Source organism: Oscillospiraceae bacterium, assembly GCA_031265355.1.
GTDB lineage: Bacteria > Bacillota > Clostridia > Oscillospirales > UBA929 > JAIRTA01.
This window is the reverse complement of record JAISCT010000053.1, coordinates 1-57,671: the sequence shown is the minus strand read 5'-3', so window position 1 is coordinate 57,671 and position 57,671 is coordinate 1. Positions and strand designations below refer to the sequence as shown.

27 protein-coding genes, 1 tRNA gene and 1 pseudogene (1 of these 29 running past the window's edge) are annotated in these 57,671 nt (G+C 57.6%); 7 read left to right on the top strand and 22 right to left on the bottom strand.

Translation table 11 applies throughout. The features are described 5' to 3' along the window. Both LBK75_08075 and LBK75_08070 read left to right on the top strand, forming a co-directional pair. Positions 1 to 366, top strand: the 3' portion of a protein-coding gene (locus tag LBK75_08075) for a helix-turn-helix domain-containing protein (GenBank protein MDR1158246.1). 9 nt of this gene lie to the left of the window's left edge; only the last 366 of its 375 coding nucleotides appear in the window; its start codon lies beyond the left edge, outside the window; it ends in the stop codon at positions 364 to 366. 286 nt (positions 367 to 652) lie between these two features. Further along, positions 653 to 1,881, top strand: a pseudogene (locus LBK75_08070) (IS256 family transposase). 808 nt (positions 1,882 to 2,689) lie between these two features. Here LBK75_08070 and LBK75_08065 read toward each other — a convergent pair. The 15 genes from LBK75_08065 to LBK75_07995 all read right to left on the bottom strand — a co-directional run bounded on the left by LBK75_08065 (position 2,690) and on the right by LBK75_07995 (position 42,386). After that, positions 2,690 to 7,441: a discoidin domain-containing protein gene (locus LBK75_08065; protein ID MDR1158245.1), complete on the bottom strand. Its 4,752-nt coding sequence runs from the start codon at positions 7,439 to 7,441 to the stop codon at positions 2,690 to 2,692. 681 nt (positions 7,442 to 8,122) lie between these two features. Further along, the gene (locus tag LBK75_08060; GenBank protein MDR1158244.1) at positions 8,123 to 8,266 is read right to left on the bottom strand and encodes a hypothetical protein; all 144 of its coding nucleotides are present in this window, start codon (positions 8,264 to 8,266) and stop codon (positions 8,123 to 8,125) included. Positions 8,267 to 8,342: 76 nt separating this feature from the next. Further along, positions 8,343 to 9,644, bottom strand: a complete 1,302-nt coding sequence (locus LBK75_08055; GenBank protein ID MDR1158243.1) for a bifunctional folylpolyglutamate synthase/dihydrofolate synthase — start codon at positions 9,642 to 9,644, stop codon at positions 8,343 to 8,345. Further along, entirely contained in the window at positions 9,645 to 12,287 is a 2,643-nt protein-coding gene (locus LBK75_08050) for a valine--tRNA ligase (protein MDR1158242.1), read from the bottom strand. Positions 12,288 to 12,465: 178 nt separating this feature from the next. Continuing rightward, positions 12,466 to 14,562 carry a heavy metal translocating P-type ATPase gene (locus LBK75_08045; GenBank protein MDR1158241.1) on the bottom strand — a complete coding sequence of 699 codons (2,097 nt, stop codon included), beginning with the start codon at positions 14,560 to 14,562 and terminating at the stop codon, positions 12,466 to 12,468. Positions 14,563 to 14,566: 4 nt separating this feature from the next. Further along, on the bottom strand, positions 14,567 to 14,809 hold the full coding sequence (locus tag LBK75_08040; GenBank protein ID MDR1158240.1) for a DUF6110 family protein: 243 nt from the start codon (positions 14,807 to 14,809) through the stop codon (positions 14,567 to 14,569). A 227-nt stretch (positions 14,810 to 15,036) separates the two neighbouring features. Then, positions 15,037 to 21,348: an NPCBM/NEW2 domain-containing protein gene (locus tag LBK75_08035; protein ID MDR1158239.1), complete on the bottom strand. Its 6,312-nt coding sequence runs from the start codon at positions 21,346 to 21,348 to the stop codon at positions 15,037 to 15,039. Positions 21,349 to 21,751: 403 nt separating this feature from the next. Further along, positions 21,752 to 24,784 carry a hypothetical protein gene (locus LBK75_08030; protein ID MDR1158238.1) on the bottom strand — a complete coding sequence of 1,011 codons (3,033 nt, stop codon included), beginning with the start codon at positions 24,782 to 24,784 and terminating at the stop codon, positions 21,752 to 21,754. Positions 24,785 to 25,357: 573 nt separating this feature from the next. After that, positions 25,358 to 30,652: a family 78 glycoside hydrolase catalytic domain gene (locus LBK75_08025; protein MDR1158237.1), complete on the bottom strand. Its 5,295-nt coding sequence runs from the start codon at positions 30,650 to 30,652 to the stop codon at positions 25,358 to 25,360. Positions 30,653 to 31,037: 385 nt separating this feature from the next. Then, complete coding sequence (locus LBK75_08020) at positions 31,038 to 36,320, bottom strand: family 78 glycoside hydrolase catalytic domain (protein MDR1158236.1); 5,283 nt, start codon at positions 36,318 to 36,320, stop codon at positions 31,038 to 31,040. A gap of 489 nt (positions 36,321 to 36,809) precedes the next feature. Further along, positions 36,810 to 37,964: an aminotransferase class I/II-fold pyridoxal phosphate-dependent enzyme gene (locus tag LBK75_08015; GenBank protein ID MDR1158235.1), complete on the bottom strand. Its 1,155-nt coding sequence runs from the start codon at positions 37,962 to 37,964 to the stop codon at positions 36,810 to 36,812. Between the two features lie 10 nt (positions 37,965 to 37,974). After that, entirely contained in the window at positions 37,975 to 39,297 is a 1,323-nt protein-coding gene (locus LBK75_08010; GenBank protein MDR1158234.1) for an AMP-binding protein, read from the bottom strand. A 127-nt stretch (positions 39,298 to 39,424) separates the two neighbouring features. After that, positions 39,425 to 40,342, bottom strand: a complete 918-nt coding sequence (locus tag LBK75_08005; protein MDR1158233.1) for an ABC transporter permease subunit — start codon at positions 40,340 to 40,342, stop codon at positions 39,425 to 39,427. Continuing rightward, positions 40,339 to 41,142 (bottom strand): ABC transporter ATP-binding protein, encoded by an 804-nt coding sequence (locus LBK75_08000; GenBank protein MDR1158232.1) that lies wholly within the window; start codon positions 41,140 to 41,142, stop codon positions 40,339 to 40,341. Before LBK75_08000 ends, LBK75_08005 begins: the two co-directional genes overlap by 4 nt. 107 nt (positions 41,143 to 41,249) lie before the next feature. Beyond that, positions 41,250 to 42,386, bottom strand: a complete 1,137-nt coding sequence (locus LBK75_07995; protein MDR1158231.1) for an ABC transporter substrate-binding protein — start codon at positions 42,384 to 42,386, stop codon at positions 41,250 to 41,252. A gap of 305 nt (positions 42,387 to 42,691) precedes the next feature. On the opposite strand from LBK75_07995, the gene LBK75_07990 reads away from it, so the two are divergent. Further along, positions 42,692 to 44,047 (top strand): sodium-dependent transporter, encoded by a 1,356-nt coding sequence (locus LBK75_07990; GenBank protein MDR1158230.1) that lies wholly within the window; start codon positions 42,692 to 42,694, stop codon positions 44,045 to 44,047. Positions 44,048 to 44,220: 173 nt separating this feature from the next. On the opposite strand, the gene LBK75_07985 is transcribed toward LBK75_07990, so the two are convergent. The 5 genes from LBK75_07985 to LBK75_07965 form a co-directional block, all read right to left on the bottom strand. Further along, positions 44,221 to 45,789: a glycosyltransferase family 39 protein gene (locus tag LBK75_07985; GenBank protein ID MDR1158229.1), complete on the bottom strand. Its 1,569-nt coding sequence runs from the start codon at positions 45,787 to 45,789 to the stop codon at positions 44,221 to 44,223. A gap of 250 nt (positions 45,790 to 46,039) precedes the next feature. Further along, on the bottom strand, positions 46,040 to 46,258 hold the full coding sequence (locus LBK75_07980) for a DUF3791 domain-containing protein (protein MDR1158228.1): 219 nt from the start codon (positions 46,256 to 46,258) through the stop codon (positions 46,040 to 46,042). Next, a complete protein-coding gene (locus tag LBK75_07975; GenBank protein ID MDR1158227.1) occupies positions 46,255 to 46,737 on the bottom strand; it encodes a DUF3990 domain-containing protein in 483 nt (160 codons plus the stop codon). Before LBK75_07975 ends, LBK75_07980 begins: the two co-directional genes overlap by 4 nt. Beyond that, positions 46,734 to 46,952 (bottom strand): DUF3791 domain-containing protein, encoded by a 219-nt coding sequence (locus tag LBK75_07970; GenBank protein ID MDR1158226.1) that lies wholly within the window; start codon positions 46,950 to 46,952, stop codon positions 46,734 to 46,736. Before LBK75_07970 ends, LBK75_07975 begins: the two co-directional genes overlap by 4 nt. A 150-nt stretch (positions 46,953 to 47,102) precedes the next feature. Continuing rightward, positions 47,103 to 47,179, bottom strand: a tRNA-Pro gene (locus tag LBK75_07965). Positions 47,180 to 47,410: 231 nt separating this feature from the next. On the opposite strand from LBK75_07965, the gene LBK75_07960 reads away from it, so the two are divergent. The 4 genes from LBK75_07960 to LBK75_07945 are packed head-to-tail and all read left to right on the top strand — an operon-like array spanning position 47,411 to position 53,401. Beyond that, positions 47,411 to 49,057 carry an S-layer homology domain-containing protein gene (locus tag LBK75_07960; protein MDR1158225.1) on the top strand — a complete coding sequence of 549 codons (1,647 nt, stop codon included), beginning with the start codon at positions 47,411 to 47,413 and terminating at the stop codon, positions 49,055 to 49,057. 55 nt (positions 49,058 to 49,112) lie between these two features. Next, a complete protein-coding gene (locus LBK75_07955; GenBank protein ID MDR1158224.1) occupies positions 49,113 to 49,979 on the top strand; it encodes a DUF4430 domain-containing protein in 867 nt (288 codons plus the stop codon). Positions 49,980 to 49,991: 12 nt separating this feature from the next. Then, complete coding sequence (locus LBK75_07950; protein MDR1158223.1) at positions 49,992 to 50,882, top strand: energy-coupling factor transporter transmembrane protein EcfT; 891 nt, start codon at positions 49,992 to 49,994, stop codon at positions 50,880 to 50,882. Beyond that, positions 50,855 to 53,401, top strand: a complete 2,547-nt coding sequence (locus LBK75_07945) for an ATP-binding cassette domain-containing protein (GenBank protein ID MDR1158222.1) — start codon at positions 50,855 to 50,857, stop codon at positions 53,399 to 53,401. Before LBK75_07950 ends, LBK75_07945 begins: the two co-directional genes overlap by 28 nt. Positions 53,402 to 53,539: 138 nt before the next feature. Here LBK75_07945 and LBK75_07940 read toward each other — a convergent pair whose 3' ends face one another. Next, positions 53,540 to 57,067, bottom strand: a complete 3,528-nt coding sequence (locus tag LBK75_07940) for an S-layer homology domain-containing protein (GenBank protein MDR1158221.1) — start codon at positions 57,065 to 57,067, stop codon at positions 53,540 to 53,542. Between the two features lie 249 nt (positions 57,068 to 57,316). Continuing rightward, a partial coding sequence (locus tag LBK75_07935; GenBank protein ID MDR1158220.1) for an ABC transporter permease occupies positions 57,317 to 57,671 on the bottom strand: 355 nt, incomplete at its 5' end.

The following is a 57,671-nucleotide window of genomic DNA, read 5'->3' as shown; positions in this document are numbered from 1 at the left end:
AATTATTTCCAAATCACAATGGGCAACAACGTGGCCAAATATCGAAATATAGCCGGTTTTACTCAGCCGCAGCTTGCGGAAAAAATCGGCATCAGCACCGCGTTTATTTCCAGGGTGGAGCGCGGGCAAAAAATGGTGAGGGTCCGAACATTGTATCGCATTGCGGAAGTTCTCAGTGTGAGCTGTGATGCCCTTTTGCGCCAAGATGAACCGTCAGTTTGTCTTCAAAACATTCAAACGCTTCTGTCCAATCAGCCGCATGCGCTTTTGCCAGGGATTGAGAAACTGATTCGCGTTTGTATTGAGCAGTTCGAAGCAAAAGCCGTTCTGCACGAATTGGAATCGGGAGAGCAGGATACACCATAAGGCGGTGTTAAAAAAGCGAAGCTTCCACGTTGCTGACCATCTATCAAGGCGGCAAACCTGCTGAAAATTGAACTTACAAGAAATCCTTGTGAGTTCAAACCGAAAGGCAACCTGTCGGGAATTCGGCGCTGGTTCCGTCCGCGCCGAACGCCGGGCTTGTGGACGAGAAGGCGCTGTTCGAGCGCGTGGCGGCGATTATGAGATTTTGTCGCCACTGACGAGGACGTATAGCGGGCCGTGTAAATGGGAATAATCTCCACAAGGAAAGAAGGAGGAGATGTTCTCGATGACACAACTGAACGAAGAAGAACGCGCGCTCGTAGGTCTGATAGCGGAAGGATGCACAACGGCTGCTGATATCACAGCGAAGCTGAAAGGGTTGTTCTCCGGGACGCTGGAAAAGATGCTGGAGGCGGAAATGGACGAACACCTTGGCTACGACAAGCACAGTGTACTGGGCAACAACAGCGGCAACTCACGGAATGGATACGGCAGGAAGATGATCAAAAGTGAGTGGGGGGAGAGCGAGATCGCCGTACCCCGCGACCGAAACGGAAGCTTTGCACCGCAAGTGATTGAGAAGCGACAGACGCGCACAGACGACATCGAGGCGCGAGTGCTGGCGATGTACGCCAAAGGGATGTCTACGCGCGATATCGAAGACCATCTACGTGACATCTATGGGGTGGATGTATCAGCAGGGCTCATCAGCCGTATCACCGATAAGATCATGCCGGCGGTAGCGGAATGGCAGAGTCGTCCTCTTGACGCTGTGTATCCGGTGGTGTTTTTGGACGGTATCGTGTTCAAAGTCCGTAAGGACAGCAAGGTGATCAACAAGTGTCTGTACTCTGTTTTGGGGATCAACTTGGAGGGGCGGAAAGAAATCCTCGGCATGTGGATGAGTGAGAACGAGAGCGCCAGTTTCTGGACGACGGTATGCAACGAACTGAGGAACCGTGGTGTGGAGGACATCTTAATCGCTTGCCGTGACAATCTTTCCGGGTTTTCCACAGCGATTGAAACGGTGTTTCCGAAGACAGAACAACAGCTTTGTGTCATACACCAAATCCGCAATTCCACGAAATATGTCTCGTATAAAGATATCAAGGGGGTCATGGCCGATCTGAAGCTGGTTTATGGTGCGCCGACGCTGGACGACGCGGAATACCGTCTGGAAGAGTTTCGTGAAAAGTGGGGCAAGAAGTACCCACAAATCATCAAATCTTGGGAGCAAAACTGGACGGAGCTATCCACCTATTTCAAGTATCCGGAGGAAGTCCGGCGGCTCATCTATACGACCAATGCGGTTGAGGGTTTTCATCGTATGCTGCGCAAGTTCACGATAAAACAAAGACGACTTACCCGACTGATGATGCGGTGAAAAAGTCTGTTTTTCTCTCTATTCAAGAAATCAGCAAGAAATGGAGTATGCCTGTCCGAGACTGGGGCATGATAATTGGGCAGTTGATGGTGTTTTTTGCCGACAGGCTGGACGTCCGCCGCGCAGGATAGATTTAGAATCAGGGGCTCTGCCCCCGATACCCCCGAAGTTTATCGCCTTTGTTTTCCGGGAAGCGATTACGAAAGCGACACCTACCGGCATCGCTTCCCGCCAAACCCCGTTCGGCGCTCGGGTCGGTCTCCATCGTTGTCCTGTCTTCCGTACGGGTAAAAGCAACCTTAGTATTCTCAAATCCTTGCTAGATTATCCCGTTTACACGGTTTGCGCGACACTCCCGAATATCTTTCCCTGCTTGTCAGTCCGGGAAAACCGATCCCGGACTGACAAGTGGATTTATTCATCCATATTTTTTTAGAGGTACATAATTACTATTGTTCATGGGCCTATGTACGGTGCCCCATACGCTTCAAACTCCCATATTGAATACCCATACTGAGTCGTCGCATTTTGGCAATAGATTCGAACATACCTGCCATCCGCTCCGGACAATGTAAACTCATCCAAAAATGTATTGCTGTTGAGCTGCTGATGACCGGCCATTGTCCGTTTTCTGCTGGTTGGAACCGCTACCGCGGTCAGCATAGTATACTGTCGGGTGTGAACCGGTCCACGCTACGCTGTCATAAAGAGTAACTACCGGCGCTTGGCCGGTAGTTACTTCGATAGTGAGGGATGAACTATATGCCGGCCAAATCCTTGGCACGGATACTGAATTCGTACGCTATTTCAGGCATAAGGCTCATAGCTGAATATGTGGTCGTTCCGGGGCTTAGAATCGCAATTCTGGATGAGCCGCTATACAACTCATATTCGGCCACTGCGGTATCAAGGTCATAAGCAGCGGGCCATTTCAGCGACTTACGTTGTTATATCTAGCTCCGGGTCGGGCGGCCACAATGGCGGGGCCGTATCGGAAGCCAAGTCGTAACCGATTGTGACCATAACGGTCATTTGATCAGACTTGAATCCATTCGTTACAATGAAAGTTATGTTGTGAACCCCCAATTGGGAATCGGTCGGCGTCCACGTGAACACGCCAGTGACCGGGTCAATTGCGGCTCCTTCTGGCAGGTCGTCGGCGGAGTACACAATGCCTGTTCCTGCTGATCCGTTGGCGCTGACGACAAACCTCATGGGGATGCCGTTATATCCGCTTCGGTCGTTTAACGGGTTGATCCTTATGTTATGAGGCGTCGATTCTACTCCATAAGCCTCAATTTCCCAGAACGAGAACCCGTAGTTCGTATTCCTCGTCAATCCATAAAATCTGAAATAACTGCACGGATCCGAGAGAGGGAAGTTTATCGTCTGGATACTGTGCTGGCTGCCGGTACCGTTTATTACATCACTGGTTGCGCCTATTGGCGTAAGTGTAGTCCACGGACCATTCGGGCTGTTCCCTATTTGTATTTGGAATGTCGCGGCACGCGCCGATTCCCATTCAATTGAGACTTTTTCTATCTGATATTCGCCCCTTAAATTAACCACGTACGGCTGATTATTAGAGTATGCGGATGACCAGCGTGTCGCAGTATTGCCGTCATTACCCATTTCGGGCGGCCAGTTATCCGTGTACCCGTTGGCGGAAGCCGGCTTCTTGAGCAAGATATTGTCGCTTGGTTCCACGAATTCCCCAAGAGAGATCGCTTGCCTTAAAGGTGTCATATTCCCATCCCACAGGAAACCCTTAACGGAATATCCCTGCAACGGGCCGGATGGGACGACAATGCTTTTTGTGCGCAGCTTGACGCTATCTCCCTCTCCGAGTACGGCAAGGGTTTTTTCTCCTTGCACGTCAACGAGCTTGTTATCATAATACAGCGCTATTATAGGATAAAGTTCCAGTTCGGAATCTTCGAGAGCAGTGACCCCGACTTCAAGCGAGATCTCGCCGTTGATCATACTTTCGATGTATGACTCATTCCAGATAAATCTGGGTGTGCCTATGCGGTAATTCGGCACATCCGCTCCAAGCTCGGAGGGTGCAATGTTGTAGCCCTCAAGGAAGAACTCGGCTTCCTCGCCTAAAAGGTGCTTATCATCAAACTCAATGATTATCTCTGTTTCTTCGTCCGGCATAAGCGAGAAATAATTGTCCGAATAATACGCGGGCAGAACCTGCTGGCCGGTTACGTCGGTCAGTGTCTTAATCCTTATCATTAGCGCCGGTATATCGTTGGCGTTCTTGATCTTGGCCGTAACGTAGCTGACGCCGTCGATATTGTCAATATCGGTAATTTCCGACTTAAGAGCAACCATGTCCAGGTTCTTCATATCAAGGAAATTGCGGCTTGACGCGAATGTCATCCAATAGAAGTTGTCACTGATCAATTCTCCGTTATTGTAGACGCGGGTAACGATAAAATTGGTATCCGTCGTCGTCTGCGCCGACGTGATAGGCGCTGATCCGGTCGCGTTCGTGACAGCCTCATCCGCTCCAAGATTAAGAGGCTCCGCAATCTGGGAATTAACCTTTTTGCCGTAGAGGTCATACGCGTCAACCTCAACCCTCAGACCTGAATAGTTGATACCGGAGTTATTTACAACGACAATCGTTCTATTATCCGGATTATATATCGCGTTAACGATCTGATTTGCCTTCTTGATGCCGAAATACCCCGCATTTGTGTCGAAGAAATAATCGTATGTCTGCCAGACAAATGACGGCCACGCCGACTGGCTCATCCACATCAGCATCGCGTTTGACCTGTAAATCTCGGGGCCTTCAAACAATGCTTTATGGTTCTCATAATTCACCATTTGCGCGTACTTCACAAAATCTTCCACATTGCCCGCCTCGCCGTATTGCCGCATAAGTGTCATGAACTGAGCTCCATTTTGAGCGCCATTAATCGTGAAATCGTGATAAGCCCACTGAATGTTCGGAACAGGCCACAGTGAATCCTCTGGTATCATTTTCTTAATGCTTTCGAGCGACGGAACGTTTGGCAAGCCTCTCTCGGAGTGGAACCTGGAGTTGCCAGAGTTGCCGCTTTGGTAATAGTAGTTGGGACCCTGCGCGGTATATGGCCCGTATCCGCTCAGTGTGACGCCTTCCGTAGCGTGCGCGGAACTAGCGACATATTTGCGCGTCCCGTCTAAATCCGCGCAGGCTTCTCTCAATGCGGTGTTCATATCATATGGCTTTGCGTCTCCGCGCGGAACAAGGTCGCCGTTTGGCTGCGTCCAGGTTCCGCCGTAAGGCTGGCCCTCATTGCGCCCGCAATAGAATGCCAGCGACGGGTGCTTGCGCACCCACTTGATTTTGTCAAAGGCATTTGCCATGAACATATCGAAATCGTTGGGGTTTGGCCCGTCGCCAGGGTTAGCCAGCCAAAAGTCGTCCATGATCAGGATGCCGTATTTGTCGCAGGCGTTATAGAACTCTTCATTGCCTGTCATCCCAACCCAGTTGCGGATCATCGTGAATCCGGCTTCTTTATGCAGGCGAACCCTTATGTCGTAGCCTTCCGCGTCATTGCAGCGCAGCATCGACTCATCCATGCCCCAGTTTCCCCCTGAACAGTAGATCCTGGCGCCGTTGACAAAAATATTGAAAACTCCGGAGGTCGATGTGCGCAATTCCCTGACGCCGAATCTGAATGACTTGATGTCCGAAATATTGCTTCCGATTTCAAGCTTCGTTTCGTTCAAATATAGGAATTGATCGCCATATCTGTTAGGCCACCAAAGATTCGGATCGGGAATCTCAATATCGTCAATTTCAACCTCGACTGTTTGGCCAGGCCCGACATCGACAGACTTCGAATAAGTTATGTTTCCGGGCATAATCGTGCCGCTGACAGTTGCGCTTGCAGAGCTTGCCGTGCTGTTGGAAACTTCGGTTCTGAACGTCAGATAAGCCGTCGATGGGTCGATAGCCGCGTTGTACGCAGTGCTGCCGCCGACTCCTTTTAAGTGAGTTTCAATCCATGGGTCGGCAAGTTGAACAGCTCCCGAATATGTCAGGAACACGTCGCCGTAAATACCGATATCGCGTCCCCTGACTGTTGGAACCCAGTCCCAACCTACGGTGGCGTGAATAGTCGGATTGTCTCTCCCTAGATCGCCGCCATTTTTGCCGGTGCTTTCCAACGTTCTGTTATGTGTGGCGCCAGGATTATCGTTCTTGTAAATATAAACCGCAACGACGTTTTCCCCGCCGTAATTCGCAAGGCCAGTCACGTTGAACTTGCCCCTGATAAAGGCGCCTTTTATGTCTCCGAGCTTTGTGCCGTTGAAATAAACGTCAGCTTTCCAGTTGATGTTGTTGAAATTCAGAAAGATTTCTTGCCCGAATTTGTCATTGTCGATGAGGAACGAATCCCTGTACCAGAAATCGGATAAGAAATATGACTCTGAAATCATATCCGTTTGCATCCCAAAGTTGGGATCAGGAATAGCGCCATTGTTCAGATAGCTAACGAGAACAGTGCCGGGCACGGTCGCGGCAATCCAGTCTGAATCATCGTAAAGATCTGTTGATGATGAAATCCTCGGACCCGTCGCGTTAACCTCGGAAGCTCGCTGGAGTTTCCAGTTGCCGCCCGTCAGGAACTGTTTCCTTCCGTCTGGCTCTACCGGAGGTTGCGGTTTTTTTGAGACCTCAACATCATTGTCACCAAGCACTTCAAACTCATATAGCATGTATGATAAACCATGACAGGCCTTTGCCAAAAGCCGCACATACTTTCCAGTTACGAGGCTTTGAAGTGTTATGTTTTGGGCGCCGCCCGTTGCCGCCGTTGAGGAATACACCGTAGTCCAAGAGCTGGCGTTGTCGGACACCTGAATATCATAATTGGACGCATAATCATCGGTTCCCCATACAAGCTTGAATCCATCAATCTTGCTCGGACCGCCTAAGTCTATGTATACCCACTCGGTTGAAGCGGTGGCGCTTTGCCAGTAGCTGGAAAAAATATTGCTTGTGGAGGGTTTAGTGATCACCGAAACGCCCGAATTCAAAAGATCCAGCTCGGCGAATTGAATGTTGCCGCCATAGTCACCTTGCGTGTTGCCATTATTGGCTGTTATCGTAAGCCTGTAAGCTTTGTACGTTTTCCCCAAATTCTGAGTCGTGTTGAATGTTCTGGCAGTATAAGCGGCAAGATTAGTCAACTGTCCAGTTTGCGTATCAACAACCTCAAGCTGGTCGTCATCTGTTACTCCGTATAGTGCCCAGTCTTTCGGGTTGCGGTCAGGACTGTCGTTAGCCGTCGTTACCGTATAGCTTGAAATAGAGTATTTAACCCCTCTTGGGAATTGATACTGCACCCATGTTTGGGGATGATGACAGAAATATTTTGTCGTGCTCAGTCCATCAAATGCGGAGGATGCATCCTCTGCCGAAGGACTATCGTCCCATTGCCGGGTGATTACCGGTGTGATCGCTTCCGGCGAAAGAATACCGTCCGTCACTAATTGCCCCGTGTTGTTGAAGTTGGCGGAGCTGGATTGGTAGACAGCCCGTAGTTTCGCGATGTTCCGATTCTCAGTTTCCAGTCCTTGTGCACTGACAGTCATAATACTTAGATTTGACGGTATGACCATCATCATAACCAGCAGCCATGCAGCTATAGTTCTTAGCTTGCGCATAAATCTCCTCACCTTAAATCTCCTCACCTTAAATCTCCTCATCTCTCATAATATTTGTTTTGGATGTTAATTTGCATTGCTCCACTAAACTCGCCGTCCCCCCCCCCCCCGCGTTTTCCATTAATTTACCCTGAATGCCGCAAGCGACGGGATAGATGTAAAATTTATCCCATACTCCACCAAACCTATTTTTGAAAAGAAGGCGGCATCAATTCCCCCCTGATGCTTCCGTCCTTTTTCGCACAATGACCTCGACTGAAGCTACAATTTTTTGTTGATAGCTAAAGTCTATTTAGCTGATATTTTATATTGTATAATCGGGGACATTAATTATCTATAAATTTAATGAAAACTTCTAGCAGAAATCTGACTGCTTTTATGTCATACTTGTTTAATAAGAGTTCAAGGCGTCAAGAGGCAGCTGGGAAGTCAGAGGCATCAAGGGAACGGCGTTGCTTGGTGGAAACCCGCGCTTGACAGGAGAGGAGCGCGACCGACGTCACAAGATGCCACTGTAAAAGCATTAAATTACTTGATACACGACGAAAATCATGGAAAAAAGGCTGAAGAAAGCACAGAGTTGTTGAAGATTCAAGATTTTTTTGGTTCTTTCCATGTTTGGTTGAAATTTCGCCATCCAAACATATGGATGTGGCTAAAAACGATAATTTCCGCAGGCGAGTGGACGGGCTTTCAACTGAGTTTGGAAAGAACCTTTTTTTGCTTGACATCCTCCCCTGAAAGTGGTTTTCCGTCCTGATTGCTAAAAAGCTTTCCCCAAGCAATAGACTTGAGAGATCCATAATTTTGTATCCTGATGCCTTCCATCTTTCCCATTGTCCTTTGCCTCCTGTCCTTCAAGGGTCCGTCGAAAAAATAACCTTGGCAACCTCCGAAATCTCCCTGCCCTTTGTCATTTGACTTGTATTCTTTCCGTCAGGCTGCGTTTGGCGTCGCCGAGCAGATAGAGCGAGCCGCAGACGAGCAGCAGATCCTGGGGCCCGCACAGTGCGAGCGCGCGAGCGCAGGCGGCGCCCGGGTCCGGGTACACTTCCACATGGGCACAGTGGGGCGCGGCCTGCCGGGCCATTTCCTCGGCCGGCAGCGCGCGTGGGTTTTTGTACTGGGTGGCAATGAATACATCGCTGCGCGCGGCGATGTGCCCGGCGCAGAGAGCCGTCTCCTTGTCCGCCGACATACCCATCACGATCACCCGACGCCGCCCGGCAAACAGGGTGTCGAGCGCCCGGGCCAGCGCCTCCGTCTTCGCGGCGTTGTGGGCGCCGTCGATCACACACAGCGGCGTCTCCCGCACAATCTCCAGCCGCCCGCCCCAACGGACGGCGGCAAGCCCCCGAGCCACCGTCTCCGCTGAAATCGCCCAGCCACGCGCCGTCAGCGCCCTCACCGCCTCGCAGGCGGTGAGGGCGTTTTGCACCTGGTGCACTCCCATCAGCGGCACGGACAGCGCCTGCCCCCGATAAGTGAAGCGGGTGCCAGCCAGGCCGGTCTCCTGTATGCGCAGCTGCGCCTCGTCCGGCGCCCACAGGGGCGTCTCCGTTCGCTCGCAGCATGCGCGGATGACCGCCATCGCCTCGGGCGGCTGCCCGACGCCGGTGACAACATGACAGCCGCGCTTGACGATGCCGCACTTCTCGAACGCGATGGACGCGAGCGTCTCGCCCAAGTACTCCATGTGGTCGCGCGAGATCGGCGTGAGCACGGCCACATCCGGCGGCGGGATTGCGTTTGTCGCATCAAAACGCCCGCCGAGGCCCACCTCCAGCACGACGATATCACAGCCATGGTCGGCAAAACAGTGCAGCGTCAACGCGGTGAGCAGCTCAAACTCCGTCGCCTGCGGCCCACCGGCCGCCGTGACTTCCGCAGCCGCGGCCCGGACGCCAGACAGCCGGGCAGCCCACTCGTCCTTCGACAGCCACGCACCGCCCACCTGCGCGCGTTCTCGGAAATCTTCTACAAAGGGCGACACAAAAAAACCCGTCCTGTACCCCGCCGTCCGCAGGATACTCTCGACCATCGCGGCAGTCGAACCCTTCCCGTTGGTACCGGCCACATGGACAAAGCGCAATGACCGCTCCGGATGTCCGAGTACCGCCAGCAGGGCCTCCACCCGCTGAAGCCCCGGTTTGGAACCGAAGCGCTGGACCCCATGCAGATAGTCCAGCGCCTCCTCATACGTCATCGTTTTCATCTATGAGAGATCGGCCTCCGGCGGGAGTGCCGCCAGGCTGTCGGAGAGTTTGCGCAGCAGGGAGTCCAATTTGTCCAGCCGCGTCCGTTCGGCCTCCACCACAGCCGCCGGAGCCTTGGCCGCGAACCCCTTGTTGGCCAGTTTGGCGGAGAGCTTGGTCCACTCGGCCTCGGCCGTCCGTCTCTCCTTTTCCAACCGGGCGCGCTCATCGGCCACGCGGACCAGTTCCGCGAGCGGCAGATAGAGCTGCGCGCTGTCCGTCACAAGGGCCACCAAACCGTTCATATCCTCCGGCGGCGTCTCGCGGATCTCCACTTCCGAACACCCGGCCAGCTTCATCAGAGACGCCCGCCCCTCCTCAAAGGCCTCCCGGTGTGTTGTGACCACGAGGAGTCGCGCCTTCTTGGCCGGCGGCACGCGCATCTCCGCCCGGCGGGCGCGCACGGCACTGACGGCGGCCATCACCCGTTCCATGTCAGCCTCCTCGATGGGGAAGTTCAGCCTCTCGTCCGGCTGCGGCCACTCGGCCACCACCAGCGCCGGTCCCTCGTGCGGCAGCGCCTGCCAGATCTCCTCCGTGATAAACGGCATGAACGGGTGGAGCAGCTTCAGCGCGCCGGTGAGCACAGACACCAGTACCTGTTCGGCGGAGGAACGCCGCGCATCGTCGCTCCCCTGAAGGCGGGGCTTGACCAGCTCAATGTACCAGTCGCAGAGGTCGTCCCACAAAAAATCGTAGAGCTTCTGCGCGGCCACACCGAGCTCGTAGTTTTCAATGTTCTCCGTCACGTCGGGCACGAGACGGTTGAGCTTCGAGAGAATCCATTTGTCCTCCAGCGCCAGTTCTTCCGGCAGTTCCCAGGTGTCTACATGAAGGTTCATGAGAACAAAACGGGCGGCGTTCCAGAGCTTGTTGCCAAAATTGCGCATGGCCTCACAGCGCTCGTGATAAAAGCGCATGTCACTGCCGGGCGCGTTGCCGGTGACCATCGTAAACCGTAGCGCGTCGGCACCATAGGTGTCGATGATCTCCACCGGGTCGATGCCGTTGCCGAGCGACTTGGACATCTTCCGACCCTGATCGTCGCGCACGATGCCGTGGATGTAGGCCGTGTGGAACGGCACATCTCCCATGTGTTCGAGTCCCGAGAAAATCATCCTGGCCACCCAGAAGAAGATGATCTCATAGCCCGGCGTGACAACGGTAGTGGGGTAAAAATATTTGAGATCCGGCGTCTCGTTCGGCCAACCGAACACCGAGAAGGGCCACAGCGCCGAGGAAAACCAGGTGTCCAGCACGTCCTCATCCTGTCGGATGTGCGCGCTGCGGCAGGCCTCACAGACCGTCGGATCCTCACGGACAACCGTCACATGGCCGCAGTCGTCACAGTAAAACGCGGGGATGCGATGCCCCCACCAAAGCTGGCGGGAGATGCACCAATCGCGCACGTGTTCCATCCAATTGAGATAGGTTTTGGCAAAGCGCTCCGGAACGAACTTCATGCGCCCGTCGCGCACGACATCGATGGCAGGTCCCGCCAGCGGCTCCATCTTGACAAACCATTGCGAGGAACTGAGCGGCTCCACCAGCGTGCCGCAACGGTAGCAGGCGCCCACATTGTGGTCGTGGTCCTCCGTACCCGCCAAAAAGCCGCCGGCCTCAAGATCTCGTAACACGGCCTCACGGGCCTCCTCGCGCGTCAGCCCCCTGTATCGGCCGCCGTTTTCATTGATGCGGGCAGTTCCGTCCATCACGAGTACATGTTCAAGGCTGTGCCGAGCGGCCACCTCGAAGTCGTTGGGATCGTGGCAGGGCGTGATTTTGACACATCCAGTGCCGAAGGCCGGGTCCACATAGTTGTCCGCCACGATGGGAATGACGCGGTCCATAAGCGGCAGCACACAGGTTTTGCCCACTAGGTGGCGGTAGCGTGTATCCTCCGGATGCACGGCGACGGCTGTGTCGCCCAGCATCGTCTCGGGGCGCGTCGTGGCCACGACAAGGACCTCGTCCGAACCGGCAACCCGATAGCGAATGTGCCACAGATGTCCGCGCTGCGCGCGGTATTCCACCTCTGCGTCCGAGAGCGCCGTCGTGCAATGAGGGCACCAGTTGATGATGCGGCTGCCCTTGTAGATGAGTCCTTTTTCGTAGAGACGTACGAAGACCTCTCGCACGGCGCGTGAACAGCCCTCGTCCATCGTAAAGCGCTCCCGCGCCCAGTCACAGGAGGACCCCAACGTCTTGAGCTGCTCGATGATGCGGCCGCCGTGGAGATGTTTCCACTCCCACACGAGTTCAACAAAAGCCTCGCGCCCCAGGTCGTGGCGGGTCTTGCCCTCTTTGCGCAAATTCTCCTCCACCTTGATCTGCGTGGCGATGCCCGCGTGGTCCGTCCCCGGCACCCAGACGGCACTGTACCCTTGCATGCGCTTTACACGCACCAATATATCCTGAATCGTGTTGTCAAATGCATGGCCCAGATGGAGCTGCCCGGTGACATTCGGCGGCGGGATGACAATGGAAAAGGACCGCTTGGTCCAGTCCACCTCGGAGTGGAAATAATTACCATCTATCCACATCTGGTAGATGCGTGGTTCCACGCCTTTGGGGTCGTACGTCTTTGGCAGTTGAGCGGGCATCTTTCCATTCTCCTCTCTGGCATGAGGTATTACACTGTTTTTAACTATACCACACACAGCCATAACCTGCAAGCGGCGACAAGGCGCCCGACGGGGAATCCTCCCCGCCGGGCGCCGTAAAAACTGTTCTGCGAGCCCGAGGGCCCACCGCGTCGGCAGTGACCGGCTCACGGGCTTGTTACATTTGAAGCCCCACGCCCGGGCCGTACCTGCTCCGGGGCAGGTAAGGCCGCGTCGCGGAAGCACTGACGACCACAGTAAATAGGTTGTGCAGCAGCGCACAGACATTGGGCGGAATCAATCCGAACAACCCGCCGAGCAGCACGGCGGTGTTGAAGGCGGCAATGGCCCGATACTGCCTGTGGATACGCACAAGCAGCGTCCGTCCCAGTACCCGAAGCTCCACCAACTGCCGCAGATCTGAACGCGTGAGCACACAGTCCGCTACATCCTGCGCCAGATCGGACGCGTCGCGCATGGAGATCGAGGCGTCGGCGCGGGCCAGGGCCGGGGCGTCATTGATGCCGTCCCCCACCATGACCACCGTATCCCCGCGTGCGCGCAACACATCGATCGTGTCCGCTTTGTTCTCCGGCAACACCTGCGCGCGAAACTCGTCAATACCGAGGAGCGCCGCCGCTTTGCGTGCCGCCGCCTCGCCGTCGCCGGTCATCATCAGTACCCGTTTCACACCCAGGGCCCGCAGAGCCGCGACGGCCCCCGCCGCTTCCGGCCGGGGCGGATCTGTGACCGCGATGCAGCCCGCCAACGCCCCATCCACAGCCAGAAAAATCGCAGAGTCGCACTCGCTCCCCAGCGCCGTGCACTCTGCCTCCGTCAATGGGACACCCTCATCTTCGAAGATGAAGTGGCGGCTGCCGATGACGGCGCGTTTCCCATGGATGAAAGTAGATACGCCGTGCGCCGCAATATACTCCACCTCCGCGTGTTCCTCCTCGTGGCGCAGCTCTTCCGCTTTGGCGGCGTTCACAATCGCGCGGGCGACACTATGCGGAAAATGCTCCTCCATGCAGGCGGCTAGGCGCAGCACCTCCTCACGGGTCCGCGCCCCAAACGGGGTCACACCGCTCACGCGCGGAGCGGCGATGGTCAGTGTTCCTGTCTTATCAAACACAAAGGTGTCCGCCTCGGCGACGACCTCCAAAAACCGGCCTCCCTTGACCAACACACCCAATTCGGATGCCTCGCGCATCGCGGAGAGCACCGCCACCGGCGTCGCCAACTTGACGGCGCAGGAGTAGTCCACCAAGAGAACGGACAGTGCCTTCGTCAGGTTGCGCGTGGCGAGCAGCACGAGCCCGGAGAGCAGAAAGCTAAACGGCACGAGCCGATCGGCCAATTGCTCCGCTCGGCCCTGCGCGGTCGCTTTGCGCCCCTCCGCCTGTTCAATGATCCGTACAATCCGACTGACGCGGGTGTCGCCTTCCCACGCGCGGGCCTCCACAGTCAGGCAGCCCTCCACCAGCGACGTCCCGGCAAACACCGTGTCGCCCTGTTTTTTAAATACGCCCTGCGCCTCGCCGGTCATTGACGACTCGTTGACCACGGCCTCGCCGCTCAGCACCTCGCCGTCGACCGGGATAACGCCCCCGGCGCGTGCCACCACATGGTCCCCGATGCTGAGGTCTCTCGCGGAGATCCGTCGCGGCATCCCCGCCTCTTCGATCCAGACCACATCAGTGTTGACCTGCAAACTCTCCAACAAAATCCCGCGGGTCTTCTGCAGCGTATGCGCCTCCAGCAGTTCCGAGAGCCGCAACAGGAACATGATCGAGGAGGCGGCGGCAAAGTCCCGCAGGACCATCGCGCCGCCGATGGCGGCGGCGTCCAGCACGTCCACGTTCAGGCGCCCGGCGCACAGCACGGCGGCCCCGCGCCGCAAAAAGCGCAGAGACCGCCACACGATAAGGCAGGTGCGAAGCGGCACGGGCAGCAAGCGGCGCACGCACTGCCGGCCGGCCAGCTGCAGCAGCGCCTTGCGGAACACCCCGTCCGCCCGGTTTTTTCCCTCGGGCAGCGCCGCCGGGGCAGCGGGGAGACGCAACGCGTCCAGCGCGCGCAGCACATCCGCCCGCATGTGCGCCGCGTAAACAATCAGAAGACTGCCGGTCCTATACCCCGCGCGCGCCGAGAGTACGCCGCGGATTTTGGTCAATGTCTCTTCCAGCGCACACCCTTGCGCCTCCGAAAAGGCATAGCGGCCAAACCGGACGCGCAGACGCCCCGGAATGTCGCTGGCCACCGTGTAGGTCATGCGGTCAGGCCTCCGCGGAGGGTGTCCGCCGCTGTGTGGCCTCGGCGTATATGTCCTGCGCCTCTTCCTGAATAGACGCCAGCGCCGTCTGCGCGTTGTCGCGCAGTTTGAGCCCCTGCACCACGAGATGCACGGCCGCCCGCCGCGTCGTCTTGCTCTTTGCCACGAGCGGCAGGGCCAACCCGGCCGCCACCCCCGCGGCAAACGCGCATGTCTTCTTGTTCAAAAGCGTCGTCAGCAAATTCATCTCACTGCCTCCACATCCGCAGACGCGCCGCGCCCGCGTTTTTTGATTTCTGATTTTTTCCAATTCCGTCCCTGCCGCACGCCGTTTCGGCCCATGTCCGCCGAGGAAGCGAAGACTACCTTTATCATACTATGTTTTAAGGCCTTAAAGCAAGAGAATTCTTGTCAAAAGGCCGCCAGGCGTCTTCACGACGCCTGGCGGCCTTCTTGTGTTTGGGTTTCAACGTCTTACTTCCAACCTGAAACCTCGATGGAATGGATCGAAGCCCAGGCACCGCTATCGTTGGTACCCGTAATCTGAATCACGATATAGCGCGCCGTTCCGCTCAAAGCGGCAGCCGTGTAACCGACCGCCGTGCTATCGCTTTTGTCGGCGAACAAGAAATACTCGCTGTCGGCGGAGAAATCCTTGTTCGTCGCGTAGGGCGTACTCCAATTGGTGATCGGCGTCGAACGCCCCCATACCTTGTATTGGTAATACGTGCTTGCTGTTCTGGCTTCGAAATACAGATTAAGCGCCTCCAATCTGCATTCGGAACCGAGGTCAACTTCTATCCATCTTGGGTACCCGCTCGCCGTGGTGCACCATCTGGTGCCGGTCCGATTCCCGTCTACCGCGTTTGCGACTGGATTCGCGGTTTCGGCATTTGTGCTTCTGGCAGGTACGTTCAGCGCGAGATTGTCGTAACGCGTGCCGAACAGCTCAGTGAAAGCACACAGCGGGATATAGGTCGTCACGTCCCATAAAAATGCCCTGTACACGCTGTCAGCGTCGAATGGGATGCCGTCGATGCCGATGGCGTTGCGAGAGAGCGGCGCCACATCCAACGATTCCGACCAAACCTGGACAAGCCGGTCGCCGGCGTACTGAGCGATGAACGCAATGGCGCTCTCATCTTCGGACGTCATGTTGATCACCGAGAAGTCCGCTATGACAAAGCCGCTTTCGGTTTTGACCGACGCTTGCGCGGTAATCGCATCTTTCTCGACGACATCCACATGGAACGTCCTGGAGATCGGAGCCGAGCCGTCGTAGGAGATCACACCGATCACGGTTACGGCAGTGTTGAGCGTGTAAGTCGCCTGACCCCACGTGACATCGGCCATGACCGTCTGACCCGACTCCAGGACGACCTCGACCCGCCTCGGAAGCAACGACTCGCCGTCTTCCGGCGTCGTCTCAAGCGTCGTGGTCTGAGACGGAGACAGCCCCGCAATGACCGGCGGATCGACCGTCACCGTTACGAAATACTCCTTGGAATTCAGGCCGTTGGCTGATGTCACGGTGTATGTGACGGGTGTTCCGGGTATGAACGTCACAGGACTCGCCGGAGCGTATGACGCGCCGATGCTCGTTCTGACAACAGGCAACACGTCTGCCACAACGGTTCCGTAGGGCAGCGCCAGCGTCAGCGCGATGTTTGCGCCGTTTATAACGCCTTCGCGGGAATCTATGGCGAAGCTTGTGATGTCACAGTCTGCGCCAGGGTCGGCCGTGACGGTGACGGTGTACTGGCTCACGGCGTCGCCGTTTTTGACGGTGTATGTCTTCGGCGCGGAGAAATCCAGCGCTCCAGTCGGCTCATAGCTCTCGCCTATAAAACGAACCGTCGGACTGAGGGATGTCACGTTGGTGCTGTATGGGACGGTGACATTGATCGTGCGCGCCAGCTGGTTGATCAACACGATCTCATCCTCAACCGTCGGGAAATCGAACGCGGTTATCGCCGGCTGACCCGTCAACAACACGTCCGGCGTAATCGTCGTGTCCGCTGTGATATTGCTCACAATGATCTGGTTTCCGACGACTTCGGCGGTCGCTCCGTTCGTGACGTTCACGTCGATAATCTCGTAACCGTCTTCGAGCACGATGTTGAAGAAGAGGCGGTCGCCCGATGCGACGGCCGCTGTCGCGCCGCTCGCGAACGGCGCGGAATAGGACACTACGCCTTCGGCAGGCTTGACGAGCGCCGCGGTGTACGACGGCGTCGCGACGTTCTCCTCCAGCATGGCGAAGGACACCATGGGCTGATTGCCGGTGCAGAATATGCCGACGCGGATCTGCGACGCGGTCGGCGTCACGGAGAACGTCCTGACCGCACTCGTGGTATTCGCGGTGTTTGAGCCTTGGGAGACGCCCGTAGACGCGTTATAGGGGGGCGCGCCTAAGGCTCCGGTCACCGCCGTCGTGGACGACCAAGTGGTAAGTGTCCGGCTCGCCCATGGGTTGTAGTAGCCCAAGTACACAGTATAGCTTGTGCCGTTGGTGAGGCCCGTAAAGTTGAACCCGATCTTTGAGTTGTTGGACGTCGTGTACAGCAGACTGGTGAAAAGGCCGGTAGAGGTCGATACTCCTGTGGCGCTGGTGCTGACCGTCGTCCCGCTGCCGCTGGTGGCGTACCAGCCCGTGTTTACCCCTGTCGTCACGTTGGCCGGCCACGCCGACGTATTGCCCATCGTCCAGCCGTCTTTCTCCACAAGGGTCTTTATGTTCGCCCATGTCGCCGATGTGTCGCCCGGGTCGTAGAAGTACTTCAGGGAACGCGGGACGACGACGACGGGCACCGTCACGGTCGTCGTCGCGCCGCTGGGCAGCGTAGCGACCGCCGTTACCGTTTTGCCGAGCAGGTTGACCGCATCAAGGTTCGGGTTATTGTAGGACAGATATACCTTGCCGTAGTACTTCGTCGAGTTTATCGTCGGGTTAATCAGGATGTTTGGCAGGTCGCCGGGCATCCCCTTCCGGACGTAGTAGACCTGCGCGAGATTGACCGGCTCCTGCGATTCATCCGAGTAGAATTTCGCGTCTGCCCAGTTGCCGATAAACAACTCGGGGTTGGCGTCGCCGTAAGGCGTCAGCTCGATACTGAACTGCTTAACGCCCGTGACGTCCAAGTCGATCAGCGGCGACATGTCGTAGCAGTTCAGCGGTTGGCTCGTATAGGCGAGCTTGCCGTCGAGGTAAACCTTAAATATCACCGAACCTTCCGCGTAACGCCCGTAGTCTTCGCCCAGCGAGACCAGCGAGGTGAAGCGGACGAAGCCTATATCCGCGATGTTATACGTCGCGGTCATCGGCGCGTGCGTCGCCAGGCCCTTGTCGTATGTGGGGGACGCGCCGTTTACGTCGTTGCGGGCTATCAGCGTTTCACCCGTGACAATCGTTTTGTCTTTCGTCGGCGCGGTACCCGTGAACGACGACCAGTCGAGGTCGCTCAAATAGACGACGTACTGCACATGCACATACGCGGTGGCGGCCAACGTCGTCGAGCCGAGTATGGAACCCGTCACGGTGAATCTGCCCGGCCCCGAAACAAGCGTCGCCGGCGGATCCCACGTGACGGGGACGAAGTCTTGCGTGCCGTCCTTGAAGTGTACCGTCACGCCGTCAGGGAATGTGGGCATTTTCCCGACGACGGCTTCGAGATTGACCGTCTCGGCGTAATCAAACTCCTTCACGGCCACGCGCGCCGTGACAGTGATCTCGCCGAGCGAGCCGACCACGTTGAACGTGCTGCCGGCCGCGGCGTACAGCGACGGATCGACGGCGGGCCACACGACCTCCGCCGCGCCCACCGTGCCGTCCGAATAGTGAATCGTGATAAAAACCGGCAGCGGCGGCGCGAGCGTTGGCAGCGTGTTTACGTCAATGTCCGCGACGGCGCCGATGGGCTTGACGTGGACAACGCATTCCGCCACGCCGAGGTCGCCCGCCAGATGGCCGTAAGCGATATGGTCGCCCTCTGTGGTAATATCGACTTCGTCCAGCACCCACTCCTCAACGGCCGTCTCAATAAGCAGGCCGCTGCTGTAGGTGACGCGGATAGATTTGGGCATCATCGGCCGTATGCCGACGCCCGTCGTCACTTCCGCGCCGTCGGTGGAGATAATGTCGGTGCCGTCAACGGACGCGCCCGTGACGGAGCCGATTGTCACGACGTTGGACGCGACGGTTCCGCTGCCCGCCGCGTATGTCGCGGTGACGGTTATGTCGCTCACGCTGCCCTTCGTCGGGCGGACGATGGCGAGCGCCTTGCCCGAGAAGGCGTTGCGGCTGTTTACGCCGCGGCGCGCTTCGGTGGAAGTGGGGTCGCCGCTGTCGAGAGCGAGGATCTCGCCGCCCGATACGCTGAACGTCACTTTGCCCGCCGCGTCTGGGACTTTGTTCCCGGCGGAATCGACGATGGTCGCCTCGACGTAGGCGATGTCTGTGCCGTCGTTGCCGATGAAAGCGCGGTCCGCCGAAAGCCGGACGCTCGCGGCCGCGCCCGCCGTATAAACGACGTCCTCGATGATTTTCTTGCCGCTCGCGTCATAGCCAACAGCCTTGAGCGTGCCCGCTTGGAACGGGAACCTGCCGCACTCTATGTAAGCGGGGCTTGACGTATATACGTCCCAGTCCTTCTTGGAGTAGATAACGGTGCCGTTGAGGTAGATCTCCACGTTTGGCATGTTCGTGTACAGAATGATCGGTATCTGCTGCCCCTGCGTCCAGTTCCAGTTCTGCGGGAGCAGGTGCAGCACCGGCTCGGTCGTCCAGTTGCTCTTGTAGAAGTAGAAAATGTCCTTCTCAAAGCCGGCTGTGTCGATAGAGCCATAGTACGAGCTCACCGCATAGCTTTCCATATTCTGCGGCTCGCCGAGGTAAGCGTGTCCCGTCCAGACAAACTCGCCCGCGACATAATCAGGGCGGTGGTTGACCAGGGAGACCGACGCAAGCTCGAAGTGCGTTCCGAACGGATATTCGGAATACTGACGATCGGTGGTCGTGCTCTCGTTTGAGCCGTATGAGTCGATGTGGTACACGCCGCGCGAGAACCAGGCGGACGACGTCTCCGAACCGAAGATTACCGAGTTCGGATAGGCGGCGTGGTTGGTGGCGTATTGGGTCGTCTTATAGTTAAAGCCGTAAATATCCGAAATGGGTATGAGGTTCCTTTGGGTCTCGTACGTGCCCGACCATGACGGCGGGGCGGCGGCCACGGGGCGGGTCGTGTCGATTTCCCGCACCCACGCGCGAATCTGGTTATACAGCGGGATGCCGCTGGCAGTGCCGTACTGGTCAATCTCATTGCCGGCGCTCCAGGAAAAGATAGACGGCGCGTTTTTGTCGCGGTCAACCATCGCCTTCATTTCGCGCTCCGCATTGGAGATGAGGTCGGGCCTGTTCCAGGTGATGGAAGACGCGGTGTTGGCGATGGTAAACACGGTCGTCGTGCCGTCGTCGATGGATTTCGTGAAATATTTTCCGAAATCATTGCTGTTTTTGGTCGTAGTCCACTGGTCGAAAGCCTCTTCGAACACCAGCATGCCCAAGCGGTCACACGCCTCGATATATTCCGGCGGGACGGGATTGTGCGCGGTGCGCACGGCGTTCACGCCCATGTCTTTGAGTTTCCGGATGCGGCGGTCGATGCCGGCCTGATAAACCTCCATGCCCAGCGAGCCTAAGTCGCCGTGCTCGCACATGCCGTTGAGCTTCGTATGTACGCCGTTCAGGAAGAAGCCTTTGCTGGCGTCGAACTCGATATAGCGGACGCCGAAGCGCGTCGTCACGGTATCGACGACGGTTGAACCTTGGAGAACCTCGGTCTTGAGCCAGTAGAGGTTCGGGCTGTCCACCGACCAGAGCTTCGGGTTTGGCAGGTCGATGTTCTGCTCCGCGGTGATCGTCGAGCCGCTCACGATGTTCACCGCCGGTGAGGCGACCGGTGCGACGACCGTTTCACCCTGCCTGTTGACGATCGTCGAGCGGACGGAATAGTCGTTCGCCGCGCCGGATTCGTTCGTGACTTTCGTCTTGACGTTGACGACAGCGTTCGTCGGGTTGATGGGCGTCATGGACTGCCATGCGGGTGTGAGCCCTTCCTTCGGAGTCGTGACGAAAACACCGTTCGTGGGCACGTAAGTCGTTTCGGTTACGATGAGATACGTGTTGCGGTAAATACCCGCGCCGCAGTACCAGCGCTGAATATTGCCGGGCGCCTGTACGCGGACGGCGATTGTGTTCGCAGTGCCGTCGGTGTGGATATACGGCGTAATATCGTAGTCGAACGTGTTGTAGCCGAGAAACTGCATTCCCAGTTTCGTGCCGTTTATGTAAACTTCACTTACCTGGACGATGCCGTCGAACATGATCGAAACCTTTTTGTCGGCATATGACGAATCCAGTGTGAATGTCTTGCGGTACCACCCCAGGCCGCCGGGCAGATAACCCTGGGAACGGCGGGAGTTGCCGCTGCCATAGGCCTCGTAAATGCTCCAGTCATGCGGCAGCGTCACGTCTTTCCAGCCGCTGTCGTCAAAGGCGACGGCGGAGCGGTCGGTTGTGTCGGTCACGGCGCTATTGGAAACCAATAGGAATTTCCAACTGTCGTTGAAGTTGAGCTTGCGCGCGTCGATGCCCGTGACAGGAGCGGACGTGGCTGCCACAGCGCTGGCCGCCCGCGCTGGCGGCGAGGCCACCGGGAACACCGTCAGCAGCAGCACGCATGCCAGCGCGAACGACGCGATGCGTGTGACTTGGTTGCGCTTCTTCATCGTAAACACTCCTTGTATCTTGCATTTGTTGTTTTAGGTATATCCCGAGACGGGAATTTAGGCAGAAGATCTTCCTTTCAAAAACAATTGCGTTTTTAAACGATTCATTTTTTAAGCAATTCTAAAGAAAACAAAAGCACAAGCAACGCCCTCGTCTTTTTTTGTTTTTCGGCACATCACCTTTCTCTCCCGCTCTTCCTCTTTGCGAAGCGGGCGTCTCCCGCCTCTCCCTCGGCCCGTCTGCACAGGGCCCATCCTGCGGCCGATCCGTCTGCACACCGATCCGCCGCGCAGAAAAACTCCAAATCTTGGAGCGTTTTCCCTTGTTTGAATGGTCGGAATTCAGAGTATTATATCATATCTCGGCATGAAATACAAGAATATCGTAAATTTTTCTTTTCTTTTATTGATTTCGGGTAAGCAGGCGATACGTCGCGTCAGAGCAGAGCGGTTCAAAGGCTGCATCCCATATGTATGCCTTCACCGTACCGCTCAACCCTTCGGGAATGGCCATGGCAATCGTTTCAACGCGCAAGGCCTCCTGTACGGCCGTATCCTTCCGCGTCACAGACTGCAGCTGTCCCCTGCCGTTGTACTGCGCCAGAATCAGGTTGACGGTCAATGCCTCGTCCGTATTGTTCGCTATACCGCAAGTGGCGGTCACGCTCGCTTTGTTCGTCTTTTGGATCGAGACGTCGGCGCCGAAGGTCAGCGTTCTCAGCAGCATGGCCGCCCGATCGATCCCGGCCTGCGACGATACGGGGGCCTCGTAGACTTCCAGCGCGTTTCGGTAGATTTCGTGCGTATCGTCCGCCGTCCCGCCGGCTTCAAATGCCTTGATAGCGGCGTGCAAGCCGCCGAAGTCGTACCCGATCTTGGCGTTTCCGATGTCCAGTTGACCGGCCGCGCCGTTCTTGGTGATGGTCAGGGTGTGTGGGCCGTCGCCGTTCAAACTTCCTGTGTCGTACAGACACGCGTTGACTCCGGGCGTACCCAGGTTGCTGACGCTGGCTGTCACGACTTCGCCGTCCACGGCGACGCTGAAATCGGCCGCGTTTGTCTCATCCTTCAGCAGGCCCCAGATGGCGACGCTTTTGCCGTCAAACGTGAAGCTCACCGTCGCGCCGTCAACCGTTGCGCGGCGGACTGAAAAGCCATACGCGTTACGCGACGGATTGGCGGCGAGATTGTTGTTGTTCCAGACGGTATAAGAGGCGGGGCTATAGGTACCGCCCCACTGGTTAAATTGCTGGGCGTGCGCCGCAGACGGCCGGTAAGCGGTAATGTCCGTACCGTCGCCCGGGAACGACTGGTGCCACATCTGTTTGGTCCAAGTGGTATTGAGACCCGTGTACGCAAACTTGTTGATCCGTGAATACTTGGGGTCGGTATAGACGACCTCGGAATTTACCATTTCATGGACGTTGTTTCTGGCATAAAGCGCGCTGCCCGCGCTGTTTTTGATGACATAAGTGTAGACTTGGCTCGCCGCGGGTATGTTTACGTCCAATGTGCCGTCTGACACGTCCTGATCCGCTATCCGCAGGCAGCTGTCGCCCCAGTTGGCCGCGCTGGTCCCGCCGGTCGTTCTGTAAATTTCGGCTGTGGCGGCGCCCGGGAAGGCGCTCAGGTCGACCGTCGTATTGAGCGTGTTGGTAAAAGCCACCTGGGTCGGGCCGACGCTTGCGTTGCCGGTCCAGGAGAACGCTACGATGACCAACTCTGCCCGATCGGGAGAGACAAAGGCGACCATCTGCTCACTTCCGATGTCGATCTGGGTGTACCCCTGTTTGATGAACCGGCTGTAATTCATATGGGTATAATAAGATTTTCCTGTCGCGTAGGCATAATCGCCCCACCCCAGGTTCTCCAAGATTTGCGTCTTCGGCACCAGATTGGCGCCGGTGCCAGTGAACAGAGAGGACTGACTTTGCCGGCGGAAGGAACCGGCGACATTGGGGACGGAAGGCGTTTGGGCGGCATATGGACCGGCCGGCTTGCCAAACATGGTGATCCCCTTGACGCCCTCGACGCCGTACGCCGTCGAATTTGAGTTGACTTGCATCAGACCCCATCCGCCGAGGCCCGACACTTGATTTGCGTTGTTGAGCGTCAGGTTGTCATACAGAGGCTCGGCCGGGCACCAGTCCATCCAGCCCGAAACCTGCGCCGTTTTCAGGTCTCTGTTCATGATCCTTGTGAGGTTCATGGCGCCGCTCATCGCACCGGTGATAAAATTGCCGTTGCTATGACCGACCTCCACCTGCCACAGGGTCTTGTCGTGGGATTTCGTCAGGTCGCGCAGATAGGTGCGATTGATGTCATTTGTGGACCTTATGTTGTTTTCTTCCGCCTGGTACGCATGGGTTCCCACGAGGGGCGTTATGTCCTTGACGTCCTCGGCGAAGAGCTGGTAACCGGCGATCGTCGTGCCGTAACTGGTTTCACCCATGGTCAGGAAAACGTCTTCCATGCCGATGTCGTCCAGTGCGGCCCGCATGGCGCGCATCACCTTGCTCTGCGCCTCACCGTAGGACACGTTGCAGCCTTCCTGCTTCCACATGTTTCCACTGTGGTCGCCGCCCCAGTAATAGCAACCCGGCTCGTTCATGGGGTTCACCATGTCGACTTTGGCGCCGTAAGGGGCCAGCATGTTGTCCATATACTTGGCCGCGGCCGCCATGTACGCGCAAAAGTCGGCGATGTCTTGATCCTTTTTGATGTTGTCGGCGTTGCCGGTCGTGGAGGCGCCGCCTACGGACCAGTCCCCCAACGCGGCTATCTCAGCGCTGCTCAGGCGAAAAGCGCCGGTCACACGGCCGGATTCGGTCATGTACCAGGGGGGTGAGTTGGAGAACACCTCGACGACGAAGTCGTTGGGGACGCCAAGCGAATCGCAGTATTCCTGACGGATCCTGGCCGCTTCGCACAGCACATACAGCTGGCCGTAGTCGTTCATCTCCCGGATGGGTTTGTCATAGAAGCCGTCCACCACCACACCGCCGTTGTTGCCGCCGTCGTCGCCGTACATGTCGATGCTCCAGCCGGGCACCATGGTTTCGATGCGCGTGATGGTCGTGTTGGCGTAGTTGTCCTCGTCGCCGCCGCCGACACAGAATCGGGCCATGTTCATGTTCAGCGCGTCGGGCGAATAGAACATATGGATGATGGCGTCACGCACTTCCATGTTCTCAACAGGCGGGTCAAGGCTCAGGCCGTAGGCGATACTCTTCTCGTTGGCGGCGCCGATCCATGTGCCGACGGTGTTGCCCCACCAGCAGATAGAGGTACCCCAGCCCTCCATGGTCTGGTACTCGACAGTGGGGTCAAGCCTGATGTCCCCCGCCGCGTTCACAATCGTCACGGGCAGCATGGCCAGCAGAAGGGCCAAGCACACAAGCAATCCGCCAAACCGTTTTAAATTTTGCTTTTTCATTGCGTTACGTTCCTCCTTCATCATGTATGGGCGCATCGTTTATGGATGCACTCGCAACCGTATGTAATCCCCAATCCCTGGGGTGTTTCCTCGCAAATGTTGACAAATTATTGTATCACGACTCGCCAGGAAATACAAGAACACTGTAAATTTTTCTTTGTATTTTGTGTATTTCATCACTCCATCTAGCAATTTGTCGCTCATATTCTCCTTTTTTGCCGTCAATGTGGGCAAAAAGTGTACTGTTTCACGAAGACGCTCCCCCTTCGGCGCTCTTCATGCGAGCCTGTCATGCTATACCTTTTTGAAGTCGCCTTTTGGAGGAGATTTGCTTCACTGAATTTGGCTAAAATATATAAAAATTATTTTATATATTGCTTGACTTCACAAAATACGTGCAGTACAATAGAGACGTTGATGTTTGTGCCGCGCTTTTGAAAAGGTATACCTTTTCAAAAGCATCAAAAAGCACCGTTTCTTTTGTGAAACGGTGCTTTTTGTTTGTTTTTCAGAAACACGGTCGCGCTTTAACGCAGGTGCGGGCGTTCGTGCCCGTTTTGTTGAGACTGGGCCTTACTTTGGGGCACAAAGCGGCACATACGTCGTGCTCTCCCAGAAGTAGAACTTGATGCAGCCACCATCGGGTATGCTTATCCCCTCGAATTTCTTGATGACCGGCGGGGCGCCTACGTTTATAACCTCGTTTGGTGCCGTCTTGATATCGGCCAGCCGACCGGCCTGGTCGTAAACGGCCGCGATGATGGTTACTGTCACGTCTGTGCCGCTTTCCACCTCGACGATGTAATCCGAACCGTCGGATGTTACGGTCGCCGCGAATCCTACCTTGAAGGAAAGCGGGACGGAAATCGTCTGGTCGTTGAACGTGAAGCTCAGTGCGCCGATGTGATCGCCCGCGGCCAAACCGGTCTTGGGTACAACGCTGACAGCGCCCATGTTTCCAGACTGCGTGAGTGTACCGACAAACTCAAAGTCGGAGTTCGCGTCTAGGTCGGCGCTCAGGGTTTTCAGGGATCCCGAGCCGTTGTAGGCGAAGGTGAAGGTTTGCGGAGTCAGATCGGCGGCGGAATAGCCGTCCGGCAGTCTTCCGAAGTCCTTGATGTCAGGTGTAATCTCAGCTGTATCGACAATTCTGGTGACGACGATATTGTCAAACAGACCCGCTTCGGTGCCTGATTGGCGGAAACCAATGCGACCACCGGGGAAGTTGTCCAGTGTCATGACGTCGAGCAGCTCATCGTTCACATAGGAGGAAATCATGTTGCCGTCTATGATCAGCTTGACATGGAACGCGTCTCCAACGTTCTCAAGCTTAAAAGGAATGTCTGCGAATGCCGAGAAAGTGTTGTTTATCTTTGTATGCCTGCGCATATATCCTGTGGAGGAGAAGTTCCACATGTATTGGTCGCCGCCGCTTTGCCAGCGGAAAGTCAATCCAGCGTATGCGTTTTCGACCTTGACGTCGGCTTCCAGAATGTAGTTTGTCCAGTCACCGCCGACTGCCGAATACATATTCTCATTGCTTGTGAGTCTCATCCACCCATCCACAATCGTAGCGTTGGCTGTGCCTGTCCATTTGCCGAGTCCATCGCTGAAATCGTCAAAGAACAGCAGCAGGCTGGGGTCGATGATGTACTTGAGGTCTGTGATTTCACCGATCTCGTCGTCCTTTACGGCGATGGCGCGGATGACAGTGTTCTGGCTAACAGTGATGGGCGCCGTGAACTGCGCGCTGGCTGTCGTGGGCGCCGTCCCGTCCGTGGTGTAGTAAATGTCCGTGCCCTCTATAATGGAGGATAGGACGACGTTTTGCGCCATGGCGTAGGAACCGGGTTGCGGCTTGCCGGTTACTGGCGTAACCACATTTACACTGGCCACATTGCTTGTTATTGAGACGGACTGATCGCTCAGCGTATTTGTCACCGTCACATAGTAGAAGCTTGTGCCCGGAAGGGAGGTCGGTAGTGTATACACGGGACTGTCAGTGCCGACAGGTGTGCCGTTTTCGGTGTTTTTGGCCGAACTGCGGAACCACTGATATGACAGCGCGCCGCCGTCATTAGTGCTGACCGATACACTCAGGCTGGCGTCCGCGCCCAGCAGATATGTCCCGCTCTCCGGCGACTCGACGAGGACGGGTTTCGTGGGTCTGTCCGATTTGATCTGCGAGGTGAAACGGTATGTACCCGAACCCGCCTCGAAGACGGCTCGTTTGCTCTGCGCGTCATAACCCCGGTAGGTCACGCCCGCAGGCAGGACACCGTTTGTGCCCACGCCGTTTAAGGTGACCTCCGCCTCGGCAGAGGCGGGAACATAGACGGTGGCCGAGGTATTGCCGGGCACCGTCGCGGTGTAGTCAAACGCACCGGTAGGCCCATCATATGTCCAGTCGGAGACAATGCGGCCGTAAGCACTGTCAAAGCTTGTGTTTAGGAAGCTCAAGCTGTTGTCGGGAGTTGGCTGGAGGATGATGTGCTTGAAGCCGGGCGCGCTCTCGTCGACCTCAATGCCAGCCGCATAGCGGTAGACCCATTCAAAGCCCGCGCCGAAGGCGAAGTGGTTAAAAGAGTTCATACCCACCGGACCGAAGCCTGTTTCTTTGGTGTAGGAGTTCCAGCGCTCCCAGATCGTGGTCGCCCCCTGACGGATGGAGTACAGCCATGACGGATAGGTGTCAACGCCGATGAGCAGGTTGTAGGCAAGATCGCTGTAACCGGACTCACTCAGTGCGGGCAGCAGCACGCGGGAACCCTGCATACCGGTGGTCATGTAACCGGTGGACTCTACCAGCTGCCCCAGCCTGGCGTGCAGCTTGGGCGATTCGCTGGCAGGCAGCAGATCGAAGGCGATGGCAAAGGCGTAGCTGGCTTGGGTGTCGCCCCCTCTGGCGCCGCTGCTGATGATTCCGGTGGATTCATTGTAGAAGCGACGCTGAAAACTCAGCTTGATACGGTCGGCCAACGCTCTGTAGTATGCGGCGTCATCGGTCATGCCAAGCACTTCTGCCGCGTTAGCCACGATATCGGCCGAACGGGCGTAGTAGGCCGTCGAGAAGATCTCGTTGGGGGTGCTCACGACAGGCACCCAATCGCCGTAAGCGCAATTGCCGAGAATGTACTTGCGGTCGTCGTCGATCGTGCCCAGATCGGTGATGGCGGGTTGCTGAGGATTGGCTTTGTCAAAAGCGGGATATGTCGCGCCTTGGTTCCAAGCGTAGTCCGAGCCGGTGGAAGAAGAGGCGCCCATCATGTGATAGTACAGATGTCCCTGCATCATGGAGTAGGCTTCTTCCAGGATCTTCTTGTCGCCGTACATCACATACATGTTCCACGGAACGATGGTAGCCGCGTCAGCCCAGCCGGCGTTGCCGAAGTAGTGGTCGTGACCCTCGTCGGGAAGATAGTCCCACATGCCGCCGTCGGGGCGCTGGCGGGACATCATGTCGTGCACGAACTTGTTGAAAAATTCCTCAACGTTTCGGTTGTAAGCGGCGGTGATGGAGAATGCGTGGACGTCCATCCAACCCAAGCGTTCGTCACGCTGCGGGCAGTCGGATGGGATGGAGAAGAAGTTGCCCTTCTGGCTCCACATAACGTTGGAATAGAACTGATTCAGATCGGCGCTGGAACTTTCCACCATGCCTGTCAGGGGGATTTCGCTGCCGACAAAGTAAACGCTTATATCATCTGCGTTCAGGGTTCCGGGATAGCCCTGCACCTCGATGTAACGGAAGCCATGCCAAGTAAAGCGGGGGGTGTACACCTCAATGCCGGAGCCCTTTTTGGTGTAGTAGTCGGTAGCTTTAGCCGAACGGAGGGCGGCGGTATATAGCTCGTTGACGGGTTGGTTGTTGACGCCGTCGTTGATCATCTCGGCGTAACGCAAGCGGATTTGGTCACCCGCCTGACCGCCTCGGATGGTGAGCGTGACGACGCCGGCCACGTTCTGACCGCAGTCAAGAATGACGCGTCCGTCAGCGAAGGTGTCTATGACGGTGACGTCACGGATCTCTTTGCCAAGCAGAGCTTCTTCCTCGTCGCTCAAGGTTTGACCAATTCGAATGCGGGGACCGATTTGAGAGATGAGTCTCACATTGTCCACGTCGACGACCGCGCCCGCAAAACCGCTGTAGGAACTGGATGTGGTTCTGCCCAGCAGATAGGATGCGTTGGCCGAATCGACCACGCCTGCGCTAGACCAATCGACGTCGTCGAAGGCGGCCGCGCTCCAGCCGGGGATCTCACGGCGTGCGTCATATGTCTCGCCGTCGTGGTTGTCGGTGGCCAGATAAGGTCCGTCGGTATTGACCTTCCAGGAGCCGTCGGTGGCGATAGTCTGCACCGTACCGTCGGTATAGGTGATTTCAAGCTGACCGAGGAAGGCCGGATATTGACCGTATTTGTTGGAGTTATCGCTGCCGTTGCCGGTATGACTGTATCCGACATGCCCGGCAAACCAGCCGTTACCCAGTTGGGCGGCCAGGGCGTTTTCACCGGGCTGGATCAATTGCGTCACATCGTAGGTCTGATACATCAGCACCGTGCGGTAATCAGTCCAGCCGGGGTTGTACATCTCGTCCGGAGCGACTGCCGTTCCGTTGATGAAGGCGTCATAAAGACCGAAGGCGGTGGCATAGAGCCGCGCGCTCTTGATGGTCTTGCCCGCGAGGGCGTCAAAGCTCTTGCGCACCATAGGCAGCGAACTGCCAATGCTGGAGCCGGAGACGATAGGGGTGAATAGCAAGGGGTTGAGAAGACCCGTGCCGTCGACGTAAATGTAGCCACCGCGGGTTTCATCGGTTTTATAAGAAATGTTGCTGTGCGTGAAAATGCCGCGATCTTCGCTGAAGTCTTGGGCAAACAGCGCGACGCCGTCTCCGCCCTTGATGAGGAAGTTGTCAAAATCAGACTGCTCGAAGCCCAGCTCTGGTTTAGAACCGTCGGCCTGCACGGCGCGGAAGCCGACCTGCCCGTATTTGGTGATGAGTCCCGTGTGGCGGGATACCTGTACACCGTCTATGTAGGTGTCCACCGTGCCGGTGGCGCTAGCGTCGCCCGGACTGGTGATCACGAGCCGCATGTTATGCCAGTCATACTTGGCCTCTTGCGGAACAACCGCGTCGATGTTCACCTGTCCGGTGGCGCCCACGACCGTACAGTCGTTGTACCCTGTGACGGTTGTAGGCAAGCTGACGGCGTTGTTGACCCACATGTGCGGACGCAAATAGGTTGAGCCGTTAGCACCGTACCAGGTATTATACTGCCACATGAGGAAGGTTGAACCGCTTTGTCCGGCGAAAACGATGCCGGCGCCGTTCTTTTCCGCCTTGAAATCGACACTGATTTCATAGGAGGCCGGATTGGGCATGAGCAGAGGCGCGCGGTTCACGGCGATGAATTCGGCGGAGAAATCCTCCCGGGTCAGACCGGTTTCAAACCAGGTGATCTCTGAGGCGGACGAATCGCCCCGGTCGTTCCAAACCATGACCTGCCAATAGTAGCGGGTGCGTTTTTCAAGGGGAACGCCCGCGTAATACACGTTGATCGATTCGTCGCTTGACACCTTGCTTGAGTTCCAGACCACGCCGTCGGCGAGAGCCGAGTCCGTGGCGACGATGATCTGATAGGCTGTCTGCTTCATGTTATAAGCGTCGGTTTCCATCTGCCAGGAGAAGCGGGGGGTAAAATCATCGATACCCAGAGGAGTAATGGTATTTTCCGTCTTTGGGAGGATGACGGAAAACGTATCGGCCCCGGTGGGCTCGGCGGCTATGGTGAATACGCTGATTTGGAGGAGCAGAGCCATCATCAGGAGAAGGGATGCAAAACGTTTGACGTAGGTTTTTCGCATGTGGATACACTTCCTTTCCAAAATAAGGATATTTCCGCAAATGTGCTGGACCTCTTCCTCACTTTTTATTGTAGAGTATCTCATGCAAAAGTAAATGGAGAATAGTAAACACTTTGATGTAGAAAATAGAAAATATTCCAAATTCTGTGGCGAAATTGCCGTGCTTAGTCATCGCGTTCATATGCCAATTCGAAAATGTCCCGTTTTTATTCATTTTTTCATTTTTCGGCGTATTATCCTTCTTTTTCACATTTCTTCGGTGCAAAAAATGTCAAAAAGCACCGTTTCCGTGAGAGAAAACGGTGCTTTTTGTTTGCTTTTCAGAGACACAGTCGTGCTTTAAAGCAGATGTGAGAGTCCGTGTCCAGTTTATTGAGAGCGGACATTACTTTGGGGCACAAAGCGGTACATATGTCATGCTGTCCCAGAAGTAGAACTTGATGAGGCCGCCGTCGGGTACGGTGAGCCCCTCGAATTTCTTGACTGTCGGCGGGGCGCCTACGTTTATGACCTCGTTTGGTGCCGTCTTGATGTCGGCCAGCCGGCCGGCTTGGTCGTAAACGGCCGCGATGATGGTTACTGTCACGTCTGTGCCGCTTTCCACCTCGACGATGTAATCCGAACCGTCGGGTATTACGGTCGCCGCGAATCCCACCTTGAAAGAAAGCGGAACGGAAATCGTCTGGCCGTTGAACGTGAAGGTCAGTGCGCCGGTGTGATCGCCCGCTGCCAGACCGGCCTTGGGCAAGGCGCTGACGGTCCCCATATTCCCCGACTGCGTGAGCGTACCGACAAACGCAAAGTCGGAGTTCGCGTCCAGCGCGGCGTTCAGGGTTTTCAGCGATCCCGAGCCGTTGTAGACAAAGGTGAAGGTTTGCGGCGTCAGATCGGCGGCGGAATAGCCTTCCGGCAGCCTTCCGAAGTCCTTGCTGTCCGGCGTAACCTCGGCCGTATCGACAATCTTGGTGACAACGATATTGTCAAACAGACCCGCCTCGGCACCGGATTGGCGGAACCCAACGCGGCCGCCGGAGAAGTCGTCAAGCGTCATGACGTCGAGCAGCTCATCGTTCACATAGGAGGAAATCGTGTCGCCGTCGATGATCAGCTTGACATGGAACGCGTCTCCAGCGTTCTCAAGGCTAAAAGGAATGTCCGCGAACGCCGAGAAAGTGCCATTTATCTTTGTGTGCCTGCGCATATATCCCGAGGAGGAGAAGTTCCACATATACTGGTTGCCGGCGCTTTGCCAGCGGAAGGTCAATCCCGCGAACGCGTTTTCGACCTTGACGTCGGCTTCCAGAATGTAGTTTGTCCAATCGCCGCCAACCGTCGAATACATGTTCTCGTTGTTTGTGAGTCTCAACCAGCCATCCACAATCGTAGCGCGGGTTGTGCCGGTCCATTTGCCGAGTCCGTCGCTGAAATCGTCGAAGAAGAGCAGCAGACTGGCGTCGATGATGTACTTCAGATCGGTGATGTCACTGATCTCGCCGTCCTTTACAGCGATGGCGCGGATCGTGGTGTTCTGGCTGACGAGGATGGGCTCTGTGAACCGCGCGCCGTCTGCTGTGGGCTCCGTGCCGTCCGTGGTGTAGTAGATGTCCGCGCCCTCTATGCTGGAGGACAACGTGACGTTTTGCGCCAGGGCATAGGAGCCGGGCTGCGGCTTGCCGACGACCGGCGTGACCACGTTCACGCCGACCGCACCGCTGGTAATCGAGGCGGACCGGTCACTCAGCGTGTTGGTCACCGTCACATAGTAGAAGCTCGTGCCCGGAAGGTCGGTTGGGACAGTATACACGGGACTGTCCGTACCGACGGGCGTACCGTTTTCGGTGTTTTTGACCGAGTTGCGGAACCACTGGTACGACAGGTCGCCGCCGTCATTTACGGTGACCGATACGCGCAGGCTGGCGTCCGCGCCCAGGAGATAGGTTCCACTCGCCGGCGACTCGACGAGGGCGGGCTTCATGGGTTTGTCCGCTTTGATCTGCGAGGCGAAACGGTATGTGCCCGAACCCACCTCGAAGACAGCCCGTTTGGCTTGCGCGTCGTGCCCCAGGTAGGTCACGCCCGCAGGCAGGGCGCCACTTGTGCCCGCACCGTTTACTGTGACATCCGCTTCGTCGGCGGCAGGCACATACACGGTGGCCGAAGTGTTGCCCGGCACCTTCGCGGTGTAGACAAACGCGCCGGTGGGGCCGTCGTAGGTCCAGTCGGAGACAATGCGGCCGTAGGCGCTGTCGAAGCTTGTGTTCAGGAAACTCAGGCGGCTGTCAGGCGTGGGCTGGAGGATGGTGTGCTTGAAGCCAGGCGCGCGCTCGTCGACCTCGATGCCAGCCGCGTAGCGGTAGACCCATTCCATCGCCGCGCCAAACGAATAATGGTTGAAGGAATTCATGCCCGTGTCCTGGAAGCCTTTCTCAACCGTCCAGGCATCCCAGCGCTCCCACGTGGTCGTCGCGCCCTGACGGATCGAATACAGCCACGAGGGGTAGGTATCCACGCCCAGCAGCAGGTTGTAGGCCTCTCCGGGATTGTCCGTGTTCGACAGGGCGGGCAGCAACAGCGCCGCGCCGACGAACCCGGTGGTCAGGTGGTCGCCCGCGCTCTCTATCAGGCCCAGCAGCCGTTCGGTCAGCTTGCCCCGCTCGGAGTCTGGCAGCAGGCCGAACTCAAGGGCCAGCAGGTAAGCCGTCTGGGAGTTGCCCGTGAGCGCGCCTGTGGACGCGTCGTAGAACCGGCGCCGGAAGCTCAGCTTGACCCTGTCGGACAGCGCCTTGTAATAGGCCGCGTCGCCGTCCTTGCCAAGTACAGCCGCCGTTTTGGATAGCAGCTCGGCGGAACGGGCGAAGTAGGCCGTGGCGGTCACCTGGTTGGGCGTCCCCGACGGGGCCAGCCAGTCGCCATAGGCGCAGCCGCCCAAGATGTATTTGCGGTCGTCGGCGGTCGTGCCGAGGTCGGTGATCTCCGGCTGCTGCGGGCTGACCCTGTCAAACGCGGCGTATGTCGCGTTCTGGCTCCACGCGCTGTCCGATCCAGTCCGCGCCGCGGCCGCCATCGTGTAGTAGTAGACATGACCCTGCATCAGCGTGTAGGAATCTTCCAAAATTTGCCTATCTCCGTACATCAGATAGACGTTCCATGGTATGATGGTGGCCGCGTCGGCCCAGGCCGCGTTGCCGAAATTGTGGTCGTGGCCTTCGTCGGGATTGTAGTCCCACACGCCGCCGTCGGGACGCTGGCGCGCCGCCATGTCGGCGATGAACTTCTTGTAGAACTGATCTGTGTCGCGGTTGTACGCCGCGGTGCGGGAGAAGACTTCCGCGTCGCCGGTCCAGCCCAAGCGCTCGTCGCGCTGCGGGCAATCCGTGGGTACCGAAAGGAAGTTGTCGCGCATGCTCCACATGACATTTGCATAGAACTGGTTGAGGTCGGCGCTGGAGCTGTTGACCACACCGGTCAACGATATGTCGCTGCCGACGAAGTAGACCTCCACGTCGGCCGGGTCGAGCGCACCCGGATAGCCCTGCACCTCTATGTAGCGAAAGCCGTGCCATGTGAACCGGGGCGTGAATGTCTCGTCGTCTGAACCCTTCTTGGTGTAGTAGTCCGTGGCCTGGGCGGAGCGCAGCGCCTCGCGCGCCAGTTCCCCGGCGGCGCCCTGGCGGCCGTCGTGCAGCATCTCGGCAAAGCGGAGCCGCACGGTGTCTCCCGCCTGGCCGCCGCGTACAGTGATCTTGGCGACGCCCGCGATGTTCTGCCCGCAATCCAATATGTAGCGGGTCCTATCTCCATCGGGGAATGTCCCCACTATGGTGACGCCCCGGACGTCCTTCCCCAGGATGCTCTCAACCTCGGAGCCGACCTCTTCACCCAGGCGGACACGCGGCCCTATGTGCGCGAACAGCTCCACATTGTCCACGTCAACGGCCACGTCGCTGAGTCCGCTCTGGTTGCCGGAGCGGCTCCGCCCCAGCAGGCTGGCGGCGTTGGCCGACGTCACGGCCGCCGCGCTCTGCCACAGCGAATCGTCGAAACCGGCGAGGTTCCAGCCTGGAATCTCATTGCGCGCGTCATAGGCCTCGCCGTCTTGGTTGTCGGCGAAGGTGACGGGCCCGTCCGTGTATACCTTCCAGGAGCTGTCTGTCTTGACGGTCTGGACCGTGTCGTCTTCGTAAGTTATCTCAAGCTGACCCAAGAAAGCCGGGTATCTGCCGTATTTGTACAGGTTGTTGCTGCCATTGCCGTAGCTGACGTGCCCGGCGAACCACCCCGAGCCTGTCTCCGCGCCCATGGCGTTGACGCCGTCCCGCAAGAGGCCGGTCACGTCATATGTCTGGTACATCAGCGCGGTGCGGTAGTCCGTCCAGCCGGGGTTGAACATCTCGTCGGGCGCGACCAGCTGGCCGTTGATGGACGCGTCGTACAGGCCGAACGCCGTCGCGTACAACCGTGCGCTCTTGACCGCCTTGCCGGGCCACATCTCGAATTCAGTCCTGAACATGGGCAGGGAGTTCCCTATCGCCGCCGTTTTGAGCGGCATGGCCGGCGTCTGGGTGACGACGCTGTCGCCCTCGCAATACGCGTAGTTCCCATGTTCGTCGTCGTCATTTTTTACAGAGATCGTGTTGTCGGTGAACACGCCTCTGCCGCCGGAGAAGTCTTCCTCGAACAATACCCTCAAACTGTCGGCGCCGACCTCGACCACCGATATGTTGTCGAACGAGGCGCTCTCATATCCCGGTTGGCTCAGGTCTTTCCCCACCTCACGGAACCCGATGCGGCCGTATTGCGTGATCAGGTTGGGGTGGCTGGCGACCTTCACATCGTTTATGTACGTGTCCACCGCGCCCGTCGAGGCCTGTGTGCCGGGGCTTGTGACCACGAGGCGCAGCTTGTTCCAGTCGCTCCTGGCGTCCAACGGCAGGGCGGATGTGATGTCGATCTGCCCGGTGCCCTCCACAAACGACGCGCCGTTGTACAGCGTCACGCCCGTGGGCGCGATCACCTGTCCGCCCGGCGCCCACTTGTGCGGACGCAGATAGACGGCGTTTTCGGCGTGCATCGTGCTGACCTGCCACATCAGGTAATTGTCCTCCGTGGCCGCGAACACAAAACCCATGCCGGCCTCATCGATGCGGAAGTCCACACTGATCTCATACGCGGCGGGGTTCGGCAGGACAGGCTCAATCCTGTCAACGGCGATGAAGTCCGCCGTGAAGTCGGCGCTTGCCAGACCGGTTTCAAACCAGGAGATCTCTGAAGCGGCCACATCGCCCTGGTCGTTCCAAACAGTGACCTGCCAGTGGTAGCGGGTGCGTTTTGCGAGGGGCGCGCCCGCGTAATACACGTTGACCGATTCGTCGCTTGCCACCTTGTCCGAGTCCCAAACCACGCCGCCGGCCAGCGCCGGGTCCGTGGCGACGACGATCTGATAGGCTGTCTGTTTCATATTGTAGGCGTCGGTTTCCATCTGCCAGGAGAAGCGGGGGCTGAACGCATCGATGCCCAGAGGGGTGGCGGTATTTTCCGTCTTCGGGGCGGTGACGGCAAACGGGCCGGTCTCGGAGAGCTCGGCGGTTGCGGTGAATGCGCTGCTCTGTAGGAGCAGAGCCATCATCAAGAGAAGGGATGCAAACCGTTTGACGTAGGTTTTTCGCATGCGGGCGCACTTCCTTTCCAAAATGGGGATACTGTCGTGAATGAGCTGGACGGGACGCTCGTAATCCGGCGCGACCGGGCAGGCCGGCTATGAGCGGAGACGATGCCAAGGCGTAGGTAAAGCTGGGCTTGCTGCACCAAGCCAAAGAACTTAGGCTACGCGAGGAGATGTGGACGAGCAGGCCTTTGGCCGCCCATATACAAACACAGACATCCCCTCTTCCTCACCTTTTATTGTAAAGTATCCCATGTAAAAGTAAATGGAGAATAGCAAACACTTTGATGTAGAAAATAGAAAATGTTCTACATTTTGTGGCAAAATCGCTGTGCTTGTCGCGTTCATACGCCAATTCGAAAACGTCCTATTTTTGTTCATGTTTTCATTTTTCGGCACATTATCCTTCTCTTTCACACTTCTTTTGCGCAAATGATGCCAAAAAGCACCGTTTTCTCTCATGAAAACGGTGCTTTTGTACACTCGAAAACAAAATCACATCCGCGTCCGCATGTCCGCCAGACGTTCGAGGGCGGCGCGCAGCGTCTCCTCGCGTTTGGCAAAGTGGAATCGGATGTAGCGATTCTCCGGTTCCCGGAAGAAGCTGGACCCGGGAACGGCGGCGACACCCACGCGCTCGGCCAGGAGCTCGCAGAACTGCAGGTCGTCCGTGCAACCGAATTCCGAGATGTCAATCATCACGTAATACGCCCCCTGCGGTTCGTTGTGCACGATCCCGATGTCGTCGAGCCCCCGTAAAAACAACTCCCGCTTTTGTGTGTAGACGGCGAGCAGCGACTCATAGTACGCCTCCTCGAACCGCAGACCCGTGACGGCCGCCTCCTGCAGCGGCGCGGCGGCGCCGACCGTCAGGAAATCGTGTACCTTCTTCGCCGTGTCGATGAGCTCCGGCGGCGCGATGATGTACCCGAGCCGCCAGCCGGTAATAGAATACGTCTTCGAAAGCGACGAACAGGACAGCGTGCGCGTACGCATGCCGGGCAAGGACGCCATGTACACATGACGGTGCGGCGCATAGACGATGTGTTCGTACACCTCGTCCGTGATCACATAGGCGTCGTACTGCTGCGCGAGCGCGGCGATGATCTCAAGCTCCCTGCGGGCGAACACCTTGCCGGAAGGATTGGAGGGGTTGCAGAGGATGAGCGCGGCCGGCCTCTGGCGGAAGGCGTCTTCCAGCACGGCCGGGTCAAAATCGTAATGCGGCGGCCGCAACGGGACATAGATGGGCTCGGCGCCGGAGAGAATGGCGTCCGCGCCATAGTTTTCGTAGAATGGAGAGAAAACGATCACCTTGTCGCCGGGGTTTGCCACCGTCATCATCGCCGCCATCATGGCTTCGGTGGAACCACAGGTGACAACGACCTCGGCGTCCGGGTCGATCGAAAAACCCATGCAGCGCGACTGCTTTGCCGCCAGCGCCTCGCGGAAGTTCTGCGCACCCCAGGTGACGGAATACTGGTGCGGCAGCATGTCCGCGCGCGTCAGCGCGTCCAGCAGCGCGCGCGGCGGATCGAAATCGGGAAATCCCTGCGAGAGGTTGATGGCGCCGTGCCTCTGTGCGATGCGCGTCATGCGGCGTATGACGGAGTCGGTGAATCCGGCGGTACGGGCGGACAGCGGCCTCATGGGCGTCACCTCATATATTATAATCCAGCTTTCGTTCGTCAATGATGCGCTTTGCCTTGTGCGTGGAACGCTCAAGCGTACCGTCCGGCAGGACGACGACGCTTACGGGCTTGACGCCGATGCGGGCCTTCAGCGCCTCCGACACCCGCGCCGCCACCTGGTCATCCGTGCCTTGCGCCGCGTCGGCGTTCTCCACCGTCACCTCGTACTGACAGGTGAAATTTTTCTCCGTGATCCGCACCGTGTATTCGCCCGTGACCTCCGTGAGGCCGCGGATGACGTATTCGATGTCGCTGGGGTAGACGTTGACGGCGGAGACGATGAACATGTCGTCCTTGCGGCCGTCCACGTGGATGCGCGCGTGGGTGCGGCCGCAGGCACACGGCTCGGTCGTCACAAACCCGATGTCGCCCGTGCGGAACCGGATGAGCGGGCGGGCCTTTTTGCGTAGCGTTGTGTAGACAAGCTCTCCGCGCTGCCCGGGTGCGATCACCTCGCCCGTGTTTAAGTCGACGGTCTCGACCAAGATGTGGTCCTCGGCGATGTGCAGCCCGTCGTGCACCTCGCACTGCGCGGCGCAGGCACCAAAGATGTCCGAGAGACCGTAGAAGTCGAACACCTCCGCACCCCACAGCGACTCGATGGCGTCGCGCGTGGCCTTGATGGAGCCACCCATCTCACCGGCGACGAAGATCTTGCGTATCGAGAGGTCCTTCTTCGGGTCTATGCCGCTCTTTTTACAGGTCTCGCCGAGGTACCAGGCGTAGGACGGGCTTGTCCATATGCAGGTCGGCTGGTACGCCTTCAAGATGAAAATCAGCCTCTCGGAGGGCAGTGTGCCACCCCAGATGCACAGCGCACCGAGATTTTGCGCACCGATGACGTCCGGCCCGCCCACATAGAGCGAGAAGTTGAGCGCGTGGACATAGCGGTCATGGGGACGCATGCCCGCCTGCCAGAACCAACGGCTCTCCACATCCTGCCATTCGTCAAAATCCTGCTGTGTGAACGGGCTCATCGTGGGTACGCCCGTGGACCCGGAGGAGGTGGAAACAAAGATCACCCGCTCCTCCGACACAGCGCAAAGCTCCCCCAAAAAACTCCCGACACCTTGCGTATCGCGCTGCGTCTTTTTGTCTATAAATGGAAATTTTTGGATGTCCTGCAGTGTCTTCAGTTCCTCCGGCGAGACGCCCGCCTCGTCAAACGACCGCTTGTAGTACGGTGCGTTTTCATAGGCAAACCGCAGTTCCTCCTGCAGCGATTTCAGTTGCAGCACCTTGAGTTCTTCACGCGGCAGCGTCTCGATTGTCTCGTTCCAATATTTCTTCATGTCTCCGAAGTCCCCCTCACTGTGTTTTGTATGATATGCGCAATGCTCTCGTCTGTCAAGTGGTAAAAACGCCGCTGGCGGTGGGCATGATGTTCGACCGAACCCTCTTTCGGTGCCGGTGAAACTTTCACTTCCACCGCAGCAAAAACTTTTGCAGTTTGTTGAACAGAAAGAACACGACGCTGATCACAACGCCGATGACCAGTACGCCCACTATCGTACGCGTGTAATTGCCGAGGTCCGAATAATTCTTTACATAAAACCCCATGCCGCTCCGCGCGCCGATCATCTCCGCCGAGGTGAGCAGGATGAACGACACGGTGAGTCCCTGCCCGCAGCCGATAAAGATCTGCGGCAGCGCGGCGCTCAAGATGATGCGAAAGAGCATCGTACCCCGCCCCACATTCAGCGCACGCGCCGAGTCCAGGATCCGCTGCTCCACATACAAAACGCCGCTCATGGTGCCCGCAAGGATCGGCCAGAAAGAGGCCAGAAAGATCACGAGCACGGAGACGGCCCTGAAGCTCGGCAGCAGCGCGATGCCGTATGGAATATAAACGACGGGGGGAATCGCGCCCAAAAATTTCGCGATGTAGGTGGCGGCGCTGCCCACCCGTACACCATAACCCAGCGCAAGGCCCAGCGGCACGGCCGCCGCCAGCGCCAGCAGATACCCCTGCGCGATGAGCGCCAGCGAGGAGCCGATGTGGCCCAGAAGCTGCGGGATGTCCTCCACACACTGCTGAAACACGACCCCCGGCGGCGGGAAGAGCATCTCTTTCAACAGGTTGAATTTAGCCGTCGCAAGTGTCCACGCGATGAGCAGCACATACAAAAACGCCGCGATATCGGCCGGCAGGTCCAGTCCCGTGCGCTTTTGGGCCGTGGCGGAGGCGATGAGCAGCAACACCTCCACCGCGGCGGCAAATCCGACGGCATAGGTGGGCGCGTCCGGCTTTGAGATCTGATCCGGGAGAAACTGAATTGCTAAAAATAAGATGAACAGGAGATGCGCCGTTTTACAAAAGCGCATTTTCAACGTCATATGATCACCCAGTCCTCCTCTGTCTCGCCGCTTTTCCGACCGAAGAACTCGGCGGTGATGTCCCGCCGGAAGACGGCATAGATCTCGGAATTCAGCAGGCCTGTCCGGTCGCGCGGACGCGGGAACGGTACGTGCACGTCCTTGTACACGCGCCCCGGGCTCTCCGTCAGCATAACGATCCTGTCGGAGAGGAAGATGGCCTCGTCGATGTCGTGCGTGATGAACACGACGGTCTTTCGTCTGGCCTCGTCGCCCCACAGCCGCAGCAGCAACTCCTGCAAGAGCACGCGGTTCTTGGCATCCACCGCGCCGAAGGGCTCGTCCATGAGTAGGATGTCCGTATCCATGGCCAGCGCGCGCGCAATCGCGACACGCTGCTGCATCCCGCCCGAAAGGCGCGAGGGATAGCGATGTCCCGCGTCCCCCAGGCCGACCTTTCGCAGATATTCGTCGGCAATCCTCAGGACTCCGGCGCGGTCGAGCCCCTTCTTGGCCTGTTTGACTCCAAAGGCCACATTTCGTCGCGCCGTCATCCATGGGAAGAGTGAATATTGTTGAAACACGACACCCCGATCGATCCCAGGGCCCGTGACAGGCTCGCCGTCGATCAGCACGCGCCCGCCGGAGGGACAGCAGAGTCCCTCCAGGACGCTGAGCAGCGTGCTTTTCCCGCAGCCGGAGGAACCGATGACACTGACAAACTCGCCCTCGCCGACGCCGAATGTGACATCCTCGATCGCCGCGAACGTTTCGTTCTTCTCTTCATAGGTGACGGTGAGATTTTGAACATCAATTTTCATAGCACACCGGCCCCCCGTCTTTCCCGGATTTTCTGTGCATCTGGTCTTTGTTTTTGGCGCCGCCCAGGCGCCGGACACGCAGGAGCTGAACTGTCTTTGGCAGTTTCTCAGGCATCGTTCGCCTCAAAATGTGCCAGCAAGTCCTGATAGACGGCATCGTCCGGATTCTCCGCGAGCAGGGAGGCAAGCGCGCCGGCAAAAATCTCGGTGTTGTAGAGCGTCTCGATGTCGTAGTCCGCCGTGTAGCCAAAGTCAACGACTTTCCTCTTGAGCGCCACGGTTGCCGCCTTGTCGGGGTCTGGGTGTGACACGCTGTGGCCACCGTAAATCTCATATTCCAGCGCGTCCAACTCAATGTCTATGTATTTCTTGACATCTTGAATCGTCTTCTCGCGGTCCGCCTGCGAGAACTTATAGGCTTTGATCAACGCGCGCTCGAAGGCCGTATAAGTATTCGGCCTGTCCGTGAGCGCCTGCGTCAGCGCCACCTGACGGCAGCAGGGCTGATTTTCAAACAACGGTTCCTCGTTACAGTAATACACCACCTCGTACCCCTGGTTTTTGGCGAGAGAGGCATACGGCGAGTAAACGCTCGCGGCGTCGATCTCCGCGCCCGCCAGGGCGTTAAAGGCATCCTTCTGGCTGTCGAACACAACCACGTTGAGATCCGTCTCGCGGTCGAGACCCGCCTGATCAAGCAGCATATAGAGTTCGAGCTCCTGCACGCTATTTTTCACCGTCGCGACGTTGCGGCCCCTCAGAATCGTGATGTCCCAGTCGCTGAGCCCTTCAGTGAACTCGGACTTGATGACATACCCGTGACCGTTTGTCATCGCGCCGCCGAACACCGACACGGGATGGTCCTGGCTCTGAAAGGTGATGGTGGGCACAGAACCGATGAACGCCGCGTCCAAGTTTCCGCCCTCAAGCCCCGCCACCATCTCGCCGGCGCTGGCGAAGAGCAACAATTCGGCGTCCAGCCCTTCTTCGGCAAAAAAGCCCTCCTCCGCCGCCACAAAGCCTAACAGATGCGCGGTGGAATTGAGATGTCCGAGTTTGAACGACGTCTGTTCGAGCGCCGGCGGCGTGAGCGACGCAGTTGTGTCGGTTTCTGTTTGCGCCGGTGTCCCCGCCGTCGGCGGGGTGTTTGCGGGCGGTGTCTGCACGCTGTTTCCGGCAGCGCAGGCGGTGAGCAGCAGCAGAACTGGCAGCAGTGCATAGAGTACGCGATGTGTGCGTCTCATCTGTGGTCACACTCCTTTTAATTGCATAGCATTTATATATATATTATATGTTATGCGATCACTATACCATGCCGCGTCACGGCTTGTCAAGAGGGATTTTTCGCATTCGGACGCCCATTTTCTCTGGTCTTTTCTCTCTCTCGATGGGCGGCGCTGAGTGGACGGGCGGGCCGCGGTTATCTTGAGATTGACTGATATACCTAATATATGGTATAATTTTTTCAGTCAGGCGCCGCTCTCGAGCCTCAAACGTTGAGCGGATATGTGGCGCGGCCCTCATATTATATACGGAGGATGTCAGACACATGGAAACACGCGCTTCCTTTTCAAGCCGGATCGGCTTTGTACTGGCGGCGGCGGGATCCGCCGTCGGCCTTGGAAATATATGGAGATTCCCCTACCTCGCGGCGCGTTACGGCGGGGGTATTTTTTTGCTCGTCTACGTCGCGCTGGTCGTCACTTTCGGTTTTACGCTGATGGTCACCGAGATAGCCCTGGGGCGCAAGGTGGGCCACAGTGTCATCGGTGCATATCGTCTGCTGAACAAAAAATGGAGTTTTCTCGGTGTGCTGAGTTCGTTTGTCCCGGTTATTGTGCTCTCCTATTACTGCGTGCTGGGCGGTTGGGTCACCAAATATTTCGTGGCCTTCACCACTGGGGCCGGTGGTGCGGCCGCGTCGGACGGGTACTTCTCCGCCTTTATCGGCGGGACCGGACAGCCACTCTTCTGGGGCGCGTTTTATGCGTTCGCAACCGCTGTCATTGTCATGCTGGGTGTACAAAAAGGCATTGAACGGGCGGGAAAATTGCTGACGCCTCTGCTCGTCGTACTGCTGCTTGTGGTCACCGTATATGCGCTGACTCTCCCCGGCGCATCTGAAGGTGTCCTTTACTATGTGACGCCGGACTGGTCGCGGTTCTCCGTCCAGACTGTTTTGGCGGCTATGGGGCAGATGTTCTACTCGATGTCGCTGGCCATGGGCATCATGGTGACATACGGCTCCTATATGCGCAAGGACACGGACATTGAGCGCTCGGCCAAACAGATCGAATGGTTTGACACGGGCATCGCGCTGCTCGCGGGTTTGATGATCGTCCCAGCGGTGTTTGCCTTCTCCGGCGGGGACGAATCGGCCATCAACGCCGGGGCGCCGCTGATGTTTGAGACCATGCCAAAGGTCTTCGCCAGCATGGGAGGCGCCGGCGGCGTCATCGGCGCGATGTTCTTTTTACTGGTTCTTTTTGCCGCGCTCACCTCGTCTATCTCGCTGATGGAGACAGTCGTCTCCGTCCTACAGGACCGCTTTCGTTTTGGTCGGATCAAGGCCTGTCTGCTGACGCTGGGCGTCATTTTGCTGCTGGGTATTCCCTGTTCTTTGGGGTTTGGGCTGTGGCGCGGCTTTACCATCGGCGACATGAGCATTCTGGACTTCTTCGATTTCATCAGCAACTCCGTGATCATGCCCATCGTGGCGCTGCTCACCTGCGTTTTCGTGGGCGTTGTATTAAAACCCGACGCCATCGTACAGGAAGTACGTCTCTCTGGAAGATTCAAGCGCGAACGCCTTTACCGCGTGTTCATCCGTTACATCGCCCCCATCCTGCTGGCGACCATTCTCATCTCTACCGTCCTCGACAGCTTGAACGTCTGGCGGATATAAACTTGTGTCGCAACGCTTTTTATTGAGTTGTCGACATTGCCTTTTTGTGAAAAATAGGCGCCCTTCATCATTTCTACCGGATGCGGCAGGCTTGATAAAGGGCGCCCAGATATGATTCAGGTGTCAGAAGTGCGTCTGACTCTTGAATCATACCTTATCTTCTTATGAGCAAATTAAAAAGTATACATCAAAATCCCATAAGAGCAATCCTTATGGGCGCGCTTTGTTCGATCGCTCTTGAGCGACACGGCTGCCAGAAGGAACAGCACAGGCAGCATGATATAGTCGTACCGCTTTTGCACTTCGACCACACTGAAAACGAAAAACGTCCCCAGAAACAGGATGACCGCAAAGAGCAAACATGGGGAGACCTCCCTGCGTCTGAACAATCGAAATTGCGAAAACGCGCCAAATAGAAACAGCAAGAGCCAATACAGCCCATCGATCAATGTCAGGATGTTTTTCAGTGTTACAACCCGCATGCTCACACCCAAGGAGATGACGTCGTTGTCAGAAAATGGGGCCAGTGCGGGGAATGTGCTCTGTTTGTCCGTCCACATGACGTCGGCTTTTCTCCACATGTGAGCGGCCAGCTTTACAGGCCCAATTGACAGCCTTTTATGGATGATATCCAGAGTCATTGCATCCCGTGTTTTGGCGTCGTAATCGCTATCCAAACTCATCAAAAACGTGGCGTCCTCTTTGGTATATTGCCCGGTGCTGCTTGCGTTGAGGCCCGTAGCGAACTTATACAGCGGAAAGTTGTTTTTGAGTCCATTCGGGTTCAGGTTTGCCCAGACAAAAAGTTGCGAGATCACGGCGCTCAGACACAGATAAACAGCGCAGAAGAGCACAAGCGGCAGGACACGGCGCAGAAGGGAATTCGTAACTTTGGCAGACAGGGCCGACCGGGCGTCCCGATTTTGATGGAAAGTCAAAAACAGCAACAGAGCGGCGAAGCCGCTGAAAAACAGAATGCCTTCCGGCCGCAGCATATTCCCGACGGCAAAGCAAACGGCGCCGACACAGCACCGCGCCCCGTCGAGCGGAATCCGCGAGAACGCGATGCAGACGCCGAGGTACATAAAGAACACGGCGGACAGCTGGTTCGTGTAAACGCTGGCTAGGGTATAAGGGAAGGGAAAGACGAGATAGACCAAACTGAGGACGAATGCACTTTTTCGGGAAAAGAATTTACGCAACAGATAGAAGATACACAATACGGTACCCGCCTCGAACAGACAGTTCACATATACCAACGCCAGTTCGTTTTGGGGGAATAACACGGCGAAAGGGGCCATAAACGCGGGGAATCCGGCCTGATAGGCCCAGGTGTAAAAATAGGGATCGGTCGTATACCGGCTACTGCCAGACGCAATGTTGTTTGTGATCCAATAGAAGAGCTGAAAATCGGAGTATTGCGGCGTTTTGACTGTGGAGATCCAGACAAAACGCAAGGCATAGGCGATGAAGAACAACGCGATGTAATAGTATTTTATCGTGCCTTTCCGTTCGGGCACGGCGTTCTCTCTGCGGCAAAACCGATCCACCACATAGACGACGGCGGCACACGCCACCAAAACAGCCGAAAACAACAGCAACGACTTCGCGGCGGTAGCGCGATTGGAAAACAACGGAACAGTTTTATCGATGAGGACATACAGATTTTTACAGGCCAGCAAGGCAAACAGCGCGGTGCCGATGAGGAACAATGCTTTGGTGATAGCGTTGTTCTTTATCATGTTCAAAATCTATACCCACCTCTTTTATAGCACTCGCGTTGGCATCTTCCGGTTCCTCGTGAAATCCTGCGGTCGCTTCCTCGCAGCATTGAGAAATTCCTGCCCCTCTATCATTCCTTTCACTGCTTCAATAGCCTGTGTCAATACTATGCGTCTCTTTGACTGCTTTTTCATCGGAAGCCTCCTTGCACTATTCCCTGTTGACATTGGGTGTCAGAAGTGCGTCTGACTCTTGAGGCATACCTTATCTTCATTTTTGTTTCGACCGATTCATTTCAAGTTGCAATTCTTCCGCGAGATATCCATCGCTTCGACAGTGCATATCGGAAATGCCGTGTTCCATCTCATAATGCGTTTCTGAAAGATAAAAATATTCCAATGCTTCACGCAGAGGAAGACCCGTTTGTGCGGCAAACAGTTGAATCACACGGACGTACTTGTGTTGCAATAACAATCGATTGATTCTCATACTATCACCTCACTTTTTATGAAGTGAAGATATATATCGATTATATTTTGATTTGTAAAACAATACTGCAAATTTGGTTCTTCAAAACGCAACCTTTCGATTGCAGTATATTTGTCGGAATATCCGCTGAAATATATTTCCAATGCATCAAACACTTTATCGTTGGCAACACTTCCTATGAGCAAATCAAAGCCATCATTCTTTCCCACACCCATTCGACAAAGTGTGACAAAATCAAGCCATTCTTCGCTGTATGTAGGAAATTCAAGTACACGCATGTCTTCTCGTATTTTTACTTCATCGACCTCATAGGATGAAATCACTCTCTGTCCATATCGACGCAGGAATCGGGCCGTCCATTTGATGACTTGTTCTCGATATGGCGTAGTATAAAATCCTCTGCCAAAGTCGAGTTTTTTGCGGGAATGCCATACATCCGGCTTTTCAATTGCGACATATGAGCCATGATATAGAATCATTGAATCGATCCTTCCTTCTTCATCAGACCTACCAACTCCTCAACGATATACTCCTTTCCTTGTGTGTGAAGCACATCATAATATTCAAGTATATACGTGTCAAGGATGTTGCCATTTCCGGTCAATAACTCAAAAGACTCTTTTCCATCCATCTTCAAATATCCCGCGATACCCTCAATACAAAACACAGCGAAGAGCAGCATATCACCGTTCATTTCAGTCTTTCTCTCCTTTCTTTGGCACGCATCCTTTTGCTCGTTGTTCGTTAGTTCCGCAGGAGATTTCACCAGTTCTCAGAGCATGCGGAAATGAAACAGCCCCTTGAAAACACTGCGCCACAGCGGTTTCGAGAGGCAAGTTTGTCATGGTCGAGGTGACAGGACTTGAACCTGCGGCTTCGTGCTCCCAAAGCACGCGCTCTGCCAAACTGAGCTACACCTCGTCAAAGCAATCGGATATACAAAGGTATTATACACAGGACACAGGCAAAAGTCAAATATGTTAAAATTTTACTTTTTTGGCGCTTCGACGCCACGCGCACCGCCTGACTCTCGGCCCCTCAGTGTCGCCGTCTCCCACCCCTCTTGACAGCCGCCTCTGTCCGTGCTAGGCTTTTAACAAATCTGTCATTCGAGCGGCCTGCTTCGAAACGCCCGGAAAGGAAAGAAGAGCGATGTTGTCACATAAAAAGAGATTTTTCTGCTTATTATTGGCCGTGTGTCTCGCCCTGGCGCTGCCGCTGACGGCGCTTGCGACCGAGACGTCAGCGCGGGCGTCGTCCGCACTGGCGGCGGACGACGCTTACGAGGAGACGCTGGCAAACGCCCTCGCATACATTTTTTCTCGTGTGCCCGAGCCGACTTTCGGAATGGAGTGGTCTGTGCTGGCTCTGGCGCGTGCCGAATATCCGGCGCCAGGTTACTACAGCGGATATTTTGACAAAATCGTCGCCCATGTCCGGCAAAACGGAAACGCCCAGTTGGACCGCAGCCGGGTGACGGAAAACGCGCGTCTGATCTTGGCGCTGTCCGCCCTCGGCCTCGAAGCCACGGACGTGGGCGGACACAACCTGCTCACCCCGATGGCCGATCTCTCCTTCATCACCCGACAGGGCATCAACGGCCCGGTGTTCACCTTGCTTGCGTTGGATACAAAGGCATACGAGATCCCGGCGGACGACAGCGCCGCCGACCCGGCCACGCGCGGGAAAATGATCGACTACATCTTAAACAGAGAGATTCAAAAAGGCACAAAAGAAGCGGGCGGCTTCGCGCTCTCCGGCTCCGTCCCCGATCCGGATATGACGGGCATGGTGTTGCAGACCCTGTCTCCGTATCGAGACCAGCCGCCGGTCGCCGCGGCGATCGACCGCGCGCTGGCGGCGCTCTCCGACATGCAGGAGGACGACGGCGGTTTCTCTTCTTGGGGCGCCGTCAATGTCGAGAGCATCTCCCAAGTCATCGTCGCTCTGACCGCGCTCGATATCGATCCCACGGCAGATCCCCGCTTCATCAAGAGAAACGGCGATCCAGTGACCGCGTTGCTGCGCTTCGCCGTGGGCAGCGGCGGTTTCAGACACACCCAAACGGGCGAGGTCAGCGACATGGCGACCGATCAGGGGACATACGCCCTGACGGCTTACGACCGGTTTCGGAAAGGAAAAAACAGCTTGTACGATATGCGGGACGCCTTCGGTCCTTCGGGGCCGCCGCCCACTGGGGACGCGGCCGCACCCGAAACGCCGGCGGCCGGGACCGGCAGCGAGGATGTCCTCCCATTTGACGACGTGACGGCGGCGGACTGGTTCTACGAGGCAGTCAATTATATGCAGTCTACAGATCTGATGCGAGGCACCGGCGCCGCGAAGTTTGCGCCGAACGCCGCTTTGACCCGCGCGATGTTCGTGACAATCCTCCACCGTTGTGAACATGAACCCGCCGCGGCAGGCGCAGCGGCGTTTCCCGATGTGACAGACGGCCAATGGTATACGACCGCCGTCGCCTGGGCCGGCGCGAGCGGGCTTGTATCCGGGTACGGCGACGGCCGGTTTGGTCCGGACGACAACGTGACCCGCGAACAGGTCGCGGTGATTTTGTACCACTACGCGGCTTGGAAAGCTCTCGACACGAGTGCGGCCACGGACCTCGCGGACTGCGCCGACGTGGGCAGCGTGTCCGACTGGGCGCTGCCCGCCGTGCGGTGGGCGGCCGCCGAGGGTCTGCTCACCGGCCGCGCGGCAGGGATACTGGCTCCAAAAAATACAGCTACCCGCGCCGAGGTAGCGGCACTGTTGATGCGATTTCTCACACTATCCGCCTGAACCAACAACAGTTCAGGTGTCAGAAGTGCGTCTAAGAAGGGGAGCGTGATCTGCTGTGTTGAAGAAGTCGCTGCTCCTGTTGTGCGCCGCGGTCTGCCTGCTCGCCGCATGGTTCTGGGGCGGCGGCTATGTGCACCGGGATGGCGCCGCGCCACTCCCCTCACCGGCCGCCGCCGACCGGGTGGCCTCGGCTGTGTCCGACGCGGTGGAGATCCCGTCGCCGTCCGTGACGACGCCGGCAGCTCATACAGGGGGCGACACCGCGCCCACCCCGACAGCGTCCACTGAAACGTCGGATACACCGCCGCCGTCTACGCCACCGGGCATATCCGAGCCTCCTCCTGCCGCCACCGCGCATCGATCGGCAGATCCGTCGGACATGTCCCCGGCGCCATCGCCCGGCCCGGCCGCAACACCGGACGCGGCTCAGGACCAATACTTCACCGATCCCGTGCCGTCGGGCAAACCCCCGCCCATGGAATCGCAGGAGGTGAGCCTTAGCGGGAACATCTATACCTGTACTCTCTCCGTACGTTGTGATACACTTTTGGACAATCTGGTGTACCTGGAACCGGAAAAACACGAACTTGTCCCCGCAGACGGCGTGATCTTCCCCGCGGCGACCGTCACATTCTCCGAAGGCGAGAACGCCTTCATCCTTCTCCAGCGCGAGATGCGGCGCGCACAGATCCATCTGGAATTCGTCCGCACGCCGCTCTACAACTCGGCCTACATCGAGGGCATCCACAACCTCTACGAGTTCGATGCGGGCGAGCTGTCCGGCTGGATGTACAAGGTCAACGGCTGGTTCCCGAACTACGGCTGTTCGCGTTATCTGCTGCAGGACGGCGACGCGGTGGAATTTGTCTACACCTGCGACCTCGGCCGCGACGTGGACGGGGGCGGCGTCGTGCAGGATTAGAGAGGTGCCCGCATGAGAGATTCCTTTTCGTCCTATCACCCCGCCGTAAACATGCTGTACTTCATACTGGTGATCGTGTTCGCCATGGTGTTCATACATCCCGTCTGCCTCGTCTTGTCGTTTGTCTGCGCGTTTTCGTACACCGTGTATCTGAATGGCAGACGGGCGCTGACATTCGCTCTGGTAGGCATGCTCCCCATGCTGCTGACCGCAGCGCTGATCAATCCCGCTTTCAACCACCGGGGCAGTACAATTCTGAGCTATCTGTCGAGCGGCAATCCGCTGACGCTGGAATCGCTCATCTACGGCGCCGCCGCGGCGCTCATGCTCGTCACGGTCATGTCGTGGTTTTCCTGCTACCACGCCGTCATGACCTCGGACAAATTTGTCTATTTATGCGGGCGGATCATCCCCGCTCTGTCCCTGACTTTGTCCATGGCACTGCGCTTCGTGCCACGCTTTCGAGCTCAGATTAAGGTCATCGCCCGCGCACAGGCGTGCCTCTGGCGAGGCGTCTCCCACGGCGGCCCGCTCCGGAGGGCACGGCACGGTTTCCGCATCCTCTCCATCATGGTCACTTGGGCGCTGGAAAACGCGATCGAAACTGCCGACAGCATGAAGAGCCGCGGGTACGGTCTGCCGGGACGTACGGCATTTTCTCTATATCGTTTTGACAGGCGGGATCTGCGCGCGCTCCTCTTTCTGGCCGCCGCCGGTGCGTACATCGTCGCCGGCGCCGCGGCGGGCGGACTGTATTTTCGCTACTTCCCCACCCTCCAAGGCGCGTGGGCCGGCGGTCACACGCTCAGCCTGTTTGCGGTTTATCTCGCGCTCGGCATGACGCCGCTCGTCATCAACATCCGGGAGGATCGAATGTGGAAAGTTATCGCATCGAAAATCTGACCTTCACCTACCCGGAACGCACGCGGCCTGCCTTGGACGGGATCAGTGCCGTGATCGAACGGGGTTCGTTCGTCACCCTCACCGGGCCGTCCGGCAGCGGCAAGACGACGCTGCTGCGGCAGCTCAAACCCACACTGGCCCCGCACGGCGTCAAAAGCGGCGCGATCCGGTTCGAAGGCGCAGCGCTCGACAGCCTGCCCCAGCGGACCCAGTGTGCCAAGATCGGCTTCGTCATGCAAAATCCGGACAACCAGATTGTCACCGACAAGGTATGGCACGAGTTGGCGTTTGGACTGGAGAGCCTCGGCTTCAATACGCAGACAATCCGCCTGCGCGTGGCGGAGATGGCGTCGTTCTTCGGCATTCAGACCTGGTTTCACAGGCGCGTCGACGAACTGTCGGGCGGACAAAAACAGATCCTCAACCTCGCGTCCGTCATGGCCATGCAGCCCTCCGTCCTGCTTCTCGACGAGCCAACCGGCCAACTCGACCCCATTGCGGCGTCGGAGTTTCTGTCGCTCGTGGGGCGGATTAACCGCACGCTCGGCGTGACTGTGCTCCTCATTGAACACCGCTTGGAAGAGGTGTTCCCGCTGTCCGACCGCGTGATCGTCATGGACGGCGGACGCATCCTCTGCGACGGGGCGCCGGCCCATGTGGGGCAAGCCCTGCTGCACCGCCGTCGTGACTTTTTTCTCGCCATGCCGACAGCCATGCGCGTGTGGGCCGCCGTGGCGAGCACATCCCCTTGCCCTGTGACGGTGCGGGACGGGAAGGCGTGGCTCGACGCGCGGCAGACGACGGGCCGAGACTCGGGTGCCTTGGCGGACGCGCCTTGGGAACCGGCGCGTGAAGCGCCGCGCCGCGCCGCGCCGGCTTTGGCCCTCGACGAGGTCTGGTTTCGCCACGGGAGAGACCTGCCCGATGTGGTCAAGGGGCTGTCATTTCAGGCATACCCCGGCGAGATCACGGCGCTCCTCGGCGGCAACGGCACAGGAAAAACGACGGCGCTCTCCTTGATGGCGCATCTCTACCGGCCGTATCGCGGACAAGTGCGGATTCAAGAGCAAGTTATGGGGGATGCTTCCAATTTTCGCAGCGGTCTTTTGGCTCTCTTGCCGCAGAATCCGCAGGCGCTGTTTGTCAAAAAGACCGTCCGTGCGGATCTATGGGAGATGCTCGCAGAGAGCAAGGAACCGGACAGGCAGGCGCGGCTGCGGCAGATGGCCGCGCTGTGCCGTCTGGATGGCCTGCTGGATGTCCACCCTTACGATCTTTCGGGCGGTGAACAGCAGCGCGCGGCGCTCGCGAAGGTGTTGTTGATGCGCCCGCGCATCCTGTTGCTCGACGAACCGACAAAGGGCCTTGACGCCGCGCTGAAGCAGATGTTGGCCGGGATTTTGAAATCCCTCGCGGCGGCGGACGTGACCGTCGTCATGGCCAGCCACGACGTCGAGTTTTGCGCCGAATACGCCGACCGCTGCGCGTTGCTTTTTGACGGGCACATCGTGTCCGATGGTGTGCCGCGCGCGTTTTTCTCTGGCCACAGCTTTTACACCACCGGCGCGAACCGCATGGCGCGCGACATCTGGCCGCAGGCTGTGACGGTGCGGGACGTGGTCCGGGCGCTCGGCGGAACGGACCCGCCGCCGGGCGAGGATAGACCGAACGACAGCGGCGGGGACGAGCCGGGAGACAGCGGCAGGCCAAAGAGCGGTGATCGCACTCCGGACGGCGCACCGCCGGTACGGCGCGGCGCGACGTCGACGACACAACCCCCACCGGTTTCCCGGCACCCACTCCCTCGACGGACGCTGGCGGCGGCGGGGATGATCCTGCTGGCGGTCCCGCTGACGATCTACGCCGGTTATGCTCTGTTTGGCGATCGCAAATATTATTTCATCTCTCTGCTCATCATTTTGGAGACGATGCTCCCCTTTGCACTGGTCTTCGAACGCCGCCGACCCCGGGCGCGCGAACTCGTCATCATGGCCGCGCTATGCGGTCTTGCGGTAGCGGGGCGTCTGGCTTTTTTCATGCTGCCGCAGTGCAAGCCGGTCGTGGCGCTCGTCACCCTCTCGGGGGTGGCGTTCGGCGGCGAGGCGGGCTTCCTCGTCGGGGCGCTGACGGGGTTTGTGAGCAATCTGTTCTTCTCGCAGGGGCCCTGGACGCCGTGGCAGATGTTTGCCCTCGGTCTCATCGGCTTTCTGGCCGGCGTGCTGTTTCGCAAGGGCCGCCTGCACCGCGACCGCGGTTCTCTCGCCCTCTACGGCGGCTTCGCCGCGTTCTTTCTCTATGGCGGGATCATGAACCTTGAGATGGCGCTGATGTACCAACCCCAGCCGACGGGGGCAATGCTCCTCGCCACTTATTTACGAGGCGTCCCCTTCGATCTCATCCACGCTGCCGCCACCGTGTTCTTTCTATTCATCCTTTCCAAGGCCATGCTGGACAAACTCGACCGCATTAAAATCAAGTACGGCTTAATCGAATACAGCACGACAGACACTCATGATTGATCGTCTTCTACAAAACGCATTACCTCAGCGTGGTCTTTTTTAGATGACAACCTGCCCATGTAAACAGGCAGGGCCTCCGGCGCGATGCGCCGGAGGCCCTGCCTGTTTACCATCGAGTCCGGATTACACACCGGATCATTACGTTTCCGACCACAGTGTTTGGAGCAGATTCAGCACGACCTGGGCGGCTTGGGCGCGGGTGGTGAAACCCTTGGGATCGAATACGCCCGGGGATACGCCGGTCATCAGGCCACAGGCCACCACCTGCGCGATGGCGGTGCGGTACCGCCCGTCCATCGCTTCCGCGTCGTCATATGCCACCCCGATCTCCGGCAGCACCTCCGCGGCGCGCCAGCCGTCCCGTAACGCCAGATTGGCCAGCAGAACCGCCATCTCCTCCCGCGTGATCACGCGGTCCGGCAAAAACCGGCCGTCGTCCGCCACAAGCCCCTGCAGCAGGCCCACCGCCTCGGCAGCCGATACGGCGGCGTGGTACCACGCTCCGTCCGTCACATCTCGGTACCCCAACGGCCCGGCGGGCGGCGCCGGTAGGTCCAGTACATTGGCCAGCAACTGGACAAACTCGGCCCGTGTCAGAGCCCTGTCCGGGCTGTATCTGCCGCGGCCTACGCCGGCCACAAGCCCTCTGGCCGCGAGCTGTTCAATGGCCGCATGCCCCCAGTGCGCCTCTGTAACGTCGCTGAACGACACGCGGTGATGGTCCACCACAAACAGCGAGAAATGCCGGGTGGTAAACGTGACGCGGTTTTCGCGCGCATAGAAGGTGCTGACCTTCTCACGCACCTTGCGCGCGTCCCCATCCAGCGCGCTGACGACCACGGCCTCCGCCGCCTCGCCGGCCTCCAGCGCATAGGGCAGGCTCACCAAGACGCCACCCGCAAATTCCGAGATCTCCGTCTCTCCGGCCTGTACCCGCAACTCGTAGACGGGCCGACCGGCCGCTGCTTTCGCTCGCGCCTCCCCGAGCGCCGATACGTCGGTAGATCCCGCGTGAATCGTGACGTCCCCGGCCGTCTGCCCGATCCCGCGGATAACCGCGGTGCTGAAGTTGAGCGTCACATCGCCCGCCTGCACCGCGAGCCGGATGCCCTCCTTATTTTCTAATATTTTCCATGCTCCGCGCGGCATTTTCAGGTCCACTGGCACCTCGGACACAGGCGGCTGCACCCGGACGGTGACCACCGGCACGCCGCCGCTCGCCTTGGCCTCCTCCAGCGCGTGGAACACGGCGGCGCTGATCTCACCGGTCTGGACCGACGCGCTCGTCCGTCCACCAGCCGTCTTTGCGGTGGGCGTTGTGTCGATACGCGCACCCACCACTTGATTGACAGGCCCCGCGGCGGCGGAACTGCGCGTACCCGTGGGCATCTCCCCAGACACCTCCGCCTCGATGAACCGGGCTTCCAAGGTCACGTCCGCATCGACTAGGAAGCGGTATTGGGCCTCTGTCGAGACTCTCTCGCCCGTCAGATACCAGCCCTCAAAGGCGTAACCCTCGCCGGCCATGGCCTCGACCTGCGCGAAGTTCCCAAGCTGGCGGATGCCCTGGCCCATGACCGTCCCTTGTTCCTCGTTGGCCGAGACCACTTCGACGCTGTAGTAGGCCTCCGCGGCCGCCAGACCCGACAAGTCGTCATCCGGTGCGATCTCCGCCTCCTCACAGGACAGCGCGTACGCGACTGACGAACCCTCCTGCGCCTCATTCGCCAACGCTTCCTCGTCGTAGGCCGGGACATCGCCCGTCAGCGTCATCCCCGTCTCAATGGAGATCCCATAGTAGTTGACCAGCCGGGACACCTCGCCCGCCTCTGGGCTGTATTCGTTGACAGAGTAACTGAGCGTCCCCTCCTGCGTGGCCACCACTTCCACCGTGTAATCCGCGACAGCCGGGAGATAGACCAGCTTTTCTCCGTCCTCGTTCACCACCGAGATCAAACCGTCGCCCACATCCTGCGGATCGTCCGATACGATTGAGGCTATTAGATTGCCGTCTGCGTCATATACCGCCACATCCACCGGACAGTTGACCCGGATAACCCGGTAGGAACCGCTGCCAAACATGGGCGCACCATTTTCGGCATAGTAGGTGTCCATCGACTGCATCCAAGCGAGATAAATCTCAGGCGCGTGCGCTTGGAGGATGCTTGATAAATTGCTGAAAAGATTGGCGACGAGCACCGGGTGGCTCAGCGCGAAATCCACGAGACTGGCGGATAGGGTAACGGCGAACCGGCGGATAAAGGCCGCGTCATACGAGGTGATGCCGGCCTCACGTAGGCTCTGCGTTATATAGTTTTCTACCAGCTGCACGGTGGTCCCGCCAGCCCAAATCTTCCCGGCGGTGCCAAACACCCCTGTGGACGCAAGCAGCGGGGCGATGTTGCTGCACAGCCTCTGCTCAAGCGACTTTTGGAACTGCTTCCACTGCCCGCCATCTGTGCCCGCGAGCATGACCATGAGTTCCCGCATGCCCTCTTGATAGTTCTTCACATAATTTTTGCGACTCTTGAGCGTCTCTTTCGCAAACTTCGTGACGAGGTCGTTCAAGAAGATATCCTGGGTGACGCCCGGCGCTTCCACAAGGCTGAGAAACGGCTTGCCGCCGGGCAGGATAGCAAGCAGATTCACCTTGAGCGTCTTCATGGCAAAATCGTCGATGGCGTACCGCTCCGTCGCGCCCAAGGCTTCATAGCGTGCGAGCATATGGCTCAACTTCTCTGAGTAGACCGGGTCCGTCACCCGGCTCGGCAGCCACAGCGTCTCCCCATACCAGGTGAAATCCCATGTCGAGGGCGCCACTTTGGAGGCAGGGTCGCTCAGACTGATGACGTTAAAGATGTTGGCGTAGCGCGCCGTGTTGCCGCCAAGCGCCCGGGGCACCCCCTGCGGCGTCCCGAAAGTATAGGCATACAGATCTTCAGGGCGGAGCGTACCTCCGCCCAGCGCGGTGCCATCGTCCAACGCGCCCGCCAACAGATTCGCCGTCGCCGCGCCACGACTGAATCCGGTGATCCAGAGTTTCAGATCCCCTTCGATGTTCTTCTGGTCGATATAATCCTGCACAAACGTCAGCACTTGATCCCGAGCCTCTCGGAACCCCTGGTGCAGACCGCTTTCGCCAACAGTTAGGCAGCCAGCCCATTCGCTCTCAAATTCGCCGCCCCGGATCGCCAGCGCGAGCAGCGTATAGGGTCTGTTGTCCACAATCAATGTTTTGCGGGCGATGACCGCGCCGATTGAATCCCTGGTCGGCTTCACATAAAACCACCCGTTAGCCGCGAAATCGGTAAATCCAATTTCTTCTAAAAGATTCTGCGCATTGCGGCACTTGGTCTCGTATGTATCGATCTTTTTACTGGCCGTCGACATCGCGAAACAGAGCGACATCGTGGCAAGGTGCGGGTTGTAACCGCTGTAAGAACTGGGGAAAAAGTACGAATCGTCGTAACAGTACTCCGCGCTGACGTCGCCGTCACTGGTGAACGTGGCATAGCGAAACACACCGGACCGCTGTGTGAAATAGGCCTCCCGCAGGCCGGCCTCGTCGGCCACCTGCAGCGGCGCCGCAAATGTGGAAGCCGACAGGACCACCACCATCAAACACAGCGCAGCGAGCCGCTTCCAAATGTTCTCTTTTCTCCTCATACAATCTCCTCCTTAACGGCGCCGGACAGTGCCGTTTTTATATTACAGGGCTTCTACATTCCCCAATAACAGAGAGTATTATATGATAGCAACCCACAGAAGTCAATCTTATTTTCCATATTGTAGGAAATTTTGGGGCTGTTTTTGTATACCCTTGGCGTTTACAGAAGCAAGACAAGGCAAAAGTAGAGGGCACTTGATTGCTTTGCTGGGTTTGACTCATGAGATACCGGTTAAGCCTCCCCAAATTTATTCTCTGAGCGCCTCAATAACGCTCAACTTGCCGATTTGACCCTCGGCGATATTGGTCGCGGTAAATACTATGGCCAGTACGCCGACCACGCTGATCACAGCGGCGAGCCACGGATACGTGAAAGTCATCTCCCCCGACCGCGTGAAGCCGGAATAAAGGATACAACAAACGACCGAACCGAGCGGCAGCCCAAACAGCAGCGCGCGGCCGGATGAGAGAAGGCATTCGCAGCGCAGCATTTTCGATAGGTTCTTCCTCGACATGCCAATGCCCCTGAGCAGGGCAAACTCACGGTTTCTGAGGCGTATATTCGTCACGACAGCGCTTACGATATTGGTGACGGCAATCATC

Bases quoted from the DNA above. Each gene is read 5' to 3' on its own strand.
- LBK75_08020 (MDR1158236.1), bottom strand. From the start codon at position 36,320: ATGCGAAAAACCTACGTCAAACGGTTTGCATCCCTTCTCTTGATGATG.
- LBK75_07960 (MDR1158225.1), top strand. From the start codon at position 47,411: ATGTTGTCACATAAAAAGAGATTTTTCTGCTTATTATTGGCCGTGTGT.
- LBK75_07985 (MDR1158229.1), bottom strand. From the start codon at position 45,789: ATGATAAAGAACAACGCTATCACCAAAGCATTGTTCCTCATCGGCACC.
- LBK75_07995 (MDR1158231.1), bottom strand. From the start codon at position 42,386: ATGAGACGCACACATCGCGTACTCTATGCACTGCTGCCAGTTCTGCTG.
- LBK75_07970 (MDR1158226.1), bottom strand. From the start codon at position 46,952: ATGAACGGTGATATGCTGCTCTTCGCTGTGTTTTGTATTGAGGGTATC.
- LBK75_08010 (MDR1158234.1), bottom strand. From the start codon at position 39,297: ATGAAGAAATATTGGAACGAGACAATCGAGACGCTGCCGCGTGAAGAA.
- LBK75_08055 (MDR1158243.1), bottom strand. From the start codon at position 9,644: ATGAAAACGATGACGTATGAGGAGGCGCTGGACTATCTGCATGGGGTC.
- LBK75_08025 (MDR1158237.1), bottom strand. From the start codon at position 30,652: ATGCGAAAAACCTACGTCAAACGTTTTGCATCCCTTCTCCTGATGATG.
- LBK75_08015 (MDR1158235.1), bottom strand. From the start codon at position 37,964: ATGAGGCCGCTGTCCGCCCGTACCGCCGGATTCACCGACTCCGTCATA.
- LBK75_07940 (MDR1158221.1), bottom strand. From the start codon at position 57,067: ATGAGGAGAAAAGAGAACATTTGGAAGCGGCTCGCTGCGCTGTGTTTG.
- LBK75_07950 (MDR1158223.1), top strand. From the start codon at position 49,992: ATGAGAGATTCCTTTTCGTCCTATCACCCCGCCGTAAACATGCTGTAC.
- LBK75_08000 (MDR1158232.1), bottom strand. From the start codon at position 41,142: ATGAAAATTGATGTTCAAAATCTCACCGTCACCTATGAAGAGAAGAAC.
- LBK75_08045 (MDR1158241.1), bottom strand. From the start codon at position 14,562: ATGACCTACACGGTGGCCAGCGACATTCCGGGGCGTCTGCGCGTCCGG.
- LBK75_08005 (MDR1158233.1), bottom strand. From the start codon at position 40,342: ATGACGTTGAAAATGCGCTTTTGTAAAACGGCGCATCTCCTGTTCATC.
- LBK75_08030 (MDR1158238.1), bottom strand. From the start codon at position 24,784: ATGAAAAAGCAAAATTTAAAACGGTTTGGCGGATTGCTTGTGTGCTTG.
- LBK75_08050 (MDR1158242.1), bottom strand. From the start codon at position 12,287: ATGCCCGCTCAACTGCCAAAGACGTACGACCCCAAAGGCGTGGAACCA.
- LBK75_07990 (MDR1158230.1), top strand. From the start codon at position 42,692: ATGGAAACACGCGCTTCCTTTTCAAGCCGGATCGGCTTTGTACTGGCG.
- LBK75_07980 (MDR1158228.1), bottom strand. From the start codon at position 46,258: ATGAGAATCAATCGATTGTTATTGCAACACAAGTACGTCCGTGTGATT.
- LBK75_08035 (MDR1158239.1), bottom strand. From the start codon at position 21,348: ATGAAGAAGCGCAACCAAGTCACACGCATCGCGTCGTTCGCGCTGGCA.
- LBK75_08040 (MDR1158240.1), bottom strand. From the start codon at position 14,809: ATGAATTTGCTGACGACGCTTTTGAACAAGAAGACATGCGCGTTTGCC.
- LBK75_08060 (MDR1158244.1), bottom strand. From the start codon at position 8,266: ATGGGAAAGATGGAAGGCATCAGGATACAAAATTATGGATCTCTCAAG.
- LBK75_07975 (MDR1158227.1), bottom strand. From the start codon at position 46,737: ATGATTCTATATCATGGCTCATATGTCGCAATTGAAAAGCCGGATGTA.